The following is a 56,815-nucleotide window of genomic DNA, read 5'->3' on the forward strand; positions in this document are numbered from 1 at the left end:
GTTTTTCATCCTGCGCCACTCGTTTTGCGCCAGCTTGATGCGATGATCCTCGAACTTTTGCGGCGTATCGATGATGCCGAAAATCTTGGCATACACCTCTTTGCTCGCCTGGATCTTACGCAGCATTTTCGGGCCCCACTCGTGCGGCACGTGACAATCCGGACAGGTGGCGCGCACGCCGCTGCGGTTGTTGTAGTGCACCGTCTGCATATATTCCTGATAGACGTTATTGCGCATCTCATGGCAGCCGATACAGAACTGTTCGCGGTTGGTCATCTCCATCGCGGTGTTGAAGCCGCCCCAGAAAATGATGCCGCCAGCAAAGCCCAGAATCAGTAGCGTACCGAGCGCCAGACGGCTCGGACGCCGCCACCAGCGCCAGATGCGCAGAAGTTTCTCTTTCATCATGTCCTCACTTACCGAAGCCGTCAGCCGGTTTGAAGGTGTTTTCCACCACCGGTTTGGCATCGGTTTGCGGTACGTGACACTGCAGGCAGAAGTAGCGACGCGGCGACACGGTGCTGCTCACCAGTCCATCGCGATCGGTGAAGTGCGTTGGGCTTACGCGTGGCGCGCCGGTGGTGAGATAGCTCTGCGTGCCGTGACACTGCAGACAACGGTTGACGTTTTTCGTCACCTGATAGCCATCGACGCTATGCGGGATCACCGGCGGCTGATTCACATAGTTCAACGGCTTGCGGCTCTGCTCTTTGGGCTGATGAATGGTGCCCTGTTGCGTGGCCGTCACTTCCGGTGACTGATTGAGATCGACGCCGTTGTGGGCGTAAACCGTGCCGCCCAGCATCAGGGCGGCCAAAGTAACAAGTGTGATTAAGGGTTTCATTGCATCCTGCCTTAAATTTTTACCAGCTTGACGGCGCATTTTTTGTAATCGGTCTGCTTCGACAGCGGATCGGTGGCGTCCAGCGTGACGTTGTTGGCCAGCACGCCCGCATCAAAGAACGGCATAAATACCAGACCTTTGGGCGGCTGATTGCGACCGCGCGTTTCCACGGTGGCAAGGGTTTCGCCACGACGCGACACGACGCGGACTTTCTCGCCGCGACGGAAATTGCGCTCTTTGGCATCCAGCGGATGTATATAGAGTAGCGCCTGCGGCACTGCGCGGTGCAGCTCCGGCACGCGACGCGTCATGGTGCCGGTGTGCCAGTGCTCCAGCACGCGACCGGTACAGAACCACAGGTCGTACTCTTCATCCGGCGATTCGGCTGGCGCTTCGTAAGGCAGCGCGAAAATGGTGGCTTTACCATCCGGCTTACCGTAGAAACGCACGCCTTCACCGGCTTTGACGTAGCTGTCGTAACCTTCGCGATAGCGCCAGCGCGTCTCTTTGCCATCCACCACCGGCCAGCGCAGGCCGCGCGCCTGATGGTAAGCATCGAACGGCGCAAGATCGTGGCCGTGACCGCGTCCAAAGCTGGCGTACTCCTCGAACAAGCCTTTCTGGATGTAGAAGCCAAACTCGCGCGCTTCATCATTCAACTGGTCATCTGCCACTTCACTCAGTGGGAATTGGTTGACCTGGCCGTTGGCGTACAGCACATCAAACAGCGTTTTGTCGCGCAGCTCCGGATTCTGCGCCAGCAGCGCTTCCGGCCACACTTCCGCTACCTTGAAACGTTTGGAGAAATTCACCAGCTGCCACAGATCGGATTTTGCGTCGCCCGGCGCTTTCACCTGCTGATGCCAGAACTGAGTACGACGCTCGGCGTTGCCATACGCGCCCTCTTTCTCCACCCACATCGCAGTGGGCAGAATCAGGTCAGCCGACAAGGCGCTGACGGTGGGATAGGGATCGGAAACCACGATGAAGTTGCGCTCATCGCGCCAGCCCGGCATACGCTCCTGCGTCAGGTTCGGACCGGCCTGCATGTTGTTGTTACACATCACCCAGTAGGCGTTGAGCTTGCCATCTTTCAGCGCGCGATCCTGCGCCACGGCGTGCAAACCAATTTTGGCCGGCACCGTGCCCTGCGGCAGCTTCCACAGCTTCTCGGCGGTGGCGCGGTGTTTGTCATTATTGACCACCATGTCCGCCGGTAAACGGTGCGAGAAGGTGCCGACTTCACGCGCCGTGCCGCACGCCGATGGCTGGCCGGTGAGCGAGAACGGACCGGTGCCCGGACGTGAAATTTTGCCGGTCAATAAGTGCAGGTTGTAGCACAGGTTATTGGCCCACACGCCGCGCGTATGCTGGTTGAAGCCCATGGTCCAGTACGACACCACGTTGACTTTCGGATCGGCATACAGCTCGGCGAGGGCGATGAGTTGATCTTTCTCCACACCGCTCATTGCGCTGGCTTTTTCCACCGTGTACTCAGAGACAAACTTCGCAAACTCGTCAAAGCTCATCGGCGTGGATTCGCCGCTGTCCGGGTTCTTCGCCGAAGCCTGACGCGGATCGGTGGGGCGCAAACCGTAACCGATGTCGGTCACGCCTTTGCGTAGCGTAACGTGGTTCTGCAGGAAGGTTTTATCGACCTTGTTGTTCTGAATAATGTAGTTGGCGATGAAGTTGAGGATCGCCAGATCGCTCTGCGGTGTGAACACCATCGCGTTGTCGGCCAGCTCAAAACTGCGATGACGATAGGTGGAAAGCACCGCCACTTTGACATTCTCACTGCTGAGACGACGCGCGGTAATACGTGACCACAGAATCGGATGCATCTCCGCCATGTTCGAGCCCCACAGCACAAAGGCGTCGGCCTGCTCGATGTCGTCGTAGCAGCCCATCGGTTCGTCCATGCCGAAGGTGCGCATAAAGCCAACCACCGCTGAAGCCATGCAGTGACGCGCATTGGGATCGAGATTGTTGGTGCGGAAACCGGCTTTCATCAGCTTGGAGGCCGCGTAACCTTCCCACACCGTCCACTGACCGGAACCGAACATGCCGACCGAATCCGGGCCGTTGGCTTTCAGCGCCGCTTTGAACTTCTCTTCCATGATGTCGAAGGCTTGATCCCAGCTGACCGGGGTGAACTCGCCCTCTTTGGCATATTTACCGTCGGTCATGCGCAGCAGCGGCTGGGTCAGACGATCTTTCCCGTACATGATCTTCGGCAGGAAATAGCCTTTGATACAGTTCAGACCGCGGTTCACTTCTGCCTGCGGATCGCCCTGCGACGCCACTACGCGGCCATCCTGGGTGCCAACCAGCACGCCACAGCCGGTGCCGCAGAATCGGCACGGCGCTTTTTCCCAGCGAATTGGCGCAGCCAGCGAGGTCGCGGCTTTGGTGACGGTGGGAATGGTGAGTCCTGCAGCCGTTGCAGCAGCAGCCGCCGCATTGGCCTTCATAAAATCACGACGACTTATGCTCATGATGCTTCCTTACAAGGTTCTTCAATTTCGTCTTGCTGGTGATAGACCAGCGATACCGCCAACACGCCAGCGATGTTGCGGCTCTCTTCAATATTGCGCAGCAGTGCGGCGCTATCCGCGGCACCCAGCGTTACCGCCAGCGTGCCGCGCGCGGCGTCCTCCGCGGCGATGTCGCAATCGGCAAAGGCCAGCAGCGCACTTTTTACGGCGGGAATCGACGCCGGCCGCGCCTGAATCACCAGGCCGCAGACGTGCCAACTGTTTTCATGGTTCATGATGTAATCCTGTGGCTGAGACCGGGCAAGGCGCGATGCAGGCGCCGCAACCGGTGCAATGCTGCGGAAGGGTTTCAGGCTGTGCGATGCCGTTCGGCATCAGCAGGAAACGGATGGCTTGCTGTTCACAACTCTCCTGGCAGCTGCGGCAGTTCACGCCCAGGAAGGTGATGCAGCGGTTGTCGATGCGAATGCGCTGTGGAAACGGCTCGGTTTCACGCGCGTGGAATAGCGGCTGCGGGCAAGCGTCTACGCAGGCGGCGCAAAACGTGCATTCACCCTGCAGAAAATCGAGGTGCGGCACTTCACCGGCAGCCAGGCGGATGATGTGGGTTTCGCAGGCCGAGACGCATGTGCCGCAGCCATCACAACCCTTCTCTCCCCGCCACCATGGCAAAGCGATGCCGTCAGCAGACGCTACGCGCTGCCCGGTAAAGAGTTCACGTCGCGACAGCGCCATCGGTTCACCTTAAACGGGGGAAAGAGAGATGGTGCGTAAAATAACCTGACGCTAAAGAGGGCTATATCACCCCAAAGGGGTAAATCCCGACGTGGGATCAAGTGAAGGGGAATTGAAATAAAAACGGGGGCCAAAAGGCCCCCGTAGATGAGAATCGCTACGATTAACGCGCGTTATCGTCCGCCAGTTTCGGCGATACATCATCCTGGTCGTCAGCATGATGTTCGTGCTCTTTCATCGCTTCGGCATTAACGCGTTTGCGCACGCCAAACCAACCCAGCACGAGCACCACGGCAATCAGGGGAATCGAGGCGATGGTGTACGTGCCGTTCGGATAGTCGAACGCCATCAGCACCAGCACGCTCACCAGGAACAGCAGCGTCAACCAGGAGGTGAACGGCGCCCACGGTAGCTTAAAGCTGACATCTTCGGCTTTGCCCTCTTTGATCGCTTTGCGCAGACGCATCTGGCACACCACGATAAAGGCCCACGACGAGATGATGCCGAGTGAGGCCACGTTCAGAACGATTTCAAACACCTGCGACGGCACATAGTAGTTCAGCACCACGCCGATGATGTAAACGGCAACGGTGACCAGAATGCCGGCATACGGCACCTGCTGCTTGCTCATCTTCGACATAAACTGTGGCGCAGAACCGCCCATCGACATGGAGCGCAGAATACGGCCGGTGGAATAGAGACCCGAGTTAAGGCTCGACAACGCGGCGCTCAGCACCACGATGTTCATTACGCTACCGATATAAGGCACGCCCAGTTTGGAGAAGAAGGTCACGAACGGACTTTGCCCCGCCTGATAGGCATTCCACGGCAGCAGCAGTACCAGCAGCACCACGGAACCGACGTAGAACAGGCCGATACGCCAGATCACGCTGTTGATGGCTTTTGGCAGCATGGTCTTGGGATCTTTACATTCGCCTGCTGCGGTACCTACCAGCTCAATCGAGGCGAAGGCGAACACCACGCCCTGCACCAACACCAGCGCTGGCAGCAAGCCGTGCGGGAAGAAGCCGCCGTTATCGGTGATCAGATGGAAGCCGGTGGTATTGCCGTCCAGCGGTTTACCGCTGCCGAGGAACACCACGCCGACAATCAGGAACACCACGATAGCCAGCACTTTCACCAGCGCGAACCAGAACTCCATCTCGGCGAACCACTTCACGCCGATCATGTTCATGGTGCCGACAATCGCCAGCGCGCCTAGCGCAAACACCCACTGCGGCACATCGCCAAACGCGCCCCAATAGTGCATATAAAGCGCGACTGCGGTGATATCGACGATACCGGTCATCGCCCAGTTAACGAAATACATCCAGCCCGCAACGTAAGACGCTTTTTCCCCAAGGAATTCACGCGCATAAGAAACAAAGCTGCCGCTGGAAGGACGATGTAACACCAGTTCGCCCAACGCTCGGAGGATAAAGAAGGAGAAGATACCGCACACCAGATAAACCAGCGCCAGTGCAGGACCGGCCATTTGCAGGCGCGCGCCAGCACCGAGGAACAGACCGGTACCGATAGCACCGCCGATGGCGATCATTTGTACCTGACGATTACCCATTGCTTTGTGGTAACCGCTGTCATGCGAGTTGAGCCAGCGTCTTTTCGCAGCGCGTTGTTCGGCTGCGGTTTTTTTAGTTGATTTCATAGCTATCCTGTTTGTCCTGACCATCAATCACCGCGTAACCAAACGATTGCGTATGGCGGTGCGAAATGGGGTAAAAACCCGGTGTCACAGCGGCGGAACGATGTCGCGTGGCGGGCTGGGAATTTACGGCGATGAATCCTACCCGTTCTGCAAGAACGAAGCAAAAAATACCGCCAGGCTGCACAAGATGAATTGTAATAATCCGTCGCGGTGCACAAAAAAACCGGCCAGAGGGCTGACCGGTAAAGGGATGGCTACAGGGATAACTACTGGAGGGAATTAACGATAAATCTCTGCGGTGCCGCTCCACAGGCTGGAGTCGCCCGGAGTTTGTACACCAATAACACGATAGCCGCTGGCACCTTCCTCTTGCGCTTTTTGCGACAGATGGCGCGTTGCGTCATCCAGCGAGCCGCGTACGCCACTGATGGAAACGGTGCCCGCGCTTTGCAGGTTTTGCGCTTGCGTGGCGCTTACGGGCTGGGCCGCCAGCGTCGAGAAACTTGCGGTGGCAAGCAGTGCAGCAGTCAGAACGGCATAACGTCTCTTCATGTGATGCTCCTGTTGTCTTCCGTTAAGGGTTAAGCGTTACAGGACTTATTATCACGCAGGGAATGAAAACCAGGTTGAGCAAGCCGTAAAGCCGTTTAATAATTCGCCAGCTTAGCGCGGGTTATTTAGAGAAAGGTAAAGAGAAAGGGTTTTCTCTGTTAAAAGTAACCTGATGTGACGAGATCTCACTCGCCGTCACCGCACGGCTGCCCTATAATCCCCCGCTCTTACAAGGGTTATTACTGTGATTGTGAAACGTCCCGTTACTCGTACCATTGCGCGCGCACTCAGCGTGATTGTGCTGCTGTCGCTGTTGACCACCGGGCTGGCGCTGATGACGCTTTCCAGCAGCCTGCGCGATGCCGAAGCGGTGAATGTCGCCGGATCGCTGCGCATGCAGATATATCGTCTGGCGTGGGACAGCACGCGCGATCCGCAGCAGTTGAATCATCACATCCAACTTTACCGGCAAACGCTGGAATCCCCGGCGCTGCAGCATCTGGAGCGCGCGTGGGTACCGCTTGAAGTGAGTAGCCGCTATCGCTATCTGCGTCACAGTTGGCCGATGCTGCAGGAGACGTTGCAGCCCAGGCGAGCACAAATCTACCAGCAGCGTGTCGCGGGCTACGTCAGCGAGATCGACCGCTTCGTGCTGGCATTACAGCATTATGCTGAACTGAAGATGCATCTGGTGGCCGCCAGCAGCCTGTTCGGTTTTCTGGCGATTGTGGCGCTGGCGTTGTGGACGATTCGCTTTATCCGCCGCAACGTGGTGCGACCGCTCAACGCGCTGGTGACCGCCAGCCAATATGTTGAGCAGGCGAATTTCGCTTTTCCGCCGCTGCCGGTGCAACAGCCGAATGAACTGGGCGTGCTGGCGCAGGCTTTTACTACCATGGCCGAACGGCTGCATTCGCACTATCGCCTGCTGGAGTGCGCGGTGCGTGATAAAACCGAAGATCTCACTCAGGCCAATCGCACACTTTCTCTACTGTATGAAAGCTCACAAATTCTCACCAGCAGCCCACCCAATCCCGAACTGTTTCAGGGATTGCTGCGTCTGGTACAGCGCCGTGAAGCGTTGACGGTGCTGAAAATTGATAGCGAAGGGATTGAGTTTCAGGCCGGTGTGGCGGCGGATGAGGTGAGCTGGCAGCGTTTGCCGTTGATGCAGGAAGAGCAGCGGCTGGGCGAACTGTGCTGGCAAACCCACCGCGCACCGCCCGCCGACGAACTGATGCAGAGCCTGGCGAACATGCTGGCGCGCGCACTGTGGATTTGGCAGACGCAAAAGCAGTATCAGCAGATGCTATTAATAGAAGAGCGCGCCACCATTGCGCGCGAACTGCACGATTCGCTGGCGCAGTCGCTCTCTTTCCTGCGCATCCAGCTGGCGCTGCTGCGACGCAATGTCGATGGGTCGCAACCGCAGGCGCTGGCGATTATCGCTGATTTCGATCGCGCGCTGGCCGAAGCCTATCAGCAGCTGCGCGAACTGCTGACCACCTTCCGTCTGACCATCGAACAGGCTGATTTGGTGCAGGCGATGCAGGCGATGATTGCGCCGCTGCAGGAGCAATCGCAGGCGGCAATCGACTTCGATTATCAGCCCGGCTTGCAGATGCTGGATGCGCAGCAGCAAGTGCATGTGCTGCAGATTGCGCGCGAAGCGCTGCTCAACGCGATTCGCCACGCGCAGGCGCACAATATTCAGATTCACTATCAGCGTGTCGCTGATGAGGACCACTTACTGACCATCGAAGACGATGGCTGCGGCATCAGCAGCCTCGAAGAGCCGCCAGGACATTATGGTCTCACCATCATGGCGGAGCGCGCCGCGCGGTTATCCGGCACGCTGATGATTACCCCGCAGGCGCAAGGCACGCGCGTCACGCTGCGTTTTCCACCGCGCCCGACGCACCGGTTGAGCTGACAGATTATAGAGCGCACCTGCTGTAGCGGCGCGATTCATCGCGCAATAAACTGCGCCGCTACGGCAGATGCGTTAATGAAAGAAAGTTGCCTTTGATACTGGAGATATTATGGCTAACCCTTCCCTGACTATTATGATCGTTGACGATCATCCACTGATGCGCCGTGGTATTCGCCAGTTGCTGGCGCTGGAGCCCCGGCTGGACGTGGTAGCGGAAGCCAATAATGGCACTGAAGCGCTGGCCGAAGCACGCCGTTTATCGCCGGATGTCATTCTGCTGGATCTCAACATGAAAGGCATGTCCGGGCTGGACACGCTGAAAGCGCTGCGTAACGAAGGCATCGCCGCACGGATTCTGGTGCTGACGGTTTCCGATGCGCGCAGTGATATTTATGCGATGGTGGATGCTGGTGCCGATGGCTATCTGCTCAAGGACAGCGAACCCGAACTGCTGCTGGCGCAAGTGATGCGCGGCGCTAAAGGTGAAAACGTGTTTAGCGAGGTGGTGGCCGATTATCTGGCGACGCGCCAGCCGACGTCAAACCCGTTCAAACAGCTCACCGAACGCGAACTGGATGTGCTGCAGGAAGTGGCGCGTGGCTTATCGAATAAGGAAATTGCTGCCACCTTGCATATCTCCGAAGAGACGGTAAAAGTGCACATTCGCAACCTGCTGCGCAAGCTGGATGTCCGTTCGCGCGTTGCCGCTACGGTACTGTGGCTCGAAAGCCGACATCTGTAGTCGCGCACAAAAAACCGTCACTATATTTACACTTTCTCCATAATTTACTCACGATTCTCTAATTTGTGCCGCGTAGAGTGTCTGCAGCAGGAGTCTTTCGAGAGAGCAGTTTGCACTCCGCCAGCGTGACGCCGTCCGCGCATCGCGCTCATCATAATAAAAGTAAAAAATACGCAGTTGAGGAGTGTCGGTTTCATGTCGAATTTCTTTATCGACCGGCCCATTTTTGCCTGGGTTCTGTCTATTCTGCTCTGCCTGTGCGGTACGTTGGCGATCGTCTCGCTACCGGTTGAGCAATATCCCGACCTCGCGCCGCCTAACGTGCGTATCACCGCCAACTATCCCGGCGCATCCGCGGAAACGCTGGAAAACACCGTTACGCAAGTTATCGAACAGAACATGACCGGCATCGATAATTTGATGTACATGTCCTCCAACAGCAGCAACACCGGCCAGGCCCAGATTACCCTCACCTTTACCGCGGGCACCAATCCCGACGAAGCGCGCCAGCAGGTGCAAAACCAATTGCAAAGTGCACTGCGTAAACTGCCCGTGGCGGTACAGTCACAAGGTGTGACGGTGAATAAAACCGGTGACAGCAATATTCTGATGATTGCCTTCGTCTCTACCGACGGAAGCATGGACAAACAGGATATTTCAGATTACGTCGCCAGTAACATTCAGGATCCGCTCAGCCGTGTTGATGGTGTCGGCCAGGTGGATGCTTACGGCTCGCAATATGCGATGCGTATCTGGCTCGATCCCAACAAGCTGATTGCCTACGCGCTGACCACCGAAGACGTGGTGAGCGCGATTGAATCGCAAAATGCGCAGGTGGCGGTGGGTCAGGTAGGCGGATTGCCGTCGGTGGACAAGCAAGCGCTCAACGCCACGGTGAATGCGCAGTCGATGCTGCAAACCCCGGCGCAGTTCAAAGCGGTGACGCTGAAAACCAACAGCGACGGCTCGGTGGTGACGCTCGGCGATGTGGCGGATGTGGCGATGGGCGCGGAAAAATATGACTTCCTCAGCCGCTACAATGGTCAGGCGGCATCGGGGCTCGGCATTAAGCTGGCTTCCGGCGCCAATGAGATGAACACCGACAAACTGGTGCGTGAGCGTATTGCTGAGCTGTCGCACTACTTCCCTCACGGGCTGGAAGCCAAAGTCGCTTACGAAACCACGCCGTTTGTTAAGGCCTCGATTAAAGACGTGGTGAAGACCCTGCTGGAAGCGATCCTGCTGGTGTTCCTTGTGATGTATCTGTTCCTGCAAAACTTTCGTGCCACGCTAATTCCAACTATCGCCGTGCCGGTGGTGCTGCTCGGCACCTTTGCGGTGCTCTACGCCTTCGGCTACAGCATCAACACCCTGACGATGTTCGCCATGGTGCTCGCCATCGGCTTGCTGGTGGATGACGCTATCGTGGTGGTGGAAAACGTCGAGCGCATCATGAGCGAGGAAGGTCTGTCGCCGCGCGCCGCTACGCGTAAATCGATGGGCCAGATTCAGGGCGCGCTAGTCGGCATTGCGCTGGTGCTGTCGGCGGTGTTTGTGCCGATGGCGTTCTTTGGCGGGACCGTCGGCGCCATCTATCGCCAGTTTTCGATCACTATCGTTTCGGCGATGGTGCTGTCGGTATTGGTGGCGATGATTCTGACGCCCGCGCTCTGTTCCACGCTGCTGAAACCGCTGGAGCGAGGCCATCATCACGGTCGTCGTGGCTTCTTCGGCTGGTTTAACCGCACCTTCAACGCCAGCGCAGAACGTTACGAGCGCGGCGTCGCCAAAATTTTGCGTAAAGGCGGCCGCTGGCTGCTGCTCTATCTGGCGATTATCGGCGTGATGGCGTTCCTGTTTATTCGTCTGCCCACCTCGTTCCTGCCGCTGGAAGATCGCGGCGTGTTCCTGACGCAGGTGCAATTGCCGGCCGGTTCGACGCTGCAACAAACCTCGAATGTGGTGGCGAAGGTCGAGAATTATTATATGACCCAGGAGAAAGACAATGTGGTTTCGGTGTTCTCCACCATCGGAGCGGGTCCTGGCGGTAACGGTCAAAACGTCGCGCGCCTGTTCGTTCGCTTGAAAGATTGGGAGGAGCGTCCGGGCAGCGATCGCACCTCTTTCGCCATCATTGAGCGCGCGACTAAAGCCTTCCACAAGATCAACGAAGCGCGCGTTATCGCCAGCAGCCCGCCCGCGATTACCGGCATGGGCAGTTCGTCGGGCTTCGATATGGAGCTGCAGGATCACGGTGGCATCGGCCACACGCGGCTAATGGCAATGCGCGATAAGTTACTGGAGATGGCTGACAGCAATCCGGCGCTGTCGCGCGTGCGTCACAACGGCCTCGACGACAGCCCGCAGTTGCAGATTGATGTCGACCAGCGCAAAGCGCAGGCGCTTGGCGTGTCGCTGGATACCATCAATGACACCTTAACCACCGCCTGGGGCTCAACTTACGTTAATGACTTCCTCGATCGTGGTCGCGTGAAAAAAGTCTACGTGCAGGCAGCGGCTGAGTTCCGCATGCTGCCGGAAGACATAAATAAGTGGTATGTGCGTAACAACAGCGGCAGCATGGTGCCCTTCTCCGCCTTCGCCACCAGCAATTGGCAAACCGGTTCACCGCGTCTGGAGCGCTACAACGGTTACTCTGCGCTGGAGATTGTCGGTGAAGCGGCGAACGGCGTCAGCAGCGGTACCGCGATGGACGAGATGGAGAAACTGGTTGGGCAGCTGCCGCTGGGCGTAGGCTTCCAGTGGACCGGCGCCTCCTATCAGGAGCGCTTATCCGGTTCGCAGGCGCCGGCGCTGTATGCGATTTCGCTGCTGGTGGTATTCCTGTGTCTGGCGGCGTTGTATGAGAGCTGGTCAATTCCATTCTCAGTGATGCTGGTGGTGCCGCTCGGCGTGGTGGGCGCGCTGGTGGCAACCTGGATGCGCGGGCTGGAGAACGATGTCTATTTCCAGGTGGGCTTGCTCACGGTGATTGGCTTGTCGGCGAAGAATGCCATTTTGATTGTCGAGTTCGCCAATGAGATCAACAGTAAAGACCGCGAGCTGATGGAGTCGACGCTGGAAGCCTCGCGTCAGCGTCTGCGCCCGATTCTGATGACTTCGCTGGCGTTTATCTTCGGCGTGCTGCCGATGGCCATCAGCAGCGGTGCCGGTTCCGGCAGCCAGCACGCGGTGGGTACCGGCGTGATGGGCGGGATGATTTCTGCCACCGTGCTGGCGATTTTCTTTGTGCCGCTGTTCTTTGTGGTGGTACGCCGCCGCTTCCCGCTGAAAGAGAAGCCGCACGATTAAGCAGGCCATTGCGCCGCTAAGGCTTGTGCGGACATCAGGTTCCGCGCATATCAAGTGCACACACTTGTCGCGGCGTGATTCATCGCGCGCGGTTAAATGAATAAAAAAGCCGCCATGAACATCCATGGCGGCTTTATTGTTGTGTGTGGTAAGAATTACAGCAAGTTGGGAAGTGCCCTGCTTTTCTCTTCACGCGTTACTTACGTAACATCGCTTCGATGAATTCTTTCCAGTTTCCCATTTCGGTGTCGACCATAAAACCCTCTCTTATTGTAGCGGCAATTCTACGCCGTTTTTTTCTGGTGGTGAATACGTTTCCACCTGTTATCACTATCGGCAAAAGCGTAGAAAAGCTTCAATCTTTTGAAATTGTGTACTGACGCACATTTCAGCAACTCTATAATGCGGCAGGAAAAATGGCTGACTTAAATCGGGTAGCAGAAATCTGCGTTTAGGATAATCCTTAGTGGCTTAATGATGTCGCAGGCAATTATTAAGTGTGTAAGTGAAAGCGCTTCCTGGCCCTAAGTAATAAAATTTATAACGGCTTAAGGGTCATGAAAAATGGGTGAATAAGGCCGGCTTTCACTGTCAGCGCTCACAGCCCTTAGAGCGCTGTGGTAAACTCGCGCTTTATTTTTTACTCAACGGGAATAAGCGATGACAGCGCAGTGGGTGATGTACGGAATTAAAAATTGCGACACGATTAAAAAAGCACGCAACTATTTAGCGTCTTCCGGTATCGACTACTGTTTTCACGACTATCGCGTGGAGGGCATTGACGACGCGCTGCTGCAATCGTTTATCGATCAACTCGGTTATGAGGCGCTGCTGAATACGCGCGGTACCACGTGGCGCAAGCTGCCGGAAGCCGAACGCGACGCGGTAAACGATGCCGCCAGCGCCAAAGCGGTGATGCTGGCGCAGCCTGCCATCATCAAGCGTCCGGTGTTAGCCGCGCCGAATGGCGATCTGCTGGTCGGCTTCAAAGATTCCCTTTATTCCGCCTTTATCCAGGAGAAGTCATAACATGTTCTGTCCGGTTATTGAGCTGGCTCAGCAGCTTATTCGTCGCCCGTCACTCAGCCCGGATGATGCCGGTTGTCAGGCGCTGCTGATTGCGCGTCTGGAAGCCATCGGCTTCACGGTTGAGCCAATGCACATTGGCGATACGCTGAACTTTTGGGCGACGCGCGGCCAGGGCGAAACGCTGGCGTTTGCCGGTCATACCGATGTGGTGCCGCCGGGCGACGCCAACCGCTGGATCAGCCCGCCGTTTGAACCCAGCATCCGCGACGGCATGCTGTTTGGCCGCGGTGCCGCCGATATGAAAGGTTCGCTGGCGGCGATGGTGGTGGCAGCGGAACGCTTTGTGGCCGCTAATCCGCAGCATAAAGGTCGTCTGGCGTTTCTGATTACCTCCGATGAAGAAGCCAGCGCGGTTAACGGAACGGTGAAAGTGGTTGAGCGCTTGATGGCGCGCAACGAACGCATGGATTATTGCCTGGTCGGCGAACCGTCGAGCACCGAGATTGTGGGTGACGTTGTGAAGAATGGCCGTCGCGGCTCGATGACCGCGAATCTCACTATTCATGGCGTGCAGGGCCACGTAGCCTATCCGCATCTGGCGGATAATCCGGTGCATCGCGCCATGCCGGCGCTGAATGAACTGGTAGAAACCGTGTGGGATGAAGGCAACGAATTCTTCCCACCGACCAGCATGCAGATCGCCAACGTGCAGGCCGGAACCGGCAGCAACAACGTAATTCCTGGCGAATTCTTTGTGCAGTTCAACTTCCGTTTCAGCACGCAGTTGACCGATCAGATGATTAAAGATCGTGTGGCGGAGCTGCTCGATCGTCATCAGCTGCGCTATACGCTGGAGTGGAATGTTTCCGGCCAGCCATTCCTGACATCACGCGGTAAGCTGGTGGATGCCGTGGTGAACGCTGTGGCGCACTATAATGAAATTAAGCCGCAGTTGCTGACTACCGGCGGCACCTCCGATGGGCGCTTCATTGCGCGCATGGGTGCGCAGGTGGTGGAACTGGGCCCGGTGAACGCCACCATTCATAAGATCAATGAGTGCGTGAAAGCGTCAGATTTGCAGATGCTGAGCCGTATGTATCAGCGCATCATGGAACAGCTGATCGCCTAAGCGCGAAAGGAGAAAGGGGATGGAATTCTTTAAAGAGTACTGGTGGATCCTGGTGATCCTGCTGATGGTTGGTATTTTGATGAACGTTTACAAAGACCTAAAACGTATCGACCATAAAAAATTCATGGACAACAAACCGACGTTACCGCCGCATCGTGATTTCAACGATAAATGGGATGACGAGGACGACTGGCCGAAAAAGAAGTAATCGTCATATCGCAAACGGCGCGATAACTCGCGCCGTTACGCATCCTGCTACATCATCATCACCACATCATCATCGCCCGGCTTCGCACCGCTTAGCGCCTCATCGAAGTAACGACGCGGCACGGTATAACGCAGATGATTCAGCGCCAGTTCCATGCTGCGATCGTTAATCGCGTGCGGTAAATCTTCCACCACATCCAGCGTGACATCGCCGCCCAACGAAATCAGACGTTGCTTCGCCTCTTCAGCGTGCTGCAGCGGGATTTGTTCGTCGTAATCGCCATGAATCAGATGAATGGTATTGCGCGTGCTGGCCCGCAACGGCAGCGTGGCATAGCGGCCGCTGAACACAATCGCGCGTCCCGCCAAATCCGGCTGCGCTTTCATGCCTTCCAGCACCATGATGCCGCCCTGGGAAAAGCCCACCAGCGCCGTGGCTTCGGCACGCACGCCGCTCTCTTGCTGCCAGTGACGCACCGATGCCACGAACTCTGGCATGATCGCATCCACGCCCTGCTGTTCCGAACGATCGTGCGGCGGAATATCGGCAAACCACTGACGTCCTTGCGGCACGCTGCCCGCGTAAGGTGCGCCGACCGACACCACCAGCGCTTGCGGGAACGCTTTCGCGAACCAGCTACCAATCTGCGCCATCGAATCCGGGTTGTCGTTGATGCCGTGATACAGCAGAAACAGCTGTGCTGCACTGCTGGGTTGCTGAACAATTACATATCGTAGTGCCATAAGATCCTCCTCAAATCACTATACGCCGCTGCTGGCACAGAGATATCGGGAAAATTTGAACGAGATAATGGATTTATTGCAATGAACGCAGCCGCTGCGCCGCATCGGGATTGAGGTGAATCAGTGCTGCGCCAGCTTCCGATCGCAGCTGGTTTATCAAGGCTTTACGACCGCTGAGACCGGCATGTTGCGCGGCATCGGTTAGCGTCTGTTTTTGCAGCAGGATGGCATTCAACAACGGTGAAGGAGACTGGCGCACCAGCCGCTGTAGCGCCGCGTAGCTGGCTTCGAACGGGCGCTGCGCCCAGGCAAAGCCGGCCAGCAGCGCCCAGTCATCCTCGTTTAGCTGCTGGCTGGCATCGCTTACCAGCGTTAACGGTAAATCTATAATCGCTTGCAGCCACAGCCAATCACGCGCCAGGCGCTGCGCTGCCTGCTGTTGTAGCGCTTCACCTGCCGCAGAGATTGCCAGCAGCGCCATCGCGGCATAGCAGCCGCTGCTGGCTTCGCGCTGCGAGCCAATCCGCACCAGCGTAAAACCGCAGGCGCGCCAGAAGCGCCACAAAGATTCGGTGTAGCCAAAACTCACCGAGAGATAATCACAGTTCTGCGCCTGCTGTCGTGCGGTGGCCACCAGCGCTTTGCCGATCCCACGCTGACGCTGTGACGCCTGCACCGCAATCCGGCTAATGCGCAGTGAGCGCAGCGTTGCCGCCTGCGCGAAACCGGCATGGGCCGCCAGCGATTGCGCCACCAGATTGCCACGCGGCCGACGATGACCGGCCCACACCGCGTCAGCCAATGGCTGATCCAATCCGCCCTCTTCCACCAGCCACAGCGCGCCGGTTACCTTTTCGGCTTCACCCGCCAACCAAAAGCGCATGCCAGGCGCATCCAGCATGCGCCGCAAATCCAGTGGCGAAGTGCGATAGTGCGCACTGGCAAGCAGACGATAGCCCGCTTCCAGCGCCGTTATGTTGTGGTCCGGTGTGGCCGGATAAATGGCGATCTCACCGCTTGCGCGGCTCTCCTGCGCCTCTTCAAACAGCAACGCCTGGCTGAGCCATTGCTCCAGCGGATCGTTCGGCGACCAGCGCAACGGCTCGTCGAGCTGGAAGAGGCGCACATCCGGCAAGGTGGCGCAGAAGCGCAGCATAAAGCCGCGTCCGGTGCCTTCATAACCTTGCACGGTAGTGATAAGCAGTACGCGCGGGAAACGTTGCACCAGCTGTTGCAGGATGGGCGCGGGAATGGCGGCCGCTTCATCGACAATCAGCCACTGCGCCTGAGGCGTCGCTTCCTGCGCGAGAACGGCATCGGGAGCCATGAAACTGAAATGCTCACCAGCGAATTCTGCCAGCACCGCCGTGGAGACTTTGGCCGGTGCCGTGACTAAACAGTGTTGATTGCGCTGCGCCAGCATGCCGGCCAACGCCGATTTGCCGCGACCGCGCGCGGCGGTGATCACTGCCACGCCCGGCGGCATCGCTTCAAGCTGTTCAAGGATTCGCGCCTGCTGCTGCGGTACCTGACAGCGCCAGTCGGGCAGATGCGTTTCCACCGGATAACGCACCGCTTGATGCTGACGTTGCAACATCACCTGCGCGTCTTGCCGCATCAGCGATTGCAGATGGTGGATAAAATGCGGCGTGGCGATCGGTTCAGCGACATCCGCCCAGCGCAAGCTGTCGGCATCGGTTTGCCTGGGCCAGCTTTCCCAATCAGGCGTTAACAGCAATAACCAGCTGCCCGCGCGTAAGGTTCCGGCCAGTGCTGCAAAAGCTTCGGCGTGAAAACCGCGGCGGGCATCAAATATCGCATGCTGGAATTCACGCCCCAGCAAGGTGCGTAAAGCAGCGGGCGCAACGGCGTGCGGGAAATCGGCGCTGTCGCTCACCGTCAGCCAGTCGCCGGGCAGCGCGGTGTGCCAACCTGTGGCCTGCTGCTGCGCCCACTCCGCATCACCCGCTATCACGCAAAGGCGCCGAATGCCTGCACGCTGCATCGCCGCCGTTTGTTCAACCACGGAGATCACTTGCTAGCGAAGGTGTTGCACTGGCCGGGATCGCCGCTATCGAAACCGCGTTTCAGCCAGGTGTAACGCTGCTGAGAGGTGCCATGGGTGAAGCTATCCGGCACTACGCGGCCCTGACCTTTCTGCTGCAGACGATCGTCGCCAATCGCTTCAGCCGCGTTGAGTGCTTCCTGCAGATCGCCCACTTCCAGAACGTTTTGCTGCTCCATGTAATGGCCCCAAACGCCGGCGAAGCAATCCGCCTGCAGCTCCATTTTCACCGACAGCTGATTCACCTGCGCCTGGCTCGCGCCCTGCTGCATCTGGCGCACTTTTGGCTCAATGCCCAGCAGCTTTTGTACGTGATGACCCACTTCATGCGCAATCACGTAACCTTGCGCAAAGTCGCCACCGGCGCCGAGTTTGGTTTTCATGTCATCGTAGAATGACAAATCGATATACACGGTTTGATCGGCAGGACAGTAAAACGGCCCCATCGCCGATTGGCCGGTACCGCAGTTGGTACGCGTTGCCCCGCGATACATCACCAGCTTCGGCGGCACATACTGTTTGTTCATCTGCTGGAACAGCTTGCTCCAGGTATCTTCGGTGGTCGCCAGAATCACCGAGGTGAATTTGGCATCTTCGTTGCTCTGTGCGGTGTTTACCTGACGCTGCTGCGACGTTGGCGCGACACTGCCGCCGCCTTCCAATAACGCGGTGAGGTCGTAGCCGTAATAGCCGGCAACAGCGACCACCACCAGCAAGATAAGGCCGCCTTTGCCGCGTGGAATGCGGATTTGCCGTCCCCCGCCGCCGCCAAGGCCAGGTGAATCATTGCGTCGATCTTCTACATTGTCGCTTTCACGACGCCCTTGCCAGCGCATGGTCTAACTCCTTTAAACATGTTTGGCATGATTTTAGTTGGCGGCAGCGGTAAGCACCAGTGTTGTAGTGACAGCACGGTAAGAATGAGAGAAACGGTGTGATAAAGGAGGAAAGAATTTGTAGGGGCGCGATTTATCGCGCAATGTCTGGAAGGTGCACCGACCGTAAAAGAGCGCGATAAATCGCGCCGCTACGGGCCGGTGCAAACAGGACTTAATCCAGCTTCACACCCAAACGCTGTGCAACTTCTTCGTACGCTTCAACCAGGCCGCCAAGGCTCTGACGGAAACGGTCTTTGTCCATTTTATCCATGGTGTTTTTGTCCCACAGACGCGCGCCATCTGGCGAGAACTCATCGCCCAGCACCACTTCGCCGTTGAACAGACCAAACTCCAGCTTGAAGTCGACCAGAATCAAACCTGCGTCATCAAACAGTTTGCTCAGCACATCATTGGCTTTAAAGGTCAGCTCTTGCATGCGTGCCAGATTCGCTTTGCTCACCCAGCCGAAGGTTTCGCAATAGGATTCGTTGACCATCGGGTCGTGTTTGGCGTCATCTTTCAGGAAGAGATCAAACAGCGGTGGATTGAGCACAATGCCCTCTTCCACACCCAGACGTTTTACCAGCGATCCTGCCGCTCGGTTGCGCACCACGCACTCCACCGGCACCATCTCCAGCTTTTTCACCAGCGCTTCGTTATCTGACAGCAGCGCTTCCATCTGGGTCGGAATGCCCGCTTCCTGCAATTTGGTCATGATGAAATGGTTAAACTTGTTGTTTACCATTCCTTTGCGATCAAACTGCTCGATTCGTGCACCGTCTCCTGCTGACGTATCGTTGCGGAATTCAAGTACCAGCAGATCCGGATTATCGGTGCTGTATACGGTTTTCGCTTTACCGCGATACAACTCAGCTCGCTTTTGCATCTTGTTAACTCCAAACATGAAAGAACCCGTGTTCAGCGGTGTTTCACCGCGCGCCGATTGCGTGACGCAATCGTTTACTTCGCCGGGCGCTATTATGCCAAATCCAAAACAAAAAGGCCGGAGAATCTCCGGCCCTTTGGCAATTTATTTCAGCGCACCTTGAATCACCTGCACCAGCGCGTCGTTCTGCGCCTGGGTTAGCACGTGACCTTTCGGATCGATGAACTGCAGACTGCTGCGGTTATCCAGATCGCCAACCTGCAACTTGTAATCGCCGTTTGGCAGTTCTGGATCTTTGGCGCCAATCTGATCCCACACGCCGCTGCCCGGCTGTTTGTAGGTCACTTTCAGGCTGCCCTGCGAACGGTTGTCATCTGTGATTTCCATGCCCACGCGTTTCAGCGCCGCAGGCAAACGCTGCCAGGTGACGTTAAACGGTGCGCGCAGAATCAACAGCGGTAAACCGGTGTCATCCGCGCCGCTCTGCACATCAATCTGTCCGGTGGCACGGTTGGCCGCCGCATCCTGGCTGGCAGAATCAACTTTATCCAGACCGGTGCTGATGTCGTTCAACATCTGGCCGGTATAGCGTTGAATCTGTGCCGGAGAAGTAACGGCTTGACCAGACTGCTGCAGTTCCAGCAAACGTACGGTCAGCACTTGCTGATAGCTCTGATTCTGCACGCTGATCTGATAGCGACCGCGATACTGGTTATCTTCGTCAGCACGGTTCCACTGCACCCAATCGGTGGTCAGCTGTTGCGAAGCGTCATCACGCTGGGCAATCGGGAACTTGTAAGACTGAATCACACCCACAACCTGCGACCAGATAGAACCGCGGCTGCTTTCCACGGCCAGCACGCCCGTGTTACCGGTGAACTGCGCACGCGTGCCGTTCAGCAGCGCCAGCGGCTGGGCTGGCGGACGAATATCCAGCTCTTTGCCAACCGCGCCTTTCGCCACGCTGTGCGGAACATCGTAATCGCCATTCTGCAACGGCAGAATCATGCCCGCGGGTGCTTTTAAATCATGCAGCTCAGGCGCCTGCAGGTAAGATTCATCCCCGCTGACCTGGCGCTTATAACGCTGATCGTTGGAACACGCTGTGAGCAGCATCAGGGTGGAAAGGCCCACTACCGTTGCCAGCGTCGAGCGCTTAACTGAATAACTCATTGATTCTCCCTAAATTATCGCAGACCTGCTTTAATCAGCGCTTGCGCCGTTTTCGTCTGACCGGCTTCGGTCAGTGGCGTCATTGGCAAGCGCAGCGTGTCATCCGCGATTAATCCTAGCTGTTTTGCTGCCCATTTCACCGGGATTGGATTGGGTTCACAGAAAAGCGTCTGGTGCAGGTGCATCAGACGCTGATTCAGGCGACGCGCTTCGGCGAATTTGCCCTGTTGCGCTAAGGCACAGAGTTCAACCATTTCACGCGCTGCAATGTTAGCCGTGACCGAAATTACGCCTTTGCCGCCCAGTTGCATGGAGTCCAGCGCCGTAGCGTCATCGCCGCTGACGATGATGAACTCATCATTAACCAGCTCTTGGATCTGTGAGACACGCGATAAGTTCCCGGTGGCCTCTTTGATTCCGATAATATTTTTAATTTCGGCCAAGCGCGCGACGGTTTCCGGCAGCATGTCGCAACCGGTACGCGAAGGAACGTTATACAGCATCTGCGGCAGATCGGTACTTTCCGCAATAGCTTTAAAGTGCTGGAACAGACCTTCCTGCGTCGGACGGTTGTAATAAGGCGTGACCGTTAAACAGCCCACCACACCGCTGCCGGTAAAGCGTTTGGTCAGAGAGATGCCTTCAGCCGTGGCATTTGCGCCGGTGCCGGCTATAACCGGAATACGGCCATCCGCCAGTTCCAGGGTTTGCATAACCACATCACCGTGCTCGTCATGGCTGAGCGTGGCTGATTCGCCGGTGGTGCCAACAGAAACAATCGCCGCGGTGCCGCTGGCAACATGATAATCAATCAGTTTTTTCAAACTTTCGCGGCAGACATTACCTTTTTCATTCATTGGCGTAATGAGCGCAACAATACTTCCGGTGAACATGGGCTATCCCCTCGACAAACAAGTGCCTCATGTTACGTTTTACATTGAAAGAAAAGCAAGCGAGCCACGCCATTCCCGCGCTTGTCAGCAGTTTTTTTTATGTTTACCTTATAGTTATTAGCGAACGTACAGGAAATGCCATTTTGTCGCAGTCACAGCCTCACCATCTGGTGATCACCGCACTGGGCGTTGATCGTCCGGGTATCGTCAATACCATCACCCGTCACGTCAGCAGCTGCGGCTGCAATATCGAGGACAGCCGTTTAGCAATGCTGGGCGATGAGTTCACTTTTATCATGCTGCTGTCCGGTAGCTGGAACGCGATCACCCTGATTGAATCAACGCTGCCGATGAAAGGTGCCGAGCTGGAGTTGCTAATTGTAATGAAGCGCACCAATGCGCGCGCCACGCCACCGATGCCCGCCACCGTATGGGTGCAAATCGAAGTGCCGGATTCACCGCATATCATTGAGCGCTTCACCGATCTGTTCGATAAACATCAGATGAACATTGCCGAACTGGTGTCCAGAATTAAACCGGCGCAGGATGGCGTGGCACCGACGCTCTATATTCAAATAACGGCGCACAGCCCGGCCAATCAGTTCAGTGCGCCCATCGAGCAGGCTTTCAATCAGCTGTGCGAAGAACTGCATGCACAAGGCTCAATTCGTCTTTATAGTGTCACCGACGATGCTAACAGCACCGTTTAATCAGGCTCCGGGTTATTTCGCCACACACTCTGCCGCTGCGGCAAACCGTGTGGTGAAATAACCCTGACGGTAAACACCACCTGGCACTTTTGCTCTTGATGGTGTATTACCCACAGCATGTAAAAAAATGGAGAGTTGTGATGAATCCACTGAAAGCCGGTGATACCGCACCGAAATTTAGTTTGCCCGATCAGGACGGCGAACAAGTAAATTTGGCCGACTTCCAGGGACAGCGCGTTCTGGTCTATTTCTATCCGAAAGCCATGACGCCGGGTTGCACCGTGCAGGCTTGCGGTCTGCGCGACAACATGGATGAGTTGAAAACTGAGGGCGTTGTTGTGCTGGGTATCAGCACCGACAAAGCGGAAAAGCTGTCACGCTTTGCCGATAAAGAGCTGCTGAACTTCACGCTGTTATCGGATGAAGATCATCAGGTGTGCGAGCAGTTTGGCGTCTGGGGCGAGAAAACCTTTATGGGCAAAACCTATGACGGCATTCACCGCATCAGCTTCCTGATTGATGCCAACGGCAAAGTTGAGAAAGTGTTCGACGATTTCAAAACCTCCAATCACCACGACATCGTGCTGGATTATCTGAAGTCAGCCTGAGATAAACGGGTGCGCAGGCCGCACCCGGAGCGTTAATGCGTAATGCTGCTGACCAACGCATCCTGACCGGAGATCATCACGCAGTTGCGTCCGGCATTTTTCGCCTGATAAAGCGCGGCATCGGCCTGCTTGAGGCTCTGCTCCTGCGAACCACTTTCCGGCTGCCAGTCGGCAATGCCCACCGACAGCGTGACATTGCCAACCTGATCAATCCAGTTTTCTGCAATGCTGATGCGCACGCGCTCGGCCAGAATGCGTGCGTCTTCCACCGACGTCGCAGGCAGCAACATCAGGAACTCTTCCCCGCCGTTACGGCACACCACATCGGTTTGACGGGCGCTGCTGCGTAAGGTTCGCGCCACATGTTTAATCACCTCATCGCCGACGTCATGACCGAAGGTATCGTTGACCCGTTTGAAGTGATCGATATCCAGCGCCAGCACCGAGAACGGTTGGCGCATGGTGGCGAAGTAGTCGAGCACCGCGCTCAGGCCTCGACGGTTAAGCAGATTGGTCATGGGATCGCTCTGCACTTCCGATTTCAGGCGACCAATCTTATCCTGCACTAAACCAATACCGGTGAGCAGCGCGCGTTTGACCTGCGCCGCTTCGAAATACCAGGCGCGAATGCCGCCAATCTCGTTCGACACGCCCTGGGAATCCATCTGGCTGGCTTTGCGCGCCAGTTGCCACAGCGGCAGCGCAATCAGACGCGACAGAATCACCGCCACCAGCAAGGTCAGCAGCGCAAATGGCACCGAGTTTTTCAACACTTTGAGCAGCAAGCCGGTGAGCGGCGCCAGCGTCACATCGGTGGGTTTCAACGCCACCACCATCCAGCCGGTGGTGGGCACGATGGCGTAACCGGCCAGCTTAGGCACGTTCTCTTCCGTCAGTTGCACTTCACCGTTGGTTTTCTCCTCGCGCTGGCGATCGCTAACGATGCCCGGCACGCTTTTACCAATCAGCTGGGTATTCTGGTGGTACAGCACCTGATTATTGCGATCCAGCACGTAAACATGCGTGCCATCGCGATAGAACTGCTCGCCGAGCAGCGCATTAAGGATGCTTTTCTTCTTCAGATAGATGGTGCCGCCGACGTAGCCAAGGTAACGTCCGTCTTTGCTCCAGATCGGCCAGGAGACAAACACAATCAGATTATTGGCGGCGGAGATGCTGGGTTTGCTGACCATCGGCTGACGCTGCGCCAGCGCTTCACGCGAAGCCTGGCTGGTGAGCTGCATGCCTTTCAGCATCAGCGATTCGGGTGAAATGGCTTTCACGATGCCGTTGCTGTCCACCACCGCCACCGAGTTAAAGCTATTAGTTTGCTCACGCAGGCGATTGACTTCCTGCTGCGCCAAATCGGCATCATCAAAATCATTGCCCAGCTGCGTCGCGCTGTAGTGCAGCTGCGACTGAGCCAGCTGAAAGAAGACCTCCGTCGTCGCCGCCAGTTTAGTGGCGTAAGCGCGATTGGCTTCGAGGGTGCTTTCGATCAGGACCATACGTTGTACGCGCCAGGTGGCGTACAGCGTGTTGGCAAGTGTGATGACGATGCTGGTGATCGCCAACAGCGCGATCAGCGTGCGCAGGTCAGTTTTTGGCCGCAGGCGCGTTAGCATAGCGCACCGACCTTAGTGAATAGATTCATCGATATGTGTGCCTGACAGTCTTGTTATAGTTGGATGCACTTGCCCTGGTGAGCTAACGGGCGATTGTACACCCACAACGCAAATTGAGCACGAAGCATCCTGTCAGCCACACACAATTCTTTCTCTACGCTGGCGCTAATCGATCAAACCGTTGGCATCGTAAAACGGCCACGGACCGGGATAATCGCCGATAGCACACAAATGCGTGCTCATGCCCTGCTGCGCATGCCAGCGATGCAGCAGAAAACCGGGCGGCTCCAGCATAAAATTCGCCGGTGCATTTTCCGCGAGATCAAACGCCACCTGATGCGATACACCCGGCGCCACGCACGCCAGCGTACCGGCAAAACGCGCCTGCACCGAGCGGTGCAGATGACCGCTCAGCACGCGTTCCACCTGTGGATGGCGCTGAATAATCGCCGCCAGCGCCGCCGGATTGCGCAGCGGCTGGTTATCCATATGTTCGATGCCGCAAAGAAACGGCGGATGATGCAGCATCACCAGCGTCGGCAACTGCGGCTGGCGCTGCAACTGCTCATCAAGCCAGCGCAGCTGCGCTTCATCCACATAGCCCCATGGCTGCTGTGGCACGCTGGAATCGAGCGCCAGCAGCTGCACGCCTTTCACCTGTATCTGCCAGTTCAAGGTTGCTCCGTGCTGCAGATAGTGATGATCCGGAAACGCCGCACGCAGCGCCTGGCGATCGTCGTGGTTGCCCGGCATCAGCAGAAACGGCAGCTGCAGCTGACGCAGCGCCTGCTTTAACGTTTGATACTCTGCCGCGGTGCCGAAATCGACCAGATCGCCGGTCATCACCACTATGTCGGGGCGCGGCGCAAGGCGGTTTAGCGTCTCAATCACCCGCAGTAGCGCGGCTTGAGTGTCGACTTTTTTGTAGGATAAACGGCCGTTGGCCTTGATGTGTAAATCGCTGATTTGCGCGATGAGCGTCATTGCTTCAGACACGAATTTTTTCCTTTGGATGTTTAAGCGCGGCGGTCGCCATTTATGGCAACCGGGCCAATTAAGAAAACTGCAGCGCGGCGTCCTGCGCCAGCGTCCAGCTCACCGCTTGTCCGGCATGCCAGGCTTCACGCGCGTGGCGATCCACCTGAATGGGCGTCGCCAGCCCGATGTCGATCATCAACCGCTGCGACGCGCCCAGAAAGGTGCTGGCAACAATAAAACCCTGGCGCGGATAACGCTCATCGCTGGCCAGCAGCACATCTTCCGGGCGGCAAAAGCGCTGCGGATGGCCGCGCGTATCCACATCTACGCAGTTAATCGCACCCACAAAATCGGCGACAAATTTTGACGCCGGATGCTGATAAATTTTCTGCGGCGTATCGATCTGCACCAAACGTCCCTGCTCCATCACCGCAATACGGTCGCCGAGCGCCATCGCTTCCTGCTGATCGTGCGTCACGTAAACGGCGGTGATCGCCAGCTTCTTCAGTAGCGCGCCGATCTCCAGACGCAGACGATCGCGCAGGCGCGCATCCAGCGCCGCCAGCGGCTCATCAAACAGCAGCACTTTGGGCTGCGCGGCTAACGCGCGCGCCAGCGCCACACGCTGCTTCTGGCCGCCGGAGAGTTTGTCGATGCTACGCTGCGCCAGCGCGGTGAGATCCACCAGCGCCAGCATCTCCTGTACGCGCGCTTCCCGTTCGGCACGCGCCACGCCCTGCACTTTCAGGCCGTACGCTACGTTCCCGGCCACATTGAGATTCGGGAACAGCGCGTAGTTCTGGAACACCATGCCGACGTTGCGTTTTTCAATCGGTAAAGCGGTAACGTTGCGATCGTCAAACCACACTTCGCCGCCGACATCGCAGCTCTCCAGCCCGCTGATAATGCGCAGCGTGGTGGTTTTGCCGCAGCCGGACGGCCCCAGCAGCACCAGCGTTTCGCCGGCATGCACTGTGAGATCGAGCGGTTGCAGCGCCTGATGATGATTAAAATGACGTGCGCAGCCGCGCAGCGTCACGGTAACGGCCGCAGGGTTCATGCTGCCTCCTTGTGTTGGCGCGAAACCGCGCGGTTAAGCCAGTGATTCACGGCATTGAGCATCAGCAGCAGCGGCAGAATCATCAGAATGAAAATCAGCGTGTAGGCGGAACCCACTTCCAGCCGCATTGAGGCATAGCTGTCGGCAAGGCCAACCGGCAAGGTTTTGGTCAGCGGCGTGTGCAGCATCCATGTAATGTTAAATTCACCCACCGACAGCGTGATCACCATAAACGCGCCAGCAAGAATGCCGTTGCGGCAGTTCGGCACCACCACGGTAAAGAAGCGCTGCCACCAGCTGGCGCCGAGGCTGGCCGATGCTTCTTCCAGGCGCGGCATATCCACCGCCTGCATCACCGCCAGCACCGGCCGCATCATAAACGGCAAGGTAAACAGCACGTGACCAATCAAGATGAACAGCCAGCTATCACGCAGGCCGGAAAACTGGCCGTAGAGCAGAATGATGCCGAGCGCGGTCGCCAGACCGGGCAGCGCCACCGGCAGCATCAAGCACTCTTCAATACGCGCCGCCCAGCGACCCGGCGCTTTCAGCAATCCCCACGCGGCGGGAACGCCAATCATCAAGGTAACCAGCAGGCAGAACAGCGCGATCAGCAGCGACAGCCAGAAAGTATCGGCGTACATCTGCCACACTTGCTCCACCCACTTCAGCGTGAAGCCGCTGCGCAGGCCGATGAAATAGTTATTGGTGACGCCCGCCAGCATTGACAGCACCACCGGCACGATCATAAACAGCGCGGTGATGGCGGTGATCAGCAGTTGCAGGCTAAACAGTCCACGACGTTTCATGATTGCGCCTCCTTAGCCTGCGCCAGACGGCGCGCCAGCATCAGTGCCAGCCAAGCGAATCCACCCATCAACACTGACAGCGCGGCGGCGGTGGCGAAGTTGGCGTAATTGGTGAACTCGCCGTAAATGGTCAGTGGTAGCACCGCCAAATCGGTGCCGAGCGTAAAGGCGGTGCCAAAAGCGCCCATGCTGGTAGCGAAGCACAGTGCGCCGGTGGAGAGCAGCGCCGGTTGCAGGCCGGGCACAATCACATCCCAGGTGATGCGCCACTGGCTGGCGCCGAGCGAACGTGCTGCTTCTTCCAGCGAGCGATCGAGTTTTTCACTGGCTGCTACCAGCGTGACGATGGCGCGCGGCAGCGAGAAATAGAGGTAACCGATAAACAGACCCGCCAGCGAATAGGCCAGCGTCCAGCGTTCATGCACCAAACTCATGCTGATTTGCGCCAGCAATCCCTGACGTCCAGCCAGCATCACCACCAGAAAACCCACCACCACGCCGGGAAACGCCAGCGGAAAGGTCAGCAACGCCAGCAAGGTGCCGCGCCCGGCAAAGCGCTGGCGTGCCAGAAAGCAGCCGACGATAGCGGCGATGAGTAACGTCACCAGCGTGACCGCCAGCGACAGCAGCACAGTGTTCAGCAGGCTCAGCAGATAGTGCGGCTGCGTGATCACCGTCCAGTAACCGCTGTGCTGGGTGCTGCGATCGTCCTGCATGCCGATTTGCAGCAGGCGGGCAAACGGCAGCAGCCAGAAAGCGCAGAAGAACAGCAGCGCGGGCAGCGTCAGCCACAACCAGCGGCTGCCCGGTTGCGTAGGTATCTGGCGGCGCGAGGCCGCCAGCGTGTCAGCCATCGACATTAACGCATCTCGCTCAGGTATGTCGCCGAGAAGGCCTTCTGCGCATCGGCCATCTGCTGATAGTTCACGGTTTGCGCACGCGCATAATCGCTGTCTGGCAGGAAGAATTTCTTCGCGTCAGCGGACATCGCCGAGGTGCGTACCGGACGCAGGAAGGCATTGGCCCAAATCGCCTGACCTTTATCCGACAACACGTAGTCGATCACTTTCTTGCCGTTGTCTGCGTGCGGCGCGTTCTTCACCAGGCTGATGACGTACGGCACCGTAACCGTGCCCTCTTTCGGGATCACAAAGGCGACATTGGCGTGATCTTTATATTTCGCACGGTAGGCGTTGAAGTCGTAGTCGAGCAGGATCGGAATCTCACCGGAGATCAGGCGCGCGTAGGCGGTCTGCTTCGGTACGATCGGCTGGTTAGCCTGGAGTTTTTTGAACCATGTCAGCGCGGGTGTAAAGTCCTGCATGTTGCCGCCCTTCGCCTGGTTGACCGCCACGGCCGCCACGTAACCGACAAAGGCGCTAGCCGGATCGAGGTAGCCAATCATGCCTTTGTATTCAGGCTTCAGCAGATCGTCCCAGGATTGCGGCACCGGCGCGCCGCCCAGCGCATCAAGGTTAACCATAAAGCCCATGGTGCCGGAGTGCAGCGCCACCCATTTGCCGTCGGGATCTTTCATTCCCGCTGGGATCTCGTCCCAATGCGCGGGTTTATAGGCGCTGATGACACCGGCGCTATCCGCCTGGATGCCAAAACTGACGCCGTAATACACCACATCTGCCACCGGATTACCCTGCTCCGCCACCAGCTGCGCCAGCGCCTGGCCGGAGTTTTTATTGTCCTGCGGCACCTGAATGCCAGTGTCTTTAGCAATGGCGTTAAGCTGGGTTCCCCAGTCCGCCCATTCGGGAGGACAGTTGTAGCAAATCGCCGTATCGGCGGCCTGCGCCAGCGAACTGAACAGCGAACCGGCGGTCAGTGCGAGCGCCCCGGCAATCATTGTGACTTTTTTCATGATGGTTCCCTGATAGTGGCAATGGAAGAAAAAGAGGTTGCTGGCGCGGCGATACTGGCCCCGAGCCTTAATCGATGTGGCAGCACGCGCGTGCCGTGGCTGGCTTGTTGTAACAGCATGTCGATCGCCCCGGCGCCGAGCATGTCAGCTGGCTGACTTACGCTCGCCAGCGACGGCGCGATGTGCTCGCCGATATCGATGCCATCAAAACCCATCACCGACAGCTGCTGCGGAATGCGCACTCCGGCGCGCGCCGCAGCACCAATCAGGCTGATGGCGAGCAGATCGTTGGTGCAGATCACCGCGCTGAGCGGCGTGTCGCCACTCAGTTGCGGCTGCAGCAGCGCGAAATCAGATTGGGTATGGCTGGGCATTTCGAGTACCGGCAGCGCGCGCAATCCGGCCTGCTGCATGGCATCGCAATAGCCCTGATAGCGCAGACGGGCGCGATCCGATTGCAGCATGGGACCGGCCACCATACCGATGTGGCGATGGCCGAGCTGCAGCAGGTGTTCGGTGGCTTGCTGCATCGCCTGGCGGTTATCGACGCAAATTGCGGGCCAGTGCGTGGCCTGCGGCACGTTATGCGTCAGAACAAACGGCATGCTGGCTTGATGCAGCGTATGCAGGATGGCGCTGTTGTCGGCGTCGGCGACGGTAAGAACCAAACCGGCAACGCGCTGGTTCAGCATGTGCTCCACCATCGCCGCTTCCCGCTCGGGCTGATAATCGCTGGTTGCCACCAGCAGACCGTAACCGGCGGCACGCGCCTGACGCTCCATCGCTTGCAGTTGACGGGCGAAAATCGGATTCAGCAGCGACGGCAGCAGCACGCCGAAGGTGGTTGAACTTTGGGTACGCAGTTGGCGAGCAATGTGATTGGGGCGAAAGCCGAGCTGCTCAGAGGCGCTCAACACCTTTTCCAGCGTGTCAGCTCGCAGCAGATGCGGATCAGAGAATGCGCGGGCGGCGGTAGCGCGAGAAACGCCAGCCAGTTTGGCCACGCTGATTAAATCGGACATGTTCGCCTCGTAAAGTGCCAATGAGATCGATCTCATTGGCGCTTAAAGTAGCGGCGAACTGTGACAGCAACATCGCGGATAAATGACAGCGGGATGACAGCAGCGCGAACTGCTGTCAGGCAGAAATCAGAGCATCAGGAAGGCGTAACCTTCGTTCTGCAGCGACGCCACGGTGGTGCCGCTCGACAGCGTGTGGGTGACGCGCGTATCGATCCAGTTGCGCTCCAGCTGATGGAAAGCCACCGACTGATCGCAAATGGTCACCTTCACGCCAGCTTTTTTCAACTCATCAATCAGCTTGAGATTGGGGTTATCGGTGCCGTAGGTTTTGCGGAATTGCTCATTATTCAACGCCGCAGGAACCGCATCGCTGTTAATCGAGACCACAAATTTCAGCTGATCGAGCGGTACGCCCGCCGCGTAATAGAGGTTGGTGACGCGTGCCACGCGCTCCAGCCCAAGGTTCGGCTGACGCACATCGCCTTCATTACGGTTGATCTGGAAGACGATTTTATTGCTCAACCCTGGCGTGGTGGCCGGATTGTAGTCCGGCACATTCACAAAGTGGATTTTGCCGTAACCTTCGATCGCCGGCGTGCTCCAGAAATCAGCCGGTTCACTTTTCTTGTCAGCAAATTTGTCGCTGACCTTGTCGACCAAATCGGGGAGCTGTAATACATTGCCGCCGACAAACCCTGCCAGAGCCGCAATAACGATATAGGATGCTGGACGCATTTCACTTCTCCTGTGCCTGAAATTTACATCTGTAAGAGTGCATAACCTTGATTTTCCAGCGTCGACACGGTGGTCGGGCTGGAGAGTGCATGAATCACCGATGGGTCAATCCACGCTCTCGGGAAGTGATGGAACGCCACCGACTGATCGCATACGGAAACCTTCACGCCCAACTTATTCAGTGCGCCGATCAGCGCCAGATTGGGGTTGTCCGCCTGGTAGAACTGCTGGAAATGCGCGTTATCCAGCATCGCTGGCGTGGCATCACCGGTGACCGATACCACAAAGTGCAGGTCGTCAGCGGGCACGCCCGAAGCGATATAGAGATTGACCACGCGCGCTACGCGCTCCAGTCCAAGATTTGGGCGCGTCATCTCCCCTTCACTGCGGGTAATTTGAAACACCACTTTGTTGCTTAAACCGACCACCGGTTTGAAAGCCGCATCCGGTTCGTAATGGATTTTGCCGTAGCCGTCGACGGCGGGCGTGCTCCAGAAGCCGTCGGGATCGGTGGGTGCAGAGGAAAAATGGCTGACAACACGCTGATACAGGTCATCACCTTTACTCACGGTGGCGCCAACAAAGCCACCGACAATTGCGATAAGGGCGTATGAAACTACAGAACGCATAAAAACTCTCCGGCTTACACTGCGCGTCAATTCACAGTCCGTTTGAATAAAGTGCCTTATCTATACCACAGCGTGAGCAAGGCAAAAGTCCTGTAGTGACGGGCTGTCCGGCGTTTTCATTGCGTGAAAAATAATTAGCAAGGTTAATTGAAAAAGGGTTTCGATTGTCGCTTTGGCAGGAGTTGAGAAATGCGTGGCCGTGAAATTGTGATCCTAATACAGAGGGAATAAGTTTACGTGCGTTTAAAATCCGTCCGATGATAACTGTGTAGAATGCTCTGTGCGTCGTCTTCACGATTAAAAACACTGATGGATAAAGCGGGCCAACACCGCTGATTTGCCGCCGCTTTTCAGAGTAAACCTGGAAAAGTTCATGCCAAATTCAATAATTTTGAGCAACTTTACGTAACTTTAACTTCTGCGGATAAAGAAGCCTGTTTAAATCGCGGCGTGCTATTCAATTTTTTGCTGCAATTTCGTCATGCTGTAACCCTTTTTTCATTTAAAGCTCATGAATCTTCATCGTTTGCTTGTCGCCGCAGTCTGGTTAAGATAGAGCGCGTTCCGCAAAGGGAAAAATAGTGCAGAACATTTGAACCACTTACCTTTCCAATTTTGGGTGACATTTACAGGATCAAGGCATGTTTAATCGGTTGAAAAAATCAGTGCTGGCGGCCCTTATTCCTACGCTGCTGCTGACGCCTGCGCTGAGTGCGCGCGCTGACGTTAGTGATACGCTGCCCGACATGGGCACCACAGCAGGTTCAACGCTTTCGATTAATCAGGAACTGCAGATGGGCGACTTCTACGTGCGCCAGCTGCGCGCCAGTGCGCCTCTGATCAACGACCCGCTGTTGAATCAATACATTAACGAGCTTGGTCAGCGACTGGTGGCGCATGCCAACTCGGTGCGCACGCCGTTCCACTTCTTTTTGATCCAGAACGACGAACTCAACGCCTTCGCCTTCTTTGGCGGCAACGTGGTGCTGCATTCATCGCTGTTCCGCTATACCGATAACGAAAGCCAGCTGGCGTCGGTGATGGCGCACGAAATCTCGCACGTCACGCAGCGCCATCTGGCGCGCGCCATGGAAGAGCAGCGACGCAATGCGCCGCTGACCTGGGTCGGCGCATTGGGCTCGATTCTGCTGGCAATGGCCAGCCCGCAAGCCGGCATGGCGGCATTGACCGGTACGCTGGCCGGTGCGCAGCAAGGCATTATCAGCTTTACCCAGGGCAACGAGCAGGAAGCCGACCGCATCGGTATTCAGGTGCTGCAACGCGCCGGATTCGATCCGCAAGCGATGCCGACTTTCTTGCAGAAGCTGGCGGATCAGAGCCGCTTCTCCTCCAAGCCGCCGGAAATTTTGCTGACGCACCCGTTACCCGACAGCCGACTTGCCGATGCGCGTAACCGCGCCAACCAGATGCGTCCGGTGGTGGTGCAGTCATCGCAGGATTTCTACATGGCGAAAGTGCGCTCGCTCGGCATGTACGCCACTGGCCGCAATCAGCTAACTGATGACCTGCTGAACGAATACGCCAAAGGCAACGTGCGCGAGCAGCAGGCGGCGCAGTACGGCAAAGCGATACAGTTCCTGCAGGCCAAAAGCTTTGATAGCGCCAAACGGGTGATCGCCCCGCTGCTGGCGAAACAGCCGGATAACGTCTGGTTCCTCGATATCATGACCGATATCGACATCGGCCTGAATCAGCCGCAGCAGGCGATCGCCATGCTGAGCAGCGCCAAAGGCAGCAGCAGCAATCCGGTATTGCAGTTGAATCTGGCTAATGCCTATGTCGAAGCAAAGCAGCCCGCCAACGCCAGCCGCATCCTCAATCGCTACACCTTTGCCCATCCAGACGATGTTAACGCCTTTGATCTGCTGGCGCAGGCCTCTGCGGCGCAGGGTTTGCGCGATGAAGAACTTTCGGCGCGCGCGGAAGGGTTGGCGCTCAACGGCCAGCTCGATCAGGCGATCTCCACCTTGAGCAGCGCCAGCGCGCAGGTGCCGCTCGGCAGCCTGAAACAAGCGCGCTATGACGCACGTATCGACCAGTTCCGTGAACTGCAAAAGCGTTTTAAGGTTTATCAAAAAGGATAAGAAGATGGTCAGCATTTATCACAACCCGCGCTGCAGCAAGAGCCGCGAAACGCTGGCGCTGTTGCAGGAGCGAGGTATCGAGCCCGATGTGGTGCTTTATCTTGAGACGCCGCCCGATGTCCCCACGCTAAAACGTCTGTTGAAACAGCTCGGCATGCACAGCGCGCGCGAACTGATGCGGCGTAAAGAGGATTTGTATCAAGAGTTGGCTTTAGCGGATAGCGCGTTAAGCGAGGCTCACCTGCTGCAGGCGATGGTGGATCATCCGAAACTGATTGAACGCCCGATTGTGATCAAGGGCGAACAGGCGCGTATTGGTCGTCCACCCGAAGCGGTGCTGGAGATTATCTAAAGCTCCAGCGCTTCTTTAACAAAAGGAATGGTGAGTTTGCGCTGGGCGCTGATGGAGGCGCGGTCGAGACGATCCAGCGTATCAAACAGCGTGCGCATCTCACGGTCGAGGCGTTTCAACAGGAAGCGCCCGACATCTTCCGGCAACTCAAAACCACGCAATCCGGCACGCAGCTGCATCGCCTGTAATTTGTCGTCATCCGATAGCGGCTGCAAACGGTAAATCTGTCCCCAGTCGAGACGTGAAGCCAGATCCGGTAAGCCGAGATTGAGCTGGCGCGGCGGTCGATCGCCGGTAATCAGCAAACGCGTTTTACCGATTTCCAGAATACGATTGTAGAGATCAAAGATCGCCATTTCCCACTCCGGATCGCCCGCGATGCACTCGATATTATCGATGCACACCAGCGCCAGATTCTCCATGCCTTCCAGGACTTCCGGCACAAACCAGGTGCGCTTATCCAGCGGCACATAGCCCACCGCTTCGCCGCGCGCCGAGAGTTCCGCACAGGCGGCATGCAGCAGATGACTGCGGCCACCGCCTTCGCGCGACCAGAAATAGAGATAGCTACCGTGTTGCTGAGAGAGTGCGCCTTGCAGCGCCGCCAGCAGAGACGTGTTTTCCCCCGGCCAGAAACTGGCGAAGGTTTCATCATCGGGTAAATAGAGTGGCAATGAGAGCTGTGCCGGCGTGTTCAGAAGTACCTCAACGGATGAGCGGGCAGAAAACCGCGCAAGTTTATCACGATCTTTGCCGGAGATGAACCGGGCTTCCCTGCCCGGCTTGCAGCCTTAACTTTCGCGCTTCTCTTCAGCGTCCAGCACCACCTCTTCCGGGCGCAATACGCTGATTAAACGGAAGATCAGCGCCAGGCTGACGCCTACAATAGTCGCCAACGCCATGCCTTTCAGCTCGGCCGCGCCGATATGCACTTTGGCACCGCTCACGCCGATGATCAGGATCACCGAGGTCAGGATCAGGTTCTGCGCTTTGTTGTAATCCACTTTCGACTCGATCAGCACACGAATACCGGACGCGCCAATTACGCCGTACAGCAGCAGCGATACGCCGCCCATCACCGGCACAGGAACCGCCTGAATCGCCGCCGCCAGCTTGCCGACGCACGAAAGCAGAATGGCAAAGATCGCCGCGCCGCCAATTACCCAGGTGCTGTACACGCGGGTAATCGCCATTACACCGATATTCTCACCGTAAGTGGTGTTCGGCGTGGAGCCGAAGAAACCGGAGATCATGGTGGATAAACCGTTAGCGAACATTGAGCGGTGCAGACCCGGATCGCGGATCAGATCTTTCTTCACGATATTCGCGGTGACCACCAAGTGACCCACGTGCTCGGCAATCACCACCAGTGCGGCTGGCAGAATGGTCAGCATCGCCACCCATTCAAAACGCGGCGTGTAGAAGGTTGGCAGCGCAAACCACGGCGCATTTTCCACCGCGGTCCAGTCCACAATGCCCATCGCGTAAGAGAGCGCATAGCCGACCAACACGCCGACTAAAATCGGGATGATGGCGAGGAAACCACGGAACAGCACCGAACCAAACACGGTCACCGCCAGCGTCACCATCGAGATGATCACGGTTTTGCTGTCTGGCGATGTGCCGTCAGCAGGCAGCAGGCCGGCCATATTCGCCGCCACGCCCGCCAGTTCCAGACCGATAACCGCGACAATCGCGCCCATCGCTGCCGGTGGGAACATCACGTCCAGCCAGCCGGTACCGGCTTTCTTGACGATCAGCGCCACCATACAGAACAGCAAACCGCAGAGAATAAAGCCGCCCAGCGCCACTTCATAACCCAACGGCAATAGCAGCAGCACCGGCGAAATAAAGGCAAAGCTCGATCCGAGATAAGCGGGGATTTTGCCTTTACAGATAAACAGATAGAGCAGCGTTCCGACGCCGTTAAACAGCAACACCGTGGCCGGGTTGATGTGGAACAGAATCGGCACCAGCACGGTTGCGCCGAACATGGCGAACAGATGCTGTAAGCTGAGTGGAATGGTTTGCAACAGTGGCGGACGTTCGCCCACACCAATAGCACGACGAGTCATTATTATCCCCTATCCTCTTCGTTCTTCGAGCCATGGCTGCGTTGGCTCGAATAACTCGAGGATGACAATGTTGTGTTTTTGCCAAAAAAAAGCCGACTCTCTGGCCGGCTGGTTTCTTTTATTTGGTTCCGAAAATCTTGTCCCCGGCATCGCCGAGTCCAGGAATGATGTAGCCCTTCTCGTTCAATCCCTGATCGATAGATGCGGTGTAAAGCTCCACATCCGGATGCGCTTTCTCCAGCGCGGCAATACCTTCAGGTGCGGCCACCAGCACCAGCACTTTAATGCTGGTACAACCGGCTTTTTTCAGCAGATCGATGGTGGCGATCATCGAACCGCCGGTTGCCAGCATCGGGTCGACCACCAGCGCCAGGCGCTCTTCGATGTTCGAAACCAGCTTCTGGAAATAAGGAACCGGCTCCAGCGTCTCTTCATCACGATACACGCCCACCACGCTGATGCGCGCGCTGGGAACGTGCTCAAGCACGCCTTCCATCATGCCAAGACCCGCACGCAGAATCGGAACCACGGTGATTTTTTTACCTTTGATCTGATCGATTTCAACCGGACCATTCCAGCCTTCGATGGTGACACGCTCGGTTTCCAGATCGGCGGTGGCTTCATAGGTCAGCAAGCTGCCCACTTCCGAGGCTAGCTCGCGGAAACGCTTGGTGCTGATATCATGCTCACGCATCAGGCCCAGTTTATGTTTGACCAGCGGGTGTTTGACTTCCACGATCTTCATGATTGTTCTCCCGGAATTGAGTTGAGCTAAAAAAAAATCGCCGGATTATACCGCCTTTTCGCTGCTGCGCCACTTGTCATCGGTCAATAGCCTGCGTCATCTAAGGATTGGCGAAAATCTGAGGCGATGCAAAGGCAGCATGAGATGGGACTCGCAAACGTTTGCCTGCGCTGTTAGAATTGCCGCGCTTAATTTTTGCCACCAACCGCAACTCGCGTGGGGATTCCGCAGTGACCGACAAAACCTCTCTCAGCTACAAAGACGCCGGTGTTGATATCGATGCTGGTAACGATCTGGTTGACCGTATTAAAGGCGTAGTGAAAAAAACCCGCCGCCCGGAAGTCATGGGTGGATTGGGCGGATTCGGCGCGCTCTGTGCGCTGCCGCAGAAGTACCGCGAGCCGGTGCTGGTCTCCGGAACCGATGGCGTCGGCACCAAGCTGCGTCTGGCGATGGATCTCAAACGCCACGACAGCATCGGCATTGATCTGGTCGCGATGTGTGTTAACGATCTGATTGTTCAGGGTGCTGAGCCGCTGTTCTTCCTCGATTATTACGCGACCGGCAAGCTGGATGTGGATACCGCGTCATCGGTGATCACCGGCATCGCCGAAGGTTGCTTGCAGTCGGGTTGTGCGCTGGTCGGCGGTGAAACCGCTGAAATGCCGGGCATGTACCACGGCGAAGATTACGACGTGGCGGGTTTCTGCGTCGGCGTGGTGGAAAAATCAGAGATCATTGACGGTTCGAAAGTGCAGGACGGCGACGTGCTGATCGCGTTGGGTTCCAGCGGTCCACACTCGAACGGTTATTCACTGGTGCGCAAGATTCTTGAAGTCAGCCAGACCGATCCGGCCACCAAACAGCTGGATGGCAAATCACTGGCCGATCACCTGCTGGCGCCAACCCGCATCTATGTGAAAAACATCCTTAGCCTGATCGAACAGGTTGATGTGCATGCGATTTCGCATCTGACCGGCGGCGGCTTCTGGGAAAACATCCCGCGCGTGTTGCCAGATAACACCCAGGCGGTGCTGGAAGAGAGCAGCTGGCAGTGGCCGTCTGTGTTCAGCTGGTTGCAGCAGGCGGGCAACGTCAGCCGTCACGAAATGTACCGCACCTTTAACTGCGGCGTGGGCATGGTGATTGCGCTGAGCCCGGCGGAAGCCGATAAAGCGGTACAGCTGATGACCGACGCGGGCGAAAAAGCGTGGAAAATCGGTGTGATTAAAGCATCTGATTCCGAAGAGCGTGTGGTTATCAATCCATGAAAAAACTGGTTGTACTGATCTCCGGCAACGGAAGCAATCTTCAGTCCATCCTCGACGCCTGCGCAAGCGGGCGTATCAACGGCAGCGTCGCTGCCGTTTTCAGTAATAAAGCCAGCGCGTTTGGTTTAACGCGCGCGCGGGAAGCCAATGTCCCGTCACTTGCGTTAGCCGCCAGTGATTTTGCCGACCGCGAAGCCTTTGATCGCCAGCTGATGCAGGAGATTGATGCTTACGCGCCGGATCTGGTGGTGCTGGCCGGTTATATGCGCATCCTCAGCAGCGCTTTTGTCGCGCACTATCACGATCGTCTGGTGAATATTCATCCGTCGCTGTTGCCAAAATATCCGGGCTTACACACGCATCGTCAGGCGCTGGAAAACGGCGACGAGGAGCATGGCACCTCAGTGCATTTTGTCACTGACGAGCTGGATGGCGGACCCATTATTTTGCAAGCGCGTGTGCCGGTGTTTGCTGGCGATAGCGAAGACGAGATCAGCGCGCGCGTGCAGCATCAGGAACACGCGATCTATCCGCTGGTGATCAGCTGGTTTGTTGATGGGCGTTTGCAGATGCGTGAAGGTAGAGCATGGCTGGATGGTCAGTTATTACCGACGCAAGGCTATGCTCACGATTGAATGTTATGCATATTCCGAAGCGGCGCGATTTATCGCGCATTTCGATGGCAACATCGTGCCCATCCGGGCATTGCGCAATAAATTGCGCCGCTACAAATCGCAGACTTTTTTAACCAAATCTTCCCGTAATATAATCTTCGGTTCGCCGCGCTTTCGGTGAGGTGAAGATTCTGTCGGTTTCGTCAAACTCTACCAACTGACCGTTGTGCATAAACGCGGTGTAATCCGACACGCGTGCCGCCTGCTGCATATTGTGCGTCACCAGCACCAGCGTGAAATGCTGCTTCAGCGTGGTCATCAACTCCTCGATCACCAGCGTTGAGATCGGATCAAGTGCCGAAGTGGGCTCATCCAGCAGTAACACTTCCGGCTCGATGGCAATGGCGCGCGCAATCACCAAACGCTGCTGCTGGCCGTTAGAGAGCGTTAACGCGTTCTGCCCCAGCTGATCTTTCACTTCGCCCCACAACGCCGCCGCGCGCAGCGCACGCTCACAGGCTTCATTCAGCACGCGACGATCGCGCACGCCCTGCAAGCGCAGGCCGTAAACCACGTTTTCGTAGATCGATTTAGGAAACGGATTCGGCCGCTGGAACACCATGCCAATGCGGCGACGCAGCGCGGGAAGATCCTGATTCGCCTGCATCACCACGTAATCACCGAGCAGAATCTCACCTTCAATGCGACAGCGATCGATCACATCATTCATGCGATTGAAACAGCGCAGCAGCGTCGATTTGCCACAGCCGGAAGGACCAATCAACGCCGTGATGCGGTTCTTCGGAATCTGCAGATCAATGTTATTCAGCGCCTGGCGTTCGCCATACCACAGCGACAGCTGATTAACGCTAAGGGCAATGTCGTAATCGGGCGTCATCAGAAACCTTTTTAGTGCGTCATAATCCGGTAACGCTCACGCAGCCGATGGCGCAACGCCATCGCCAGCAGATTGAGCGACAGGATGATCACCACCAGCAGCAAAGCGGTGGCGTAAACCAGCGGTCGATCAGCATCGATGTTGGGGCTCTGGAACGCCAAATCGTAGATCTGAAAACCGAGGTGCATGAATTTGCGATCGAGGTGCAGATAAGGGAATACCGCATCAACCGGCAGCTCAGGCACCATCTTCACCACGCCCACCAGCATCAGCGGCGCGGTTTCTCCAGCCGCACGCGCCACCGCCAGAATCAAGCCGGTGAGCATGGCCGGTACCGCCAGCGGCAGCACCACGCGCCACAGCGTTTCCGCCTGCGTTGCGCCCAGCGCAAGCGATCCCTGACGCAGATTATCCGGAATGCGCGACAATCCCTCTTCGGTGGCAACGATCACCACCGGCAGCGTCAGCAGCGCCAGCGTCAGCGCGGCCCACAGCAATCCCGGCGTACCAAAAGTCGGATTGGGTAAGGCGCTGGAGAAAAACAGCTGGTCGAGGGTGCCGCCAATCAGCCAGACAAAGAAACCGAGGCCAAACACGCCGTAGACAATTGACGGCACGCCCGCAAGATTCACCACCGCGATGCGCACCAGCCGCGTCAACGCATTGCGTCCGGCGTATTCGTGCAGCCATACCGCCGCGATGACGCCGAGCGGCATGACGATGATCGACATCAACAGCACCATCAGCACGGTGCCAAAAATTGCCGGAAACGCCCCGCTCTCGCCGCCACCGGAAGTCGGTGAATCGCTGACGAATTGCCAAATCTGACCGAAGAAGTGCAGCGTTTTGTTGGTTAAGGTCATGGCATTCGGATACCACGCATCCACCACCTGCGCCAATGGGATGGTGTGATCCACGCCGTTCACATCGCGCAGCACCAGCGTATCGCGCTGACTTTCGTGCTGCAGATGAGTTAACTGCTGCGCCAGCGCGTTAAAGCGGCGCTGTAACGCCGTGCGATTGGCATCAAACTCAGACTGCACTTCCAGGCTGAAGCGGCCGTTACGCTGCTGCTCATCGGCCTGCTGCTGCAAGCTTTCCAGCTGTGCATTAAGGCGCGCCATCTCAATGCGGCGGATGTTACTCGCCTGGCGCAACTGCTCATGTACCTGCTGCAAACGCTGATGCAGCAAGGCATCGCGGCTTTGAGCGGTCATGACTTCGTTATCCTGGCGCAGCTCCACCAGCCAACCATAGGCGTTGCCGCCGTTGCGGCGCTGCAGCACCAACACATCAGCAGGACGACGGGTTTTCGCCTCGCCCTGACTGTAGAGCACGCGGAAATCCGGCGCGGCAAAGTCACGGTTGCCGGTTTTCACCACATAGCGCCACTGTTCGCCCTGCTGCTGCTTTTGCAAGGTTTCACCCAGCACCATCACCGGGCTGCCTTGCGGCGGCTGGAACTGATATTGATCGACCGGCTGCGGCCAGAAGGCACGCACGCCCTGCCAGCCGAGCAAACCAATCAGCAAGGTAAACGCCAGCAGGCAAACCGCGACGGCGCCGGCGGTGAGCCAGCGCCAGCGATCGTTTTGTTTTATCGCCGTCATCCGTGGCCCTCATGCTGGCTGTAGCGTTGGCGCAAGCGCTGACGAATCAACTCGGCGATGGTGTTGATCACCAAGGTGAAGATCAACAGCAACAACGCACTGAGGAACAGAATGCGGTAATGCGCGCTGCCCGCTGCGGCTTCGGGCATCTCAATGGCAATGTTGGCGGAGAGTGCACGCAGGCCAGCAAATAAGCCGCCTTCGCTAACCGGCGTGTTGCCGGTGGCCATCAGCACAATCATCGTCTCGCCGACGGCGCGGCCAAAGCCAATCATCAAGGCGGCGAAGATGCCCGCGGAGGCACCCGGCAGCACCACACGCGTCAGGGTTTGCCACGGCGTGGCGCCCAGCGCCAGCGAGCCCTGCCCGAGCGCGCCCGGCACGCTGAACAGCGCATCTTCCGATAGGGTGAAAATCAGCGGCACCAGTGCAAAACCCATCGCCAGCGCAGCAACTAATAAGTTGCGCTGTTCGTAATGCGCTAAACGCTCGCCAATCTCCGGCCAGAACAGCGTCGGCAGCCACAGCGTCAGCAAGGTCACCACTAACAGTAGTGGCAGCAGCAGAATCACTTCAAAACCAGGACGTCGCCAGCTGGCCGGCAAACGCGGACTCAGCACGCCGCACAATAATAAGGTCGCGGCCAACACCGGCGGCAGCAGCAGCACGCCAACCAGCGCGGTGCTGATGTGCGGCGCCAGCCACACGCCAGCGATTAAACCAATCACCACGCTGGGCAGCGCGCCCATCATTTCGATCGCCGGTTTAACCCAGCGACGTAAACCCGGCGACATAAACCACGCGGTGTACATCGCGGCGGCCAGCGCCAGCGGCGTGGCAAACAGCAGCGCCAGACTGGCGGCTTTCAGCGTGCCCAGTACCAGCGGCATCAGGCTGAACTTGGCTTGATAGGTGTCGCCCGCCGCGGTGGATTGCCATACCCAATCGGCCTGCGGATAGTTTTCGTACCAGATTTTTTGCCACAGGTTGCGCCAGGTGAAGTCCGGCCACGGGTTATCCAGCGCAAACTGTTGCCATTCCCCGGCGCGTTCAATGATCAAGGCATCACCGTGCGGCGCGAAGGCCAGCGCCTGAATGCCCGGTGCCAGCTGACGCGTTAAAATCGCGCCCTGCTGCTTGCTGGCAAATAGCTGAACCTTGCCCTGCGCATCGTAAGTGGCAAACACGCGGCGCTGCGGCTCCGGCGTTATTCCGCGTACCTGCTGGCTACCGTTGAAGGTGTGAATCTGTTGTAAGCGCGGCCCATTATCACTGGCGATAGCGAACCATTGCTGTACGCCCTGCGCATCCTGAATCAGCAAGGTGCGTCCACCGGCCAGCATATGCAGGCTTTGCGGCGGCAGATTGAGGGTTTGCGTTTCACGTAACTGTGCGCCATCAGATGTGATTTGCCACACGCGCAGCAAACGCCCGCTGCTGGCGTAGAGCAAAGAGCCATCCGGCGACAGCAGCAGATGATCGGCCTGCTGCTGTGGTAACAGAATCTGATTCACTTTTTGCTGATTTTCCAGCGTCAGCAGGCTGATGCCATCTGCGGTTTGCGCCGCGATCAACCATTGATGGTCGTTGAGCGACGTCAGCGCCATATTACTGACCGGGCCTTGCGGTAAGCGCAGCGGACGATCGCCGAGCGGGAAGCCCCATTCGCCGCTGCCGTTGCGGATAACCGGTTGCATTAACAGCAGTTCGCCCTGCATATTGAGCAGCACGCTGCGGTTGTCAAAGCTTGCGATCGCCGCATCGGGTTTGCCATTCAGCGCCAGTGCGGGAGCGGCAGGTTGACCATCAAGCGGAATAAAGCGCGCTTCGTTGCGGCTAATGCGCCAGCCCAAATGGCCGTCGCTGCCCATCGCCAGCATTGGGGTTTTGTCCCACAGCTGAATATTGGTGGTGGCATGCATCCCCGGCGCGCTAAACAGCGGCAACACCACCCAGATCAACCAGAAGAACAGCAGTAACATCAGCAGCAAAATTCCCACGCCGCAAGCTGTGACGACGCGGCGCACTAAATTATCAGTGGCGCGTCGACGACGGTCGCTAAAGTGGACGGGAATACGATTTATGCTCATGCAGGCCAGGTTACCGATGGAAACAAGTCGCTATGTTGCCCGTAGCTGATTGATAAGACAACCTTTGACGTTGGACAAGCCTGCCATACTCTCGCCATAATGGTGACGGACACTGAGCGGTAACGCATTTTTGCGTCTTTTCCGCCGGACATTCCGTCCAGCATCAGCATCTCGGAGTCAGAATGGGTCAGGATAAGCTGTATATAGAAAAAGAATTAAGCTGGTTAAGCTTCAATGAACGTGTGTTACAGGAAGCCTCGGATAAAAGTAATCCGCTGATTGAACGCATGCGCTTCCTCGGGATTTACTCCAATAACCTCGAAGAGTTCTATAAAGTGCGCTTTGCCGATCTCAAGCGGCGAATTCTGATCAGCGAAGAGCAAGGCAAACCGACCTCGTTGCGGCATCTGTTGAAGAAAATTCAGCTGCGGGTGCAGAAATCGGATCAGGAGTTTGATGCGCTCTATAACGATCTGCTGCTGGAAATGGCGCGTAATCAGATCTTCCTGATTAACGAACGTCAACTGTCACCGAATCAGCAAGAGTGGCTGCGCTACTACTTCAAACATCAATTACGCCAGCACGTTACGCCGATTCTGATTAACCATGACACCGATCTGATCGAATTCCTGAAAGACGATTACACCTATCTGGCGGTGGAGATCATTCGCGGCGACGATATTCGTTATGCGCTGCTGGAGATCCCGTCGGATAAAGTGCCGCGCTTTATAAACTTGCCGGCTGAGTCGCCACGTCGGCGCAAGCCAATGATTCTGCTGGATAACATCCTGCGCTATTGCCTCGATGAAATTTTCAAAGGCTTCTTCGATTACGATACGCTGAACGCCTATTCGATGAAGATGACGCGCGACGCCGAATACGATCTGGTTACAGAGATGGAATCGAGCCTGCTGGAGCTGATGTCGTCGAGCCTGAAGCAGCGTCTCAATGCCGAGCCGGTCCGTTTTGTTTATCAGCGCGATATGCCGGATGCGATGGTGGAAATGCTGCGCCATAAGCTGTCGATTTCGAACTACGATTCGATTGTGCCCGGCGGCCGCTACCATAACTTCAAAGATTTCATCGGCTTCCCGAACGTTGGTAAAAGCAATCTGGAAAACCGTCCGCTGCCGCAGATTCGCCACATCGGCTTTGACGGCTTCCGCAACGGTTTCGACGCCATCCGCAATCGCGATGTGCTGCTCTACTATCCGTATCACACCTTTGAGCATGTGCTGGAACTGCTGCGTCAGGCCTCGTTCGACCCGAACGTGCTGGCAATTAAGATCAATATTTACCGCGTAGCGAAAAACTCGCGCATCATGGATGCGATGATTCACGCCGCCTATAACGGTAAGAAAGTCACGGTGGTGGTGGAACTGCAGGCGCGCTTCGATGAAGAGGCCAACATCCGCTGGGCGAAACGCCTGACCGAAGCGGGCGTGCATGTGATCTTCTCCGCGCCGGGTCTGAAAATTCACGCCAAGCTGTTCCTGATTTCGCGCCGTGAAGGCGAAGAAGTGGTGCGTTATGCGCATATCGGTACCGGGAACTTCAACGAAAAAACCGCGCGCATTTATACTGACTATTCATTGCTGACCGCCGATGCGCGCATCACCAATGAAGTGCGTCGCGTGTTCAACTTCATTGAGAATCCGTATCGTCCGGTCACCTTCGAGCATTTGCTGGTGTCACCGCAGAACTCGCGTGACGTGCTGTATAAGTTCATTGATGCCGAGATCGCCAACGCGCAGCAAGGCAATCCTGCTGGCATTACGTTGAAGATCAACAACCTGGTGGATAATGGTTTAGTTGATCGACTTTACGCCGCCTCGTCGGCAGGCGTGAAAGTGAATCTGCTGGTGCGCGGCATGTGTTCGCTGATTCCTGATTTACCGGGCATCAGTGAAAATATTCGCATTACCAGCATCGTTGACCGCTATCTCGAACACGACCGCGTCTATATTTTTGAGAACGGCGGCGAGAAAAAGGTGTTCCTCTCTTCCGCGGACTGGATGACGCGTAACATAGACCACCGCATTGAAGTAGCCGTGGCGATTCTTGATCCCCGCGTGAAGCAGCGCATATTGGACATCATCGCCATTCTGTTTAGTGATACGGTGAAAGCCCGCATCGTCGATAAAGAGCTGAGTAATCGTTATGTGCCGCGCGGCAACCGTAAAAAGGTGCGTTCGCAGCTGGCCATTTATGACTACATCAAGAAACTGGAACAACCCGAATAACGCCTATGCCAATCTCACATAAAAGTACGCCGAAACCTCAGGAATTCGCGGCAATCGACCTCGGCTCGAACAGCTTCCATATGGTCATTGCCCGCGTGGTGGATGGCGCTTTGCAAGTGCTGGGACGCCTGAAACAGCGCGTGCATCTGGCCGATGGGCTGGATGCGCACAATCGCCTGAGCGAAGAAGCGATTGAGCGCGGGCTGAGCTGTCTGGCGTTGTTCGCCGAACGTTTGCAGGGCTTCAGTTCCGCCAACGTGACGATCGTCGGCACGCACACGCTGCGTATCGCCAGCAATGCGGAAGAGTTTCTGCAGCGCGCGGCCGAGGTGATTCCCTATCCGATCGAAGTGATCTCCGGCAACGAAGAAGCGCGTCTGATTTTTATGGGCGTGGAGCACACGCAGCCGGAAAAAGGTCGCAAGCTGGTGATCGATATCGGCGGCGGCTCCACCGAACTGGTGATTGGGGAAGACTTTGAGCCGCAGCTGGTAGAGAGCCGCCGCATGGGCTGCGTCAGCTTCGCCAATCTCTTCTTCCCCAAAGGCGAAATCACGCCAGAAAACTTCCGCCGTGCGCGCCTCTCCGCTGCGCAAAAGCTGGAAACCATGGCGTGGCAATATCGTCTGCACGGCTGGCAATATGCGCTGGGCGCGTCGGGTTCCATTAAAGCGGCCTGCGAAGTGCTGCTGGCGATGGGCGAAAAAGAGAAGCTGATTACGCCAGAGACGCTGGAGTTGCTGACCAGCGAAGTGCTGAAGCATAAGTCGTTTAATGCGCTGAGCCTGCCGGGCTTGTCGGAAGAGCGTAAAGCGGTGTTTGTGCCGGGCTTAGCGATTTTGTGTGGCGTGTTTGATGCGTTAGCGATTCGCGAGCTGCGTCTCTCTGACGGCGCACTGCGTGAAGGCGTGTTGTATGAGATGGAAGGCCGTTTCCGTCATCAGGACATTCGCAGCCGCACCGCGCAAAGTCTGGCAAATCACTATGCGATTGATAGCGATCAGGCGCGCCGTGTGCTGGAAACCACCGAGAAGCTCTATTTGCAGTGGCAGGAGCAGAATCCCAAGCAAGCCAATCCACAACTGTCGGCGCTGCTGAAATGGGCCGCGCTGCTGCATGAAGTGGGATTGACCATCAATCACAGCGGCATGCAGCGCCATTCGGCTTACATCCTGCAGAACTCCAACATGCCGGGCTTTAATCAGGATCAACAGATGCTGTTGGCCACGCTGGTACGTTATCACCGCAAAGCGGTGAAGCAGGATGAGATGCCGCGTTTCACCTTGTTTAAAAAGAAACAGTTTCTGCCGATGGTATTCCTGTTGCGTCTTGGCACGCTGCTGAATAATCAGCGCCAGGCGACCACCAAACCGGATTCGCTCAAGCTCAGCACCGACGACGGCCACTGGACGCTGACCTTCCCTGCCGGCTTCCTGAGCCAGAATACGTTGGTGCAGCTGGATCTGGAGCGCGAGCAAGCTTACTGGAATGATGTCACCGGCTGGAAACTAATGCTGGAAGAAGAGGAGTAATGCGGGCAACTGGCCCGCAATCTGGTTATGACTACACGCCCCGATAACTATTACGCTGAAAAATACGGTCTCACGCCGACCCATTCTGAAGTGCTGGCGGCCCTGCCTCATCTTGAAGTAGGGAAAGCACTGGATTTGGGCTGCGGCCAGGGCCGCAATAGTCTGTTTCTCAATCAGCATGGCTTTGACGTGACGGCCTGGGACAGCAATCCCGCCAGTCTGGAGCGCCTGAACAGCATCATTGCGGAAGAGAATCTACAGAACATTCACACCGAGCTGTGCGATCTCAATAGCGTGCGCTTCAACGGCAGTTATCAGTTTGTGCTGTCGACCGTGGTGATGATGTTCCTGCAGCCGGCAACCATTCCGCAGCTGATTGCCGATATGCAGGCCAGCACGCGTAAATATGGCTACAACCTGATTGTGGCGGCGATGGATACCGATGATTATCCCAATACGCAAAACTTCCCGTTTGCGTTTAAATCCGGTGAACTCAGCCACTATTACCGCAACTGGCATATTGTGAAATACAACGAAGAGGTCGGTGAGCTGCATCGTCGTGATGAAAACGGTAACCGCATTAAAACCCGTTTCGCCACGCTGCTGGCGCAGAAAGCCAGTTACTGAATTCACGGCCGCTTTGTGCGGCCGTTAGATTGTCTGATGTCGATCAGTGCGCTGAACCTTTTTTGCTCATTTTTCACACAGCGATTGCTTTAGCGATCTAAGTGTGACTAAATATTGCCTCCGCCCCATCGGGCAATTACAGGAACCACCCCGCGTGAACAGCGCTATCTCTGCACGAAGACGTCCCAAAACTGGCACCATGACCCGCATTGTTTTACTGGTCAGCTTCTTAATTTTGTTTGGCCGCCTGCTTTTCATCATTCCCGGTGCCATCGAGCATCATCAGCAAAAGAAAGCCATCCCTGAACCGGTCACGCTGAGCACCAGTGATTCGCGCTAAATAATTTGCGGGTCGGCTGTCGCTGCTAAACATTGTCCTTTGAGACAATGCTGCTTTTTACGTCCTGTTACCCGCAACGCGCTACACTGTGAGCTGACTTTACAGACACAAGGAACGCGTTATGTCTGCTTCGCATTCACAAAAATTAGCTGAAACCCGTCATCACATTCTCAACCTGCTGCTCAACGAGCACGATCTGGTTGATGTTCTGCTGGATAAATCCGTCGATCTGAATGCCGCCGAACTGCGTGATATCACCGACTGGCGTCATGAATTAGAGCGTGAGCTGCAGCAATTGCACGCCGCGGATTTGGCCGACATCCTCGAAGCCTTGCCGGAAGAAGAGCGTCAGGCGCTGTGGCGTTTAGTGCCGACGGCGCAGCGCGGTCACGTCCTGGTTGAGGCTTCAGAAACCGTTTGGGCCAGCCTGACGGAAGAAATGTCTGATCGCGATATTCTGCACGCCATCGAGCCGCTGGATATCGACGATCAGGTATATCTGGCGCGCTACCTGCCGCGCGATTTAACCGGACGACTGCTCACCACCCTCGAACCTAGCCTGCGCGCGCGACTGATGAGCGTGATCGAGCTGGATCGCGATCGCGTCGGGCAGATCATGGATTTCAATATCCTGACGGTGCGCTCTGACGTGACCTTAGCCACGGTGCAGCGCTATCTGCGTAAAGGCAAAAAAATGCCTAACGGCACCGATAAGATCTTTATCACCGACGAACAAAATCAACTGGTAGGTGAGTTAACGCTCACTGATATTCTGCTCAACAAACCGAAGATGCTGGTCGCAGAAGTGATGAATTCGCATCCCACCACGTTTCAGCTCAACGATAAAGCGGAAGACGCCGCCAGCGCGTTTGAACGTTATAACCTGATCTCCGCTGCGGTCACCGATGCTCAAGGCAAACTGATTGGCCGTATCACCATTGAAGACGTGGTCGATTTGGTGAACGAAGAGAACGAAAGCAACATCCGTAAAATGGGGGGTATCAGCCAGGGCGAAGACGTGTTTGCGCCGGTGCGCAAAGCGGTGGGTAAACGCTGGGCCTGGCTGGCGGTTAACCTGTGTACCGCATTTGTCGCTTCGCGCGTGATTGGCCTGTTTGAAGCCACCATATCGCAGCTGGTTGCGCTGGCGGCGCTGATGCCAATCGTCGCCGGCATCGGCGGCAACACCGGCAATCAAACCATTACCATGATTGTGCGTGCGCTGGCGCTGCATCAGGTTGAACCGGGTAACTTCTCGTTCCTGATCATGCGTGAACTCGGCGTGGCATTGATTAACGGCCTGTTCTGGGGCGGCATTATGGGCGGCGTCACCTGGCTGATGTACGACAACCTGCAACTCGGCGGCGTGATGATGCTGGCGATGGTGCTGAACCTGCTGCTGGCCGCGCTGATGGGCGTGCTGATTCCGTTAATCATGACCAAAATGAAACGCGATCCCGCCGTTGGCTCTAGCGTGCTGATCACCGCGATCACCGATACCGGCGGATTCTTTATCTTCCTTGGTCTGGCGACGATATTTTTGCTGCATCATTAAGGCTTTAAACAGTGTGCGTAACGTTGCAGCATCTGCTGTAAATTGAGTTGCAACGTTGCGCGCGCCAGTTCACTCAGTGCTGGATTGACCCGCGTTGAACCACGCTGATTTAACCACTCCAGCACATCGATTAAATGCCATATGGCTGTTTTTCCATCATGAATCGGACGCGGAAACTGCGGGCTATGGCTGAGCATCAGCTTGCGCATGTTCTGCCGCGAAACTCCTATCAACTCTGCGATATCCGTCAGCCCGACTAAATCTGGCGCGGCTTCAATCAGTTCCGCATCTGGCAATGCCTGAAAAACATCCTCCAACGCGCTGCGCACCGCGTCCTGTGCAGTGCTGGCTTCGCGGCAGAACGTCATGCTTAATTTTCCCGCCACCCCCGCGCCAATTAACGCATCAGTGCAGCCTTGCGAACCGAGCCGTTCGATCACTTCATCGATGTCGATCTCATCATTGAGCTGAAAACGCAGCGTAAACTCAAATTCCATGTTTCACTCCTCGTCACTTAACCCGCTGAGGGTTTTCACTGCAGTTGTCCACCACGCGCCGTAACAGTTTGGCATGGGTTTCAGGATTTTTTGGCGTACTCCAGATGCAGGTAATGCAGTAATCCCCACATCGACACTCTGTCGAATTATCTGGGCAGTACATCTTGCCCCACGCATGGTGACCGCCAACTGCAATCTTCCAACCTCTCGCTTCTGCATATCGCAAAGCTCCTTCGACCGCTTTATGCGGATGCCGCTTCCTCTATGACATCGCTGGCTACCTTATGCTCACCGCAATAAGTTGTCAACTGACAACCGCGAAGTGTTTCGGTACTATTTCAGCGGCGAATGCTGCAGAAAATAACCAGAACGGTCTCAACGCGCTTTGATTCAGTTTTGTGCTGGAAGACAGCGCACAAAATCAAGCGCACAGCGCCTGAAGTGCATATAGACTCTGTTGTTATCACTGACCTGAAGGAGAAGAAGCATGTTTAACGTGGATGATTTTGTGCAGTCTAAGACCGGTGGCCCAAAGATGCAGGTGCTGCGCGTGGAAGGCGATATGCTGTGGTGCGCTCGCGTTGACGATCACATCAAGCGTGAAATTGAAGTCAGAGCCGATAGCGTGAATCTGTATCACGAAGACGGCGATTTCGGCGTCTGTTAAAAAAATGGCCCCAAATCGGGGCCATTTTTAGGGATTGTCTCGCTGCACATTATTCTGACCGATGCCGCCGATAAACGGCAGACGCAGCCTGAATGGTGTGAAATCCAGCCCCATGTTTAATCCCAGCAGATTCACTTCCAGCCCCTCTTCCGCTCCAACCGTCACACCCAACACACCCAGCAGGGAAAGCTGCACGCCGCGACCTGACGGCGGTAAACCTACCGGATTAAGCAGCGAGCGATAATCTTTGCCGAGCGCGTTAGCCGGTAGATCCAACTTCAACGCCGGAACCTCGCGGCCAATATGTGCCATAAAAGTATTGCTGTTGGGTCCCGGCCAGGCGTGATACGTGGTCGGCCAGGGATAGGATTTAATGGCCGCTTCGATCTGCGGAATCATCGCTTCTGCGCTACTGCCGCGATGGTCAACCAGCAGACGCGGCTTCGCACCGTACCAGTAACCATCAGGAAGATTGCTATTACGACGCACTTTATCGCCGCTGCCCCAGCTAATCACTTCGTAACGGTTATAGCGGGTTTCACCGGCGCGTTTGAAGATAATCCACGGATGTACCGCCACCGCGCCCTTCCAGCCATAAGTCGGCGCAGCATAAACCTGCACGATAGCTTCTGCCGCATAACGCTGCGGATCCGGTGCGATACCGGCCGAATCGCGCCTTGCGGATGCCCAGCCACCGCGTTCAGAGGTGAGCTCACCGCTTCGCGTTGCCTGCGCCAAGCTCGCGCCTAAGGAAAGCAAGATGATGCAAAGAAAAGAGATCAGTACGGCTTTAAAAGGCAACATCGACGGCATCCTGATGAGTAAAAATCAACCGCTATCTTGCATCGAAACGGTGGGATTTGTATTCACGAACTATGCGATACATTTAGCCGCATGATTTGCCATCAGAAGGTTTGAAAAAAAAGCCCGCAATTAAGCGGGCTTCGTTTTTACGCAGTGATCAAAGCAGGATTTATTCCCACTCAATCGTCGCAGGTGGTTTACCTGAAATATCATAAACCACGCGGGAAATGCCGTTAACTTCGTTGATGATGCGGTTAGAGACGCGGCCGAGGAAATCGTACGGCAGGTGCGCCCAGTGCGCTGTCATGAAGTCGATGGTTTCCACCGCACGCAGTGAAACTACCCAATCATATTTACGACCATCGCCCATCACGCCAACAGAACGTACTGGCAGGAACACGGTGAACGCCTGGCTGACTTTGTTGTACAGGTCAGCTTTATGCAGCTCTTCGATGAAGATGGCGTCTGCACGGCGCAGCAGGTCGCAGTACTCTTTCTTCACTTCGCCCAGCACGCGCACGCCCAAACCTGGACCTGGGAACGGATGACGATACAGCATGTCGTACGGCAGGCCGAGTTCCAGACCGATTTTACGCACTTCGTCTTTGAACAGCTCTTTCAGCGGCTCAACCAGGCCCATCTTCATCTCTTTCGGCAAACCGCCCACGTTGTGGTGCGATTTGATCACGTGCGCTTTACCGGTGGCAGAAGCCGCCGATTCGATCACGTCAGGATAGATGGTGCCTTGTGCCAGCCACTTCACGTCTTCCAGACGCAGCGCCTGCTCGTCAAACACCTCTACGAATACGCGGCCGATGATTTTACGTTTGGCTTCGGGATCGTTCTCGCCCGCCAGCGCATCAAGGAAGCGCGCTTCTGCCGCAACGTGCACGATGTTCAGACCGAAGTGGTCACCGAACATTTCCAGCACCTGCTCAGCTTCATTCAGACGCAGCAGGCCGTTATCCACGAACACGCAGGTCAGACGCTCGCCGATGGCGCGATGCAGCAGCATCGCGGTCACAGAAGAGTCCACGCCGCCAGACAGACCGAGAATCACTTTGTCATCGCCAACCTGCTGACGAATACGCTCAACCGCATCTTCGATGATTTTGGCTGGTGTCCACAGCGCTTCACAGCCGCAGATGTCACGAATGAAACGCTCAAGCATGCGCAGGCCCTGACGCGTGTGCGTCACTTCCGGGTGGAACTGCACGCCGTAGAATTTCTTCTCTTCGTTAGCCATGATGGCAAACGGACAGGTTTCGGTGCTGGCAACGGTTTCGAAACCGGCTGGGATGGCGGTGACTTTGTCGCCGTGGCTCATCCAAACGTCCAGCAGCGGTTTACCTGCTGCGCTAATCGCATCTTCGATGTCACGCACCAGCGCGCTCTGAGTCAGCACTTCAACCTGCGCATAACCAAATTCGCGCTCGTTAGAGCCCTCAACCTTGCCGCCCAACTGCATCGCCATGGTCTGCATGCCGTAGCAGACGCCCAACACTGGCACACCCGCGTTAAACACGTATTCCGGCGCACGCGGGCTGTTCAGCTCGGTGGTGCTCTCCGGACCGCCAGAGAGAATGATGCCGTTCGGGTTAAACTGGCGAATTTGCTCTTCGGTGACATCCCACGCCCAGAGTTCGCAGTAGACACCCAGCTCGCGCACGCGGCGCGCAACCAGCTGCGTATACTGAGAACCAAAATCGAGGATCAAAATGCGATGTTTATGAATATTTTCAGTCGTCATTGAGGCGTTTCCATTGGGATGGACTTAATAATAAAAGCGCCCGGCGGGTGCCGGGCGCTAAATTTTACGGGATTATGAACCCATGCGGTAGTTTGGTGACTCTTTGGTGATGGTCACGTCATGCACGTGGCTTTCATTGATGCCCGCGCCGCTGATACGCACAAACTCCGCTTTGGTGCGCAGATCGTCAATGGTCTGGCAACCCGTCAGGCCCATGCAAGAGCGCAAGCCGCCCATTTGCTGGTGCACGATCTCTTTCAGGCGGCCTTTGTAGGCAACGCGGCCTTCGATACCTTCCGGTACCAGTTTGTCAGCGGCGTTATCGCTCTGGAAGTAACGATCTGAAGAGCCTTTGGACATCGCGCCCAGTGAACCCATACCGCGATAAGACTTGAACGAACGGCCTTGATACAGCTCGATTTCGCCCGGAGACTCTTCGGTACCAGCCAGCATAGAACCGACCATGACGGCCGCTGCGCCTGCTGCAATCGCTTTAGCGATGTCGCCAGAGAAGCGGATGCCGCCATCAGCGATAACCGGAATGCCGGTGCCTTCCAGCGCGGCAACCGCATCAGAAACCGCGGTGATCTGTGGCACGCCAACACCAGTGACGATACGCGTGGTACAGATTGAGCCAGGACCGATCCCCACTTTCACCGCGCTCACGCCGGCCTGCGCCAACGCCAATGCGCCTGCGCCGGTGGCAACGTTGCCGCCGATGATTTCCAGGTTCGGATATTTTGCACGGGTTTCACGAATACGCTGCAGCACGCCTTCAGAGTGACCGTGTGATGAGTCAATTAGCAGCACGTCAACACCGGCAGCAACCAGCGCATCAACGCGCTCTTCATTGCCCGCACCGGCACCAACCGCAGCGCCTACGCGCAGACGGCCTTCCGCATCTTTACACGCGTTAGGTTTACGTTCGGCTTTTTGGAAGTCTTTAACGGTGATCATGCCCAGCAGGTGGAAGCTGTCATCAACAACCAGCGCTTTCTCAACACGTTTTTCATGCATTTTGTGCAGCACAACTTCGCGTGCTTCACCCTCTTTCACCGTTACCAGGCGCTCTTTAGGGGTCATCACTGCGGAAACTGGTAAGGTCAGGTCGGTAACAAAACGCACGTCACGGCCCGTGATGATGCCCACCAGCTCGTTGTCGGTGTTCACGACCGGGTAGCCGGCGAAGCCGTTACGTTCGGTCAGCTCTTTCACCGCCGCCAGCGCGGTAGTTGGCAGCACGGTTTGTGGATCGGTAACGACGCCGCTTTCGTGTTTTTTCACCTTACGAACTTCATCCGCCTGGCGCTCAATTGACATGTTTTTGTGAATAAAGCCCAAACCACCTTCCTGCGCCAGCGCAATTGCCAGACCGGCTTCGGTCACGGTGTCCATTGCAGCGGAGAGCATGGGGATGTTCAGACGGATGTTTTTCGTCAGCTGAGTGCTGAGATCAGCGGTGTTCGGTAAGACAGTGGAGTGAGCGGGAACGAGCAGAACGTCGTCAAATGTGAGGGCTTCTTTAGCGATTCTTAACATTGCAATATCTCCACCTGGGGGCGATTAAAACAGATAAAATATTGCCGCGGCATTATACAGGCCGAAACCGATTGCCTCCAGTGTTTTTTCAGAAAATGTCTTGATCCTCAGGGCAAGCAATGTAGTATCAGTTGATTAACCCTCTGATTTAAAATTTGATCTACATCACATGTCGCTACCGCCAACCGCCAATATTTTTACCGTCAGCCGCCTGAACACCACGGTGCGCCAACTGCTGGAAAATGAGATGGGCCTGGTGTGGCTCAGCGCTGAAATTTCAAATTTCACTCAGCCCTCTTCCGGTCATTGGTACTTCACGTTGAAGGATGATGGCGCACAAGTGCGCTGCGCGATGTTCCGCAACAGCAATCGTCGCGTCACCTTCCGTCCGCAACATGGCCAGCAAGTGTTAGTGCGCGCCAGCATCACGCTGTATGAGCCGCGCGGCGATTATCAGCTGATTATCGAAAGCATGCATCCGGCCGGTGAAGGCTTGCTGCAGCAGCAATTCGAGCAGCTGAAAGCGCGTTTAGCCGCGGAAGGCTTATTCGATCAACAGTTCAAACAGCCGCTGCCGGATCCGGCGCGTCAGGTGGGCGTGATTACCTCCGCCACCGGCGCGGCGCTGCACGACGTGCTGCGCGTGCTGCATCGACGCGATCCTTCACTGCCGGTGATTATCTATCCCACCGCGGTGCAAGGTGTGGATGCGCCGGCTGGCATTGTGCGTGCCATTGAGCTGGCTAACCAGCGCGATGAGTGTGATGTGCTGATTGTCGGTCGTGGCGGCGGTTCGCTGGAAGATTTGTGGAGCTTCAATGACGAGCGCGTGGCGCGGGCGATTTTTGCCAGCCGCCTGCCGATTGTCAGCGCCGTTGGGCATGAAACCGATGTCACTATCGCTGACTTCGTAGCGGATTTACGTGCGCCGACGCCGTCTGCTGCGGCAGAACTGGTGAGCCGTAATCAGCTTGAACTGTTGCGTCGTTTGCAGTCGCAGCAGCAGCGCATGGAGATGGCGATGGATTTCTATCTGGCTCAGCAGCAGCGTCGCTTCACGCGCATTCAGCACCGCTTGCAGCAGCAGCATCCACAGCTGCGTCTGGCACGCCAGCAAACCGCGCTCTTACAGCTGCAGCGCCGTCTCGGTGAAGCAATGGACCAGCGCATGCGTGTGGCCAATCGTCAGCAGGATCGCCTGCTGCAACGCCTTAACGCCCAGCAGCCGCAGGGACGTATTCTGCGCGCTCAGCAGCAGCTCCAGCAATGGCACTATCGCTTACAGCAGGGCATGGAGAAGCAGCTCAATCACAATCGTCAGCGCTTTGGCACGCTGGCGGCACAGCTGGAAGGCGTGAGCCCGCTGGCGACGCTGGCGCGTGGCTTCAGCGTAACCACCGACACCCAAGGTCAGGTGGTGAAGAAAACCCAACAGCTGAGCAAAGGCGACTTGCTGCGCACCCGGCTGGACGATGGCTGGGTGGAAAGCCAGGTTACCGCACTCGAACCGCAGAAATCCCGGAGCCGCAAAGCGCGTTCATAGCGGGAAAACTATACTTCTGGCATGTACCTAAACGGCCAGGAGTTTTTTTATGTCTTACAGCGTTATTCCTCCCTACATTCTGCGCAATATCATTGATAACTGCTCCGGCGCGCAACAAGACTACGCGCGCCGCACCCTCACCCACGTCCAGCACTTGATGGGCGAACATAACGCTAAACCAGCAAGCACCGCCACCGCTCAGCCAGGCACGGTGCTGCGTGCTATCTATGACGCCGAAGGAACGCAAAATCTGCCCGGCACGTTGGTGCGCGAAGAAGGCCAGCCGGGAAATGGTGATGTTGCAGCCGAAGAAGCCTGGAACTATCTCGGCATTACCTACGATTTCTTCTGGCAAATCTACCAACGCAACTCGCTGGACAATAAAGGCCTCAAGCTCGATGGCACCGTGCATTACGGCAAGGAGTATCAGAACGCCTTCTGGAACGGGCAGCAGATGGTGTTTGGTGACGGTGACGGCGAGATTTTCAATCGCTTCACTATCGCGCTGGATGTGGTGGCGCACGAGCTGACGCACGGCGTGACAGAAACCGAAGCGGGATTGATCTATTTCCAGCAGGCAGGCGCGCTGAATGAATCGATGTCTGACGTGTTTGGTTCGCTGG

Annotated in this window: 54 protein-coding genes (2 of these 54 only partly in view); 21 read left to right on the plus strand and 33 right to left on the minus strand. The window is 56.6% G+C overall.

The window, feature by feature from the left end:
• The 7 genes from napC to ACVLVH_RS08440 all read right to left on the minus strand — a co-directional run.
• On the minus strand, positions 1 to 405 hold the 5' portion of the coding sequence (gene napC, locus ACVLVH_RS08410) for a cytochrome c-type protein NapC (protein WP_101763540.1). It extends 180 nt beyond the left edge of the window; only the first 405 of its 585 coding nucleotides appear in the window; it begins with the start codon at positions 403 to 405; the stop codon falls past the left edge of the window.
• A 7-nt stretch (positions 406 to 412) separates the two neighbouring features.
• Positions 413 to 844 carry a nitrate reductase cytochrome c-type subunit gene (napB, locus tag ACVLVH_RS08415; RefSeq protein ID WP_101763539.1) on the minus strand — a complete coding sequence of 144 codons (432 nt, stop codon included), beginning with the start codon at positions 842 to 844 and terminating at the stop codon, positions 413 to 415.
• A gap of 11 nt (positions 845 to 855) precedes the next feature.
• Positions 856 to 3,342, minus strand: a complete 2,487-nt coding sequence (napA, locus tag ACVLVH_RS08420; RefSeq protein WP_101763538.1) for a nitrate reductase catalytic subunit NapA — start codon at positions 3,340 to 3,342, stop codon at positions 856 to 858.
• Positions 3,339 to 3,617, minus strand: coding sequence for a chaperone NapD (locus ACVLVH_RS08425; RefSeq protein ID WP_176971097.1), 279 nt, complete (start codon positions 3,615 to 3,617; stop codon positions 3,339 to 3,341). The genes napA and ACVLVH_RS08425 overlap by 4 nt, the downstream gene beginning before the upstream one ends.
• A complete protein-coding gene (gene napF / locus ACVLVH_RS08430; RefSeq protein WP_192411412.1) occupies positions 3,607 to 4,077 on the minus strand; it encodes a ferredoxin-type protein NapF in 471 nt (156 codons plus the stop codon). Before napF ends, ACVLVH_RS08425 begins: the two co-directional genes overlap by 11 nt.
• Before the next feature lie 163 nt (positions 4,078 to 4,240).
• The gene (gene ansP, locus ACVLVH_RS08435; protein WP_101763535.1) at positions 4,241 to 5,743 is read right to left on the minus strand and encodes an L-asparagine permease; all 1,503 of its coding nucleotides are present in this window, start codon (positions 5,741 to 5,743) and stop codon (positions 4,241 to 4,243) included.
• A gap of 279 nt (positions 5,744 to 6,022) precedes the next feature.
• Positions 6,023 to 6,295, minus strand: a complete 273-nt coding sequence (locus ACVLVH_RS08440) for a YdgH/BhsA/McbA-like domain containing protein (RefSeq protein WP_101763534.1) — start codon at positions 6,293 to 6,295, stop codon at positions 6,023 to 6,025.
• Between the two features lie 244 nt (positions 6,296 to 6,539).
• On the opposite strand from ACVLVH_RS08440, the gene narQ reads away from it, so the two are divergent.
• The 3 genes from narQ (at position 6,540) to acrD (ending at position 12,282) form a co-directional block, all read left to right on the plus strand.
• Entirely contained in the window at positions 6,540 to 8,228 is a 1,689-nt protein-coding gene (gene narQ / locus ACVLVH_RS08445; RefSeq protein WP_498949191.1) for a nitrate/nitrite two-component system sensor histidine kinase NarQ, read from the plus strand.
• A gap of 109 nt (positions 8,229 to 8,337) precedes the next feature.
• Complete coding sequence (locus ACVLVH_RS08450; protein ID WP_110866498.1) at positions 8,338 to 8,970, plus strand: response regulator; 633 nt, start codon at positions 8,338 to 8,340, stop codon at positions 8,968 to 8,970.
• 195 nt (positions 8,971 to 9,165) lie between these two features.
• Entirely contained in the window at positions 9,166 to 12,282 is a 3,117-nt protein-coding gene (acrD, locus tag ACVLVH_RS08455) for a multidrug efflux RND transporter permease AcrD (protein ID WP_192411410.1), read from the plus strand.
• 196 nt (positions 12,283 to 12,478) lie between these two features.
• Here acrD and ypfM read toward each other — a convergent pair whose 3' ends face one another.
• Complete coding sequence (ypfM, locus tag ACVLVH_RS08460; protein ID WP_137386901.1) at positions 12,479 to 12,538, minus strand: protein YpfM; 60 nt, start codon at positions 12,536 to 12,538, stop codon at positions 12,479 to 12,481.
• A gap of 404 nt (positions 12,539 to 12,942) precedes the next feature.
• Between ypfM and ACVLVH_RS08465 the strand changes: the two genes are divergently transcribed.
• Genes ACVLVH_RS08465 through ACVLVH_RS08475 form a run of 3 tightly spaced genes read left to right on the plus strand, consistent with a single transcriptional unit; the run spans position 12,943 to position 14,648 of the window.
• Entirely contained in the window at positions 12,943 to 13,311 is a 369-nt protein-coding gene (locus tag ACVLVH_RS08465) for an ArsC family reductase (protein ID WP_101763530.1), read from the plus strand.
• A 1-nt stretch (position 13,312) separates the two neighbouring features.
• On the plus strand, positions 13,313 to 14,440 hold the full coding sequence (gene dapE / locus ACVLVH_RS08470) for a succinyl-diaminopimelate desuccinylase (RefSeq protein WP_179449927.1): 1,128 nt from the start codon (positions 13,313 to 13,315) through the stop codon (positions 14,438 to 14,440).
• Between the two features lie 19 nt (positions 14,441 to 14,459).
• Complete coding sequence (locus ACVLVH_RS08475) at positions 14,460 to 14,648, plus strand: YpfN family protein (protein WP_008108368.1); 189 nt, start codon at positions 14,460 to 14,462, stop codon at positions 14,646 to 14,648.
• Positions 14,649 to 14,695: 47 nt separating this feature from the next.
• Here the strand turns inward: ACVLVH_RS08475 and ypfH are convergent, their stop codons facing one another.
• From ypfH to dapA, 6 genes are all read right to left on the minus strand, one after another.
• On the minus strand, positions 14,696 to 15,391 hold the full coding sequence (ypfH, locus tag ACVLVH_RS08480; RefSeq protein ID WP_101763528.1) for an esterase: 696 nt from the start codon (positions 15,389 to 15,391) through the stop codon (positions 14,696 to 14,698).
• A 73-nt stretch (positions 15,392 to 15,464) separates the two neighbouring features.
• Complete coding sequence (locus ACVLVH_RS08485; RefSeq protein ID WP_498949272.1) at positions 15,465 to 17,423, minus strand: tRNA(Met) cytidine acetyltransferase TmcA; 1,959 nt, start codon at positions 17,421 to 17,423, stop codon at positions 15,465 to 15,467.
• Positions 17,423 to 18,292 (minus strand): KPN_02809 family neutral zinc metallopeptidase, encoded by an 870-nt coding sequence (ypfJ, locus tag ACVLVH_RS08490; protein ID WP_309833715.1) that lies wholly within the window; start codon positions 18,290 to 18,292, stop codon positions 17,423 to 17,425. Before ypfJ ends, ACVLVH_RS08485 begins: the two co-directional genes overlap by 1 nt.
• Before the next feature lie 214 nt (positions 18,293 to 18,506).
• A complete protein-coding gene (purC, locus tag ACVLVH_RS08495; protein WP_007884822.1) occupies positions 18,507 to 19,220 on the minus strand; it encodes a phosphoribosylaminoimidazolesuccinocarboxamide synthase in 714 nt (237 codons plus the stop codon).
• Between the two features lie 144 nt (positions 19,221 to 19,364).
• On the minus strand, positions 19,365 to 20,393 hold the full coding sequence (gene bamC, locus ACVLVH_RS08500; RefSeq protein ID WP_101763526.1) for an outer membrane protein assembly factor BamC: 1,029 nt from the start codon (positions 20,391 to 20,393) through the stop codon (positions 19,365 to 19,367).
• Positions 20,394 to 20,407: 14 nt separating this feature from the next.
• A complete protein-coding gene (dapA, locus tag ACVLVH_RS08505) occupies positions 20,408 to 21,286 on the minus strand; it encodes a 4-hydroxy-tetrahydrodipicolinate synthase (protein ID WP_101763525.1) in 879 nt (292 codons plus the stop codon).
• 143 nt (positions 21,287 to 21,429) lie between these two features.
• Here dapA and ACVLVH_RS08510 point away from each other — a divergent pair, with 143 nt between their 5' ends.
• Both ACVLVH_RS08510 and bcp read left to right on the plus strand, forming a co-directional pair.
• On the plus strand, positions 21,430 to 21,996 hold the full coding sequence (locus ACVLVH_RS08510) for a glycine cleavage system transcriptional repressor (RefSeq protein ID WP_101763524.1): 567 nt from the start codon (positions 21,430 to 21,432) through the stop codon (positions 21,994 to 21,996).
• Between the two features lie 140 nt (positions 21,997 to 22,136).
• A complete protein-coding gene (gene bcp / locus ACVLVH_RS08515; RefSeq protein WP_101763523.1) occupies positions 22,137 to 22,604 on the plus strand; it encodes a thioredoxin-dependent thiol peroxidase in 468 nt (155 codons plus the stop codon).
• Positions 22,605 to 22,636: 32 nt separating this feature from the next.
• On the opposite strand, the gene ACVLVH_RS08520 is transcribed toward bcp, so the two are convergent.
• From ACVLVH_RS08520 to ACVLVH_RS08560, 9 genes are all read right to left on the minus strand, one after another.
• Positions 22,637 to 24,229, minus strand: coding sequence for a sensor domain-containing diguanylate cyclase (locus ACVLVH_RS08520; RefSeq protein WP_312464759.1), 1,593 nt, complete (start codon positions 24,227 to 24,229; stop codon positions 22,637 to 22,639).
• Positions 24,230 to 24,394: 165 nt separating this feature from the next.
• Complete coding sequence (locus ACVLVH_RS08525; RefSeq protein WP_498949274.1) at positions 24,395 to 25,213, minus strand: phosphodiesterase; 819 nt, start codon at positions 25,211 to 25,213, stop codon at positions 24,395 to 24,397.
• Between the two features lie 70 nt (positions 25,214 to 25,283).
• A complete protein-coding gene (locus ACVLVH_RS08530) occupies positions 25,284 to 26,267 on the minus strand; it encodes an ABC transporter ATP-binding protein (protein ID WP_192233045.1) in 984 nt (327 codons plus the stop codon).
• Complete coding sequence (locus ACVLVH_RS08535; RefSeq protein WP_312464757.1) at positions 26,264 to 27,076, minus strand: ABC transporter permease; 813 nt, start codon at positions 27,074 to 27,076, stop codon at positions 26,264 to 26,266. The genes ACVLVH_RS08530 and ACVLVH_RS08535 overlap by 4 nt, the downstream gene beginning before the upstream one ends.
• Positions 27,073 to 27,936, minus strand: a complete 864-nt coding sequence (locus ACVLVH_RS08540) for an ABC transporter permease (protein ID WP_192411402.1) — start codon at positions 27,934 to 27,936, stop codon at positions 27,073 to 27,075. The genes ACVLVH_RS08535 and ACVLVH_RS08540 overlap by 4 nt, the downstream gene beginning before the upstream one ends.
• Positions 27,936 to 28,949, minus strand: a complete 1,014-nt coding sequence (locus ACVLVH_RS08545) for an ABC transporter substrate-binding protein (RefSeq protein WP_192411401.1) — start codon at positions 28,947 to 28,949, stop codon at positions 27,936 to 27,938. The genes ACVLVH_RS08540 and ACVLVH_RS08545 overlap by 1 nt, the downstream gene beginning before the upstream one ends.
• Positions 28,946 to 29,971, minus strand: coding sequence for a substrate-binding domain-containing protein (locus ACVLVH_RS08550; protein ID WP_110866487.1), 1,026 nt, complete (start codon positions 29,969 to 29,971; stop codon positions 28,946 to 28,948). The genes ACVLVH_RS08545 and ACVLVH_RS08550 overlap by 4 nt, the downstream gene beginning before the upstream one ends.
• 126 nt (positions 29,972 to 30,097) lie before the next feature.
• Positions 30,098 to 30,706 carry a DsrE family protein gene (locus tag ACVLVH_RS08555; RefSeq protein WP_101763515.1) on the minus strand — a complete coding sequence of 203 codons (609 nt, stop codon included), beginning with the start codon at positions 30,704 to 30,706 and terminating at the stop codon, positions 30,098 to 30,100.
• 23 nt (positions 30,707 to 30,729) lie between these two features.
• Positions 30,730 to 31,335, minus strand: coding sequence for a DsrE family protein (locus tag ACVLVH_RS08560; protein WP_192411400.1), 606 nt, complete (start codon positions 31,333 to 31,335; stop codon positions 30,730 to 30,732).
• 641 nt (positions 31,336 to 31,976) lie between these two features.
• Between ACVLVH_RS08560 and bepA the strand changes: the two genes are divergently transcribed.
• Entirely contained in the window at positions 31,977 to 33,440 is a 1,464-nt protein-coding gene (gene bepA, locus ACVLVH_RS08565) for a beta-barrel assembly-enhancing protease (RefSeq protein ID WP_192233031.1), read from the plus strand.
• A 4-nt stretch (positions 33,441 to 33,444) separates the two neighbouring features.
• Positions 33,445 to 33,792 (plus strand): arsenate reductase (glutaredoxin), encoded by a 348-nt coding sequence (gene arsC / locus ACVLVH_RS08570; protein WP_192411399.1) that lies wholly within the window; start codon positions 33,445 to 33,447, stop codon positions 33,790 to 33,792.
• On the opposite strand, the gene hda is transcribed toward arsC, so the two are convergent.
• The 3 genes from hda to upp form a co-directional block, all read right to left on the minus strand.
• Positions 33,789 to 34,490: a DnaA inactivator Hda gene (gene hda, locus ACVLVH_RS08575; protein WP_036649513.1), complete on the minus strand. Its 702-nt coding sequence runs from the start codon at positions 34,488 to 34,490 to the stop codon at positions 33,789 to 33,791. The two genes, arsC and hda, sit on opposite strands and share 4 nt — an antisense overlap.
• Before the next feature lie 93 nt (positions 34,491 to 34,583).
• The gene (gene uraA, locus ACVLVH_RS08580) at positions 34,584 to 35,867 is read right to left on the minus strand and encodes a uracil permease (protein WP_280171958.1); all 1,284 of its coding nucleotides are present in this window, start codon (positions 35,865 to 35,867) and stop codon (positions 34,584 to 34,586) included.
• A gap of 118 nt (positions 35,868 to 35,985) precedes the next feature.
• Positions 35,986 to 36,612, minus strand: coding sequence for a uracil phosphoribosyltransferase (upp, locus tag ACVLVH_RS08585; RefSeq protein ID WP_008108331.1), 627 nt, complete (start codon positions 36,610 to 36,612; stop codon positions 35,986 to 35,988).
• Positions 36,613 to 36,842: 230 nt separating this feature from the next.
• On the opposite strand from upp, the gene purM reads away from it, so the two are divergent.
• Together purM and purN are read left to right on the plus strand one after the other, a co-directional pair.
• Positions 36,843 to 37,883 (plus strand): phosphoribosylformylglycinamidine cyclo-ligase, encoded by a 1,041-nt coding sequence (purM, locus tag ACVLVH_RS08590; RefSeq protein ID WP_008108330.1) that lies wholly within the window; start codon positions 36,843 to 36,845, stop codon positions 37,881 to 37,883.
• Entirely contained in the window at positions 37,880 to 38,518 is a 639-nt protein-coding gene (purN, locus tag ACVLVH_RS08595) for a phosphoribosylglycinamide formyltransferase (RefSeq protein WP_312464213.1), read from the plus strand. The genes purM and purN overlap by 4 nt, the downstream gene beginning before the upstream one ends.
• 109 nt (positions 38,519 to 38,627) lie before the next feature.
• On the opposite strand, the gene pstB is transcribed toward purN, so the two are convergent.
• Genes pstB through ACVLVH_RS08610 form a run of 3 tightly spaced genes read right to left on the minus strand, consistent with a single transcriptional unit; the run spans position 38,628 to position 43,095 of the window.
• Positions 38,628 to 39,395 carry a phosphate ABC transporter ATP-binding protein PstB gene (pstB, locus tag ACVLVH_RS08600; RefSeq protein WP_312464214.1) on the minus strand — a complete coding sequence of 256 codons (768 nt, stop codon included), beginning with the start codon at positions 39,393 to 39,395 and terminating at the stop codon, positions 38,628 to 38,630.
• Between the two features lie 11 nt (positions 39,396 to 39,406).
• The gene (gene pstA / locus ACVLVH_RS08605) at positions 39,407 to 41,005 is read right to left on the minus strand and encodes a phosphate ABC transporter permease PstA (RefSeq protein ID WP_312464215.1); all 1,599 of its coding nucleotides are present in this window, start codon (positions 41,003 to 41,005) and stop codon (positions 39,407 to 39,409) included.
• Positions 41,002 to 43,095 (minus strand): ABC transporter permease subunit, encoded by a 2,094-nt coding sequence (locus ACVLVH_RS08610; RefSeq protein WP_498949200.1) that lies wholly within the window; start codon positions 43,093 to 43,095, stop codon positions 41,002 to 41,004. The genes pstA and ACVLVH_RS08610 overlap by 4 nt, the downstream gene beginning before the upstream one ends.
• A gap of 182 nt (positions 43,096 to 43,277) precedes the next feature.
• On the opposite strand from ACVLVH_RS08610, the gene ppk1 reads away from it, so the two are divergent.
• The 5 genes from ppk1 to mgtE all read left to right on the plus strand — a co-directional run bounded on the left by ppk1 (position 43,278) and on the right by mgtE (position 49,392).
• Positions 43,278 to 45,338, plus strand: a complete 2,061-nt coding sequence (ppk1, locus tag ACVLVH_RS08615; RefSeq protein ID WP_101763506.1) for a polyphosphate kinase 1 — start codon at positions 43,278 to 43,280, stop codon at positions 45,336 to 45,338.
• Positions 45,339 to 45,343: 5 nt separating this feature from the next.
• Positions 45,344 to 46,870, plus strand: coding sequence for an exopolyphosphatase (gene ppx / locus ACVLVH_RS08620; RefSeq protein WP_101763505.1), 1,527 nt, complete (start codon positions 45,344 to 45,346; stop codon positions 46,868 to 46,870).
• 21 nt (positions 46,871 to 46,891) lie between these two features.
• Complete coding sequence (gene tehB / locus ACVLVH_RS08625; protein WP_137386274.1) at positions 46,892 to 47,497, plus strand: tellurite resistance methyltransferase TehB; 606 nt, start codon at positions 46,892 to 46,894, stop codon at positions 47,495 to 47,497.
• Positions 47,498 to 47,651: 154 nt separating this feature from the next.
• Entirely contained in the window at positions 47,652 to 47,837 is a 186-nt protein-coding gene (locus ACVLVH_RS08630; protein ID WP_110866478.1) for a YfgG family protein, read from the plus strand.
• Between the two features lie 121 nt (positions 47,838 to 47,958).
• The gene (gene mgtE / locus ACVLVH_RS08635; protein ID WP_192411395.1) at positions 47,959 to 49,392 is read left to right on the plus strand and encodes a magnesium transporter; all 1,434 of its coding nucleotides are present in this window, start codon (positions 47,959 to 47,961) and stop codon (positions 49,390 to 49,392) included.
• On the opposite strand, the gene ACVLVH_RS08640 is transcribed toward mgtE, so the two are convergent.
• Positions 49,389 to 49,889, minus strand: coding sequence for a helix-turn-helix transcriptional regulator (locus tag ACVLVH_RS08640; protein ID WP_192411394.1), 501 nt, complete (start codon positions 49,887 to 49,889; stop codon positions 49,389 to 49,391). The genes mgtE and ACVLVH_RS08640 overlap by 4 nt on opposite strands.
• Positions 49,890 to 50,376: 487 nt before the next feature.
• Between ACVLVH_RS08640 and ACVLVH_RS08645 the strand changes: the two genes are divergently transcribed.
• A complete protein-coding gene (locus ACVLVH_RS08645; RefSeq protein ID WP_101763499.1) occupies positions 50,377 to 50,556 on the plus strand; it encodes a GDFGVC terminal motif YodC-like protein in 180 nt (59 codons plus the stop codon).
• A 27-nt stretch (positions 50,557 to 50,583) separates the two neighbouring features.
• Here the strand turns inward: ACVLVH_RS08645 and ACVLVH_RS08650 are convergent, their stop codons facing one another.
• A complete protein-coding gene (locus ACVLVH_RS08650) occupies positions 50,584 to 51,360 on the minus strand; it encodes a DUF3750 domain-containing protein (protein ID WP_008108318.1) in 777 nt (258 codons plus the stop codon).
• Between ACVLVH_RS08650 and ACVLVH_RS08655 the strand changes: the two genes are divergently transcribed.
• Positions 51,317 to 51,454, plus strand: a complete 138-nt coding sequence (locus tag ACVLVH_RS08655; RefSeq protein WP_192411982.1) for a hypothetical protein — start codon at positions 51,317 to 51,319, stop codon at positions 51,452 to 51,454. The genes ACVLVH_RS08650 and ACVLVH_RS08655 overlap by 44 nt on opposite strands.
• 75 nt (positions 51,455 to 51,529) lie before the next feature.
• Here ACVLVH_RS08655 and guaA read toward each other — a convergent pair whose 3' ends face one another.
• Together guaA and guaB are read right to left on the minus strand one after the other, a co-directional pair.
• Entirely contained in the window at positions 51,530 to 53,110 is a 1,581-nt protein-coding gene (guaA, locus tag ACVLVH_RS08660; protein WP_101763498.1) for a glutamine-hydrolyzing GMP synthase, read from the minus strand.
• Between the two features lie 72 nt (positions 53,111 to 53,182).
• Complete coding sequence (gene guaB, locus ACVLVH_RS08665) at positions 53,183 to 54,649, minus strand: IMP dehydrogenase (protein ID WP_101763497.1); 1,467 nt, start codon at positions 54,647 to 54,649, stop codon at positions 53,183 to 53,185.
• Between the two features lie 169 nt (positions 54,650 to 54,818).
• On the opposite strand from guaB, the gene xseA reads away from it, so the two are divergent.
• Together xseA and ACVLVH_RS08675 are read left to right on the plus strand one after the other, a co-directional pair.
• Entirely contained in the window at positions 54,819 to 56,192 is a 1,374-nt protein-coding gene (xseA, locus tag ACVLVH_RS08670; RefSeq protein WP_101763496.1) for an exodeoxyribonuclease VII large subunit, read from the plus strand.
• Between the two features lie 49 nt (positions 56,193 to 56,241).
• Positions 56,242 to 56,815, plus strand: partial view of a M4 family metallopeptidase gene (locus ACVLVH_RS08675; protein ID WP_192233017.1) — the 5' portion only. The gene runs 452 nt beyond the window's last position; the window shows 574 of its 1,026 coding nt (coding positions 1-574); the start codon lies at positions 56,242 to 56,244; its stop codon lies off the right edge, out of view.

Source organism: Kluyvera sp. 1366, from assembly GCF_054823405.1.

What these genes read in the sequence shown, in the direction of transcription:
- ACVLVH_RS08520 (WP_312464759.1), bottom strand. Translation starts at nt 24,229, where the DNA reads ATGCTAACGCGCCTGCGGCCAAAAACTGACCTGCGCACGCTGATCGCG.
- ACVLVH_RS08475 (WP_008108368.1), top strand. Translation starts at nt 14,460, where the DNA reads ATGGAATTCTTTAAAGAGTACTGGTGGATCCTGGTGATCCTGCTGATG.
- ACVLVH_RS08645 (WP_101763499.1), top strand. Translation starts at nt 50,377, where the DNA reads ATGTTTAACGTGGATGATTTTGTGCAGTCTAAGACCGGTGGCCCAAAG.
- guaB (WP_101763497.1), bottom strand. Translation starts at nt 54,649, where the DNA reads ATGTTAAGAATCGCTAAAGAAGCCCTCACATTTGACGACGTTCTGCTC.
- ypfH (WP_101763528.1), bottom strand. Translation starts at nt 15,391, where the DNA reads ATGGCACTACGATATGTAATTGTTCAGCAACCCAGCAGTGCAGCACAG.
- dapE (WP_179449927.1), top strand. Translation starts at nt 13,313, where the DNA reads ATGTTCTGTCCGGTTATTGAGCTGGCTCAGCAGCTTATTCGTCGCCCG.
- xseA (WP_101763496.1), top strand. Translation starts at nt 54,819, where the DNA reads ATGTCGCTACCGCCAACCGCCAATATTTTTACCGTCAGCCGCCTGAAC.
- pstB (WP_312464214.1), bottom strand. Translation starts at nt 39,395, where the DNA reads ATGACGCCCGATTACGACATTGCCCTTAGCGTTAATCAGCTGTCGCTG.
- ACVLVH_RS08560 (WP_192411400.1), bottom strand. Translation starts at nt 31,335, where the DNA reads ATGCGTTCTGTAGTTTCATACGCCCTTATCGCAATTGTCGGTGGCTTT.
- purN (WP_312464213.1), top strand. Translation starts at nt 37,880, where the DNA reads ATGAAAAAACTGGTTGTACTGATCTCCGGCAACGGAAGCAATCTTCAG.
- ppk1 (WP_101763506.1), top strand. Translation starts at nt 43,278, where the DNA reads ATGGGTCAGGATAAGCTGTATATAGAAAAAGAATTAAGCTGGTTAAGC.
- ACVLVH_RS08655 (WP_192411982.1), top strand. Translation starts at nt 51,317, where the DNA reads ATGATGCAAAGAAAAGAGATCAGTACGGCTTTAAAAGGCAACATCGAC.
- mgtE (WP_192411395.1), top strand. Translation starts at nt 47,959, where the DNA reads ATGTCTGCTTCGCATTCACAAAAATTAGCTGAAACCCGTCATCACATT.
- ACVLVH_RS08650 (WP_008108318.1), bottom strand. Translation starts at nt 51,360, where the DNA reads ATGTTGCCTTTTAAAGCCGTACTGATCTCTTTTCTTTGCATCATCTTG.
- uraA (WP_280171958.1), bottom strand. Translation starts at nt 35,867, where the DNA reads ATGACTCGTCGTGCTATTGGTGTGGGCGAACGTCCGCCACTGTTGCAA.
- ACVLVH_RS08550 (WP_110866487.1), bottom strand. Translation starts at nt 29,971, where the DNA reads ATGTCCGATTTAATCAGCGTGGCCAAACTGGCTGGCGTTTCTCGCGCT.
- ACVLVH_RS08540 (WP_192411402.1), bottom strand. Translation starts at nt 27,936, where the DNA reads ATGTCGATGGCTGACACGCTGGCGGCCTCGCGCCGCCAGATACCTACG.
- ACVLVH_RS08450 (WP_110866498.1), top strand. Translation starts at nt 8,338, where the DNA reads ATGGCTAACCCTTCCCTGACTATTATGATCGTTGACGATCATCCACTG.
- ACVLVH_RS08465 (WP_101763530.1), top strand. Translation starts at nt 12,943, where the DNA reads ATGACAGCGCAGTGGGTGATGTACGGAATTAAAAATTGCGACACGATT.
- upp (WP_008108331.1), bottom strand. Translation starts at nt 36,612, where the DNA reads ATGAAGATCGTGGAAGTCAAACACCCGCTGGTCAAACATAAACTGGGC.
- ACVLVH_RS08530 (WP_192233045.1), bottom strand. Translation starts at nt 26,267, where the DNA reads ATGAACCCTGCGGCCGTTACCGTGACGCTGCGCGGCTGCGCACGTCAT.
- arsC (WP_192411399.1), top strand. Translation starts at nt 33,445, where the DNA reads ATGGTCAGCATTTATCACAACCCGCGCTGCAGCAAGAGCCGCGAAACG.
- napF (WP_192411412.1), bottom strand. Translation starts at nt 4,077, where the DNA reads ATGGCGCTGTCGCGACGTGAACTCTTTACCGGGCAGCGCGTAGCGTCT.
- acrD (WP_192411410.1), top strand. Translation starts at nt 9,166, where the DNA reads ATGTCGAATTTCTTTATCGACCGGCCCATTTTTGCCTGGGTTCTGTCT.
- bamC (WP_101763526.1), bottom strand. Translation starts at nt 20,393, where the DNA reads ATGAGTTATTCAGTTAAGCGCTCGACGCTGGCAACGGTAGTGGGCCTT.
- guaA (WP_101763498.1), bottom strand. Translation starts at nt 53,110, where the DNA reads ATGACGACTGAAAATATTCATAAACATCGCATTTTGATCCTCGATTTT.
- ACVLVH_RS08440 (WP_101763534.1), bottom strand. Translation starts at nt 6,295, where the DNA reads ATGAAGAGACGTTATGCCGTTCTGACTGCTGCACTGCTTGCCACCGCA.
- ansP (WP_101763535.1), bottom strand. Translation starts at nt 5,743, where the DNA reads ATGAAATCAACTAAAAAAACCGCAGCCGAACAACGCGCTGCGAAAAGA.
- ACVLVH_RS08535 (WP_312464757.1), bottom strand. Translation starts at nt 27,076, where the DNA reads ATGAAACGTCGTGGACTGTTTAGCCTGCAACTGCTGATCACCGCCATC.
- dapA (WP_101763525.1), bottom strand. Translation starts at nt 21,286, where the DNA reads ATGTTCACCGGAAGTATTGTTGCGCTCATTACGCCAATGAATGAAAAA.
- ACVLVH_RS08525 (WP_498949274.1), bottom strand. Translation starts at nt 25,213, where the DNA reads ATGACGCTCATCGCGCAAATCAGCGATTTACACATCAAGGCCAACGGC.
- ACVLVH_RS08640 (WP_192411394.1), bottom strand. Translation starts at nt 49,889, where the DNA reads ATGGAATTTGAGTTTACGCTGCGTTTTCAGCTCAATGATGAGATCGAC.
- ACVLVH_RS08425 (WP_176971097.1), bottom strand. Translation starts at nt 3,617, where the DNA reads ATGAACCATGAAAACAGTTGGCACGTCTGCGGCCTGGTGATTCAGGCG.
- pstA (WP_312464215.1), bottom strand. Translation starts at nt 41,005, where the DNA reads ATGACGGCGATAAAACAAAACGATCGCTGGCGCTGGCTCACCGCCGGC.
- ypfJ (WP_309833715.1), bottom strand. Translation starts at nt 18,292, where the DNA reads ATGCGCTGGCAAGGGCGTCGTGAAAGCGACAATGTAGAAGATCGACGC.
- ACVLVH_RS08545 (WP_192411401.1), bottom strand. Translation starts at nt 28,949, where the DNA reads ATGAAAAAAGTCACAATGATTGCCGGGGCGCTCGCACTGACCGCCGGT.
- ppx (WP_101763505.1), top strand. Translation starts at nt 45,344, where the DNA reads ATGCCAATCTCACATAAAAGTACGCCGAAACCTCAGGAATTCGCGGCA.
- bcp (WP_101763523.1), top strand. Translation starts at nt 22,137, where the DNA reads ATGAATCCACTGAAAGCCGGTGATACCGCACCGAAATTTAGTTTGCCC.
- purC (WP_007884822.1), bottom strand. Translation starts at nt 19,220, where the DNA reads ATGCAAAAGCGAGCTGAGTTGTATCGCGGTAAAGCGAAAACCGTATAC.
- bepA (WP_192233031.1), top strand. Translation starts at nt 31,977, where the DNA reads ATGTTTAATCGGTTGAAAAAATCAGTGCTGGCGGCCCTTATTCCTACG.
- napA (WP_101763538.1), bottom strand. Translation starts at nt 3,342, where the DNA reads ATGAGCATAAGTCGTCGTGATTTTATGAAGGCCAATGCGGCGGCTGCT.
- napB (WP_101763539.1), bottom strand. Translation starts at nt 844, where the DNA reads ATGAAACCCTTAATCACACTTGTTACTTTGGCCGCCCTGATGCTGGGC.
- ACVLVH_RS08555 (WP_101763515.1), bottom strand. Translation starts at nt 30,706, where the DNA reads ATGCGTCCAGCATCCTATATCGTTATTGCGGCTCTGGCAGGGTTTGTC.
- ACVLVH_RS08610 (WP_498949200.1), bottom strand. Translation starts at nt 43,095, where the DNA reads ATGAGCATAAATCGTATTCCCGTCCACTTTAGCGACCGTCGTCGACGC.